Source organism: Achromobacter mucicolens, assembly GCF_902859725.1.
GTDB lineage: Bacteria > Pseudomonadota > Gammaproteobacteria > Burkholderiales > Burkholderiaceae_B > Achromobacter > Achromobacter mucicolens.
In genome coordinates this window covers 226,696-284,366 of the sequence record NZ_CADIJP010000004.1, presented here as the reverse complement: position 1 = coordinate 284,366, position 57,671 = coordinate 226,696, and the positions used below count along the sequence as shown (strand labels likewise).

Annotated in this window: 48 protein-coding genes (2 of these 48 only partly in view); 32 read left to right on the top strand and 16 right to left on the bottom strand. The window is 66.3% G+C overall.

The window, feature by feature from the left end; all coding sequences use genetic code 11:
• A protein-coding gene (locus tag HV786_RS06630) for a chloride channel protein (protein ID WP_175210408.1) crosses the window boundary here: on the top strand, positions 1 to 1,134 show its 3' portion. The gene continues 261 nt to the left of window position 1, outside the view; the window shows 1,134 of its 1,395 coding nt (coding positions 262-1,395); the start codon falls outside the window, past its left edge; it ends in the stop codon at positions 1,132 to 1,134.
• Between the two features lie 166 nt (positions 1,135 to 1,300).
• Positions 1,301 to 2,506, top strand: a complete 1,206-nt coding sequence (gene pcaF, locus HV786_RS06625) for a 3-oxoadipyl-CoA thiolase (protein WP_142054672.1) — start codon at positions 1,301 to 1,303, stop codon at positions 2,504 to 2,506.
• 97 nt (positions 2,507 to 2,603) lie between these two features.
• On the opposite strand, the gene HV786_RS06620 is transcribed toward pcaF, so the two are convergent.
• Both HV786_RS06620 and HV786_RS06615 read right to left on the bottom strand, forming a co-directional pair.
• Positions 2,604 to 3,149 (bottom strand): DUF192 domain-containing protein, encoded by a 546-nt coding sequence (locus HV786_RS06620; RefSeq protein ID WP_081259901.1) that lies wholly within the window; start codon positions 3,147 to 3,149, stop codon positions 2,604 to 2,606.
• A 93-nt stretch (positions 3,150 to 3,242) separates the two neighbouring features.
• Positions 3,243 to 3,488 carry a cold-shock protein gene (locus tag HV786_RS06615; protein ID WP_006220277.1) on the bottom strand — a complete coding sequence of 82 codons (246 nt, stop codon included), beginning with the start codon at positions 3,486 to 3,488 and terminating at the stop codon, positions 3,243 to 3,245.
• 226 nt (positions 3,489 to 3,714) lie between these two features.
• Here HV786_RS06615 and clpS point away from each other — a divergent pair, with 226 nt between their 5' ends.
• The 13 genes from clpS to HV786_RS06550 all read left to right on the top strand — a co-directional run bounded on the left by clpS (position 3,715) and on the right by HV786_RS06550 (position 26,790).
• Positions 3,715 to 4,029 (top strand): ATP-dependent Clp protease adapter ClpS, encoded by a 315-nt coding sequence (gene clpS, locus HV786_RS06610; protein WP_056324280.1) that lies wholly within the window; start codon positions 3,715 to 3,717, stop codon positions 4,027 to 4,029.
• Positions 4,030 to 4,197: 168 nt separating this feature from the next.
• Entirely contained in the window at positions 4,198 to 9,420 is a 5,223-nt protein-coding gene (locus tag HV786_RS06605) for an alpha-2-macroglobulin family protein (protein ID WP_175210348.1), read from the top strand.
• Positions 9,417 to 11,627, top strand: coding sequence for a penicillin-binding protein 1C (pbpC, locus tag HV786_RS06600; RefSeq protein ID WP_175210346.1), 2,211 nt, complete (start codon positions 9,417 to 9,419; stop codon positions 11,625 to 11,627). The genes HV786_RS06605 and pbpC overlap by 4 nt, the downstream gene beginning before the upstream one ends.
• Positions 11,628 to 11,682: 55 nt before the next feature.
• Positions 11,683 to 13,995, top strand: a complete 2,313-nt coding sequence (gene clpA / locus HV786_RS06595; protein WP_175210344.1) for an ATP-dependent Clp protease ATP-binding subunit ClpA — start codon at positions 11,683 to 11,685, stop codon at positions 13,993 to 13,995.
• Positions 13,995 to 15,311 (top strand): paraquat-inducible protein A, encoded by a 1,317-nt coding sequence (locus tag HV786_RS06590; RefSeq protein ID WP_128828539.1) that lies wholly within the window; start codon positions 13,995 to 13,997, stop codon positions 15,309 to 15,311. The genes clpA and HV786_RS06590 overlap by 1 nt, the downstream gene beginning before the upstream one ends.
• A 47-nt stretch (positions 15,312 to 15,358) precedes the next feature.
• Positions 15,359 to 17,023 carry a PqiB family protein gene (locus HV786_RS06585; RefSeq protein WP_128828538.1) on the top strand — a complete coding sequence of 555 codons (1,665 nt, stop codon included), beginning with the start codon at positions 15,359 to 15,361 and terminating at the stop codon, positions 17,021 to 17,023.
• A gap of 6 nt (positions 17,024 to 17,029) precedes the next feature.
• The gene (locus HV786_RS06580; protein ID WP_175210342.1) at positions 17,030 to 17,713 is read left to right on the top strand and encodes a PqiC family protein; all 684 of its coding nucleotides are present in this window, start codon (positions 17,030 to 17,032) and stop codon (positions 17,711 to 17,713) included.
• A gap of 173 nt (positions 17,714 to 17,886) precedes the next feature.
• Positions 17,887 to 21,708, top strand: a complete 3,822-nt coding sequence (gene putA, locus HV786_RS06575; protein WP_175210340.1) for a trifunctional transcriptional regulator/proline dehydrogenase/L-glutamate gamma-semialdehyde dehydrogenase — start codon at positions 17,887 to 17,889, stop codon at positions 21,706 to 21,708.
• A gap of 239 nt (positions 21,709 to 21,947) precedes the next feature.
• Positions 21,948 to 23,093 carry a branched-chain amino acid ABC transporter substrate-binding protein gene (locus tag HV786_RS06570; protein ID WP_128828537.1) on the top strand — a complete coding sequence of 382 codons (1,146 nt, stop codon included), beginning with the start codon at positions 21,948 to 21,950 and terminating at the stop codon, positions 23,091 to 23,093.
• Positions 23,094 to 23,250: 157 nt separating this feature from the next.
• Positions 23,251 to 24,180 carry a branched-chain amino acid ABC transporter permease gene (locus HV786_RS06565; RefSeq protein ID WP_056324299.1) on the top strand — a complete coding sequence of 310 codons (930 nt, stop codon included), beginning with the start codon at positions 23,251 to 23,253 and terminating at the stop codon, positions 24,178 to 24,180.
• The gene (locus tag HV786_RS06560; protein WP_056324301.1) at positions 24,177 to 25,265 is read left to right on the top strand and encodes an ABC transporter permease subunit; all 1,089 of its coding nucleotides are present in this window, start codon (positions 24,177 to 24,179) and stop codon (positions 25,263 to 25,265) included. Before HV786_RS06565 ends, HV786_RS06560 begins: the two co-directional genes overlap by 4 nt.
• Complete coding sequence (locus tag HV786_RS06555) at positions 25,262 to 26,065, top strand: ABC transporter ATP-binding protein (protein WP_056324304.1); 804 nt, start codon at positions 25,262 to 25,264, stop codon at positions 26,063 to 26,065. Before HV786_RS06560 ends, HV786_RS06555 begins: the two co-directional genes overlap by 4 nt.
• The gene (locus tag HV786_RS06550; RefSeq protein WP_063954883.1) at positions 26,062 to 26,790 is read left to right on the top strand and encodes an ABC transporter ATP-binding protein; all 729 of its coding nucleotides are present in this window, start codon (positions 26,062 to 26,064) and stop codon (positions 26,788 to 26,790) included. Before HV786_RS06555 ends, HV786_RS06550 begins: the two co-directional genes overlap by 4 nt.
• A 46-nt stretch (positions 26,791 to 26,836) precedes the next feature.
• Here the strand turns inward: HV786_RS06550 and HV786_RS06545 are convergent, their stop codons facing one another.
• From HV786_RS06545 to HV786_RS06535, 3 genes are all read right to left on the bottom strand, one after another.
• Positions 26,837 to 28,111, bottom strand: coding sequence for a CaiB/BaiF CoA transferase family protein (locus tag HV786_RS06545; RefSeq protein WP_128828536.1), 1,275 nt, complete (start codon positions 28,109 to 28,111; stop codon positions 26,837 to 26,839).
• A 21-nt stretch (positions 28,112 to 28,132) separates the two neighbouring features.
• Complete coding sequence (locus HV786_RS06540; protein WP_128828535.1) at positions 28,133 to 28,933, bottom strand: enoyl-CoA hydratase/isomerase family protein; 801 nt, start codon at positions 28,931 to 28,933, stop codon at positions 28,133 to 28,135.
• A 77-nt stretch (positions 28,934 to 29,010) separates the two neighbouring features.
• Positions 29,011 to 30,006, bottom strand: a complete 996-nt coding sequence (locus HV786_RS06535; protein ID WP_128828534.1) for a Bug family tripartite tricarboxylate transporter substrate binding protein — start codon at positions 30,004 to 30,006, stop codon at positions 29,011 to 29,013.
• Between the two features lie 127 nt (positions 30,007 to 30,133).
• Here HV786_RS06535 and HV786_RS06530 point away from each other — a divergent pair, with 127 nt between their 5' ends.
• Positions 30,134 to 30,835 carry a GntR family transcriptional regulator gene (locus HV786_RS06530; protein ID WP_128828533.1) on the top strand — a complete coding sequence of 234 codons (702 nt, stop codon included), beginning with the start codon at positions 30,134 to 30,136 and terminating at the stop codon, positions 30,833 to 30,835.
• A 54-nt stretch (positions 30,836 to 30,889) separates the two neighbouring features.
• Here the strand turns inward: HV786_RS06530 and HV786_RS06525 are convergent, their stop codons facing one another.
• Positions 30,890 to 32,173, bottom strand: a complete 1,284-nt coding sequence (locus tag HV786_RS06525; protein ID WP_175210334.1) for an MFS transporter — start codon at positions 32,171 to 32,173, stop codon at positions 30,890 to 30,892.
• Between the two features lie 127 nt (positions 32,174 to 32,300).
• Here HV786_RS06525 and HV786_RS06520 point away from each other — a divergent pair, with 127 nt between their 5' ends.
• Positions 32,301 to 32,927, top strand: a complete 627-nt coding sequence (locus HV786_RS06520) for a TetR/AcrR family transcriptional regulator (protein ID WP_128828532.1) — start codon at positions 32,301 to 32,303, stop codon at positions 32,925 to 32,927.
• Positions 32,928 to 33,099: 172 nt separating this feature from the next.
• Complete coding sequence (locus HV786_RS06515; RefSeq protein ID WP_056324328.1) at positions 33,100 to 33,321, top strand: hypothetical protein; 222 nt, start codon at positions 33,100 to 33,102, stop codon at positions 33,319 to 33,321.
• A gap of 66 nt (positions 33,322 to 33,387) precedes the next feature.
• Here the strand turns inward: HV786_RS06515 and HV786_RS06510 are convergent, their stop codons facing one another.
• Positions 33,388 to 34,677, bottom strand: a complete 1,290-nt coding sequence (locus HV786_RS06510) for an Nramp family divalent metal transporter (protein ID WP_128828531.1) — start codon at positions 34,675 to 34,677, stop codon at positions 33,388 to 33,390.
• A gap of 129 nt (positions 34,678 to 34,806) precedes the next feature.
• Positions 34,807 to 35,232: an OsmC family protein gene (locus tag HV786_RS06505; RefSeq protein ID WP_128828530.1), complete on the bottom strand. Its 426-nt coding sequence runs from the start codon at positions 35,230 to 35,232 to the stop codon at positions 34,807 to 34,809.
• A gap of 279 nt (positions 35,233 to 35,511) precedes the next feature.
• On the opposite strand from HV786_RS06505, the gene HV786_RS06500 reads away from it, so the two are divergent.
• From HV786_RS06500 to HV786_RS06475, 6 genes are all read left to right on the top strand, one after another.
• Positions 35,512 to 36,666 carry an ABC transporter substrate-binding protein gene (locus tag HV786_RS06500; RefSeq protein ID WP_128828529.1) on the top strand — a complete coding sequence of 385 codons (1,155 nt, stop codon included), beginning with the start codon at positions 35,512 to 35,514 and terminating at the stop codon, positions 36,664 to 36,666.
• Positions 36,667 to 36,843: 177 nt separating this feature from the next.
• Positions 36,844 to 37,755 (top strand): ectoine/hydroxyectoine ABC transporter substrate-binding protein EhuB, encoded by a 912-nt coding sequence (gene ehuB, locus HV786_RS06495; protein WP_128828528.1) that lies wholly within the window; start codon positions 36,844 to 36,846, stop codon positions 37,753 to 37,755.
• A 9-nt stretch (positions 37,756 to 37,764) separates the two neighbouring features.
• Positions 37,765 to 38,418, top strand: a complete 654-nt coding sequence (gene ehuC, locus HV786_RS06490) for an ectoine/hydroxyectoine ABC transporter permease subunit EhuC (RefSeq protein WP_062840689.1) — start codon at positions 37,765 to 37,767, stop codon at positions 38,416 to 38,418.
• On the top strand, positions 38,415 to 39,086 hold the full coding sequence (gene ehuD / locus HV786_RS06485; RefSeq protein WP_056324341.1) for an ectoine/hydroxyectoine ABC transporter permease subunit EhuD: 672 nt from the start codon (positions 38,415 to 38,417) through the stop codon (positions 39,084 to 39,086). The genes ehuC and ehuD overlap by 4 nt, the downstream gene beginning before the upstream one ends.
• The gene (ehuA, locus tag HV786_RS06480) at positions 39,083 to 39,853 is read left to right on the top strand and encodes an ectoine/hydroxyectoine ABC transporter ATP-binding protein EhuA (RefSeq protein ID WP_056324344.1); all 771 of its coding nucleotides are present in this window, start codon (positions 39,083 to 39,085) and stop codon (positions 39,851 to 39,853) included. The genes ehuD and ehuA overlap by 4 nt, the downstream gene beginning before the upstream one ends.
• 95 nt (positions 39,854 to 39,948) lie before the next feature.
• Positions 39,949 to 41,061, top strand: coding sequence for an NADH:flavin oxidoreductase/NADH oxidase (locus HV786_RS06475; protein WP_128828527.1), 1,113 nt, complete (start codon positions 39,949 to 39,951; stop codon positions 41,059 to 41,061).
• Positions 41,062 to 41,125: 64 nt separating this feature from the next.
• Here the strand turns inward: HV786_RS06475 and HV786_RS06470 are convergent, their stop codons facing one another.
• From HV786_RS06470 to HV786_RS06460, 3 genes are all read right to left on the bottom strand, one after another.
• Positions 41,126 to 41,776, bottom strand: a complete 651-nt coding sequence (locus tag HV786_RS06470) for a dUTPase (protein WP_128828821.1) — start codon at positions 41,774 to 41,776, stop codon at positions 41,126 to 41,128.
• Positions 41,777 to 41,869: 93 nt separating this feature from the next.
• Positions 41,870 to 42,421, bottom strand: coding sequence for a hypothetical protein (locus HV786_RS06465; protein ID WP_128828526.1), 552 nt, complete (start codon positions 42,419 to 42,421; stop codon positions 41,870 to 41,872).
• Between the two features lie 13 nt (positions 42,422 to 42,434).
• On the bottom strand, positions 42,435 to 43,073 hold the full coding sequence (locus tag HV786_RS06460) for a DedA family protein (protein WP_128828525.1): 639 nt from the start codon (positions 43,071 to 43,073) through the stop codon (positions 42,435 to 42,437).
• A gap of 107 nt (positions 43,074 to 43,180) precedes the next feature.
• On the opposite strand from HV786_RS06460, the gene HV786_RS06455 reads away from it, so the two are divergent.
• The 6 genes from HV786_RS06455 (at position 43,181) to HV786_RS06430 (ending at position 48,629) form a co-directional block, all read left to right on the top strand.
• Positions 43,181 to 44,221 carry a metal-dependent hydrolase gene (locus HV786_RS06455; RefSeq protein ID WP_128828524.1) on the top strand — a complete coding sequence of 347 codons (1,041 nt, stop codon included), beginning with the start codon at positions 43,181 to 43,183 and terminating at the stop codon, positions 44,219 to 44,221.
• Positions 44,222 to 44,369: 148 nt separating this feature from the next.
• Positions 44,370 to 45,137, top strand: coding sequence for an IclR family transcriptional regulator (locus HV786_RS06450; protein ID WP_175210332.1), 768 nt, complete (start codon positions 44,370 to 44,372; stop codon positions 45,135 to 45,137).
• 71 nt (positions 45,138 to 45,208) lie between these two features.
• Positions 45,209 to 45,913 carry a dipeptidase PepE gene (gene pepE / locus HV786_RS06445; protein WP_062840701.1) on the top strand — a complete coding sequence of 235 codons (705 nt, stop codon included), beginning with the start codon at positions 45,209 to 45,211 and terminating at the stop codon, positions 45,911 to 45,913.
• Complete coding sequence (locus tag HV786_RS06440; RefSeq protein ID WP_175210330.1) at positions 45,910 to 46,839, top strand: DUF1177 domain-containing protein; 930 nt, start codon at positions 45,910 to 45,912, stop codon at positions 46,837 to 46,839. Before pepE ends, HV786_RS06440 begins: the two co-directional genes overlap by 4 nt.
• Positions 46,836 to 47,525, top strand: a complete 690-nt coding sequence (locus tag HV786_RS06435; protein ID WP_175210328.1) for an AroM family protein — start codon at positions 46,836 to 46,838, stop codon at positions 47,523 to 47,525. The genes HV786_RS06440 and HV786_RS06435 overlap by 4 nt, the downstream gene beginning before the upstream one ends.
• A gap of 114 nt (positions 47,526 to 47,639) precedes the next feature.
• Positions 47,640 to 48,629: a Bug family tripartite tricarboxylate transporter substrate binding protein gene (locus tag HV786_RS06430; protein ID WP_056324398.1), complete on the top strand. Its 990-nt coding sequence runs from the start codon at positions 47,640 to 47,642 to the stop codon at positions 48,627 to 48,629.
• A 149-nt stretch (positions 48,630 to 48,778) separates the two neighbouring features.
• On the opposite strand, the gene coaBC is transcribed toward HV786_RS06430, so the two are convergent.
• The 4 genes from coaBC to HV786_RS06410 form a co-directional block, all read right to left on the bottom strand.
• Positions 48,779 to 49,975 (bottom strand): bifunctional phosphopantothenoylcysteine decarboxylase/phosphopantothenate--cysteine ligase CoaBC, encoded by a 1,197-nt coding sequence (coaBC, locus tag HV786_RS06425; protein WP_128828522.1) that lies wholly within the window; start codon positions 49,973 to 49,975, stop codon positions 48,779 to 48,781.
• A 156-nt stretch (positions 49,976 to 50,131) separates the two neighbouring features.
• On the bottom strand, positions 50,132 to 50,662 hold the full coding sequence (gene lspA / locus HV786_RS06420) for a signal peptidase II (RefSeq protein ID WP_175210325.1): 531 nt from the start codon (positions 50,660 to 50,662) through the stop codon (positions 50,132 to 50,134).
• Between the two features lie 2 nt (positions 50,663 to 50,664).
• Positions 50,665 to 53,532, bottom strand: coding sequence for an isoleucine--tRNA ligase (ileS, locus tag HV786_RS06415; protein ID WP_128828520.1), 2,868 nt, complete (start codon positions 53,530 to 53,532; stop codon positions 50,665 to 50,667).
• Positions 53,522 to 54,487: a bifunctional riboflavin kinase/FAD synthetase gene (locus HV786_RS06410; RefSeq protein ID WP_063955488.1), complete on the bottom strand. Its 966-nt coding sequence runs from the start codon at positions 54,485 to 54,487 to the stop codon at positions 53,522 to 53,524. Before HV786_RS06410 ends, ileS begins: the two co-directional genes overlap by 11 nt.
• A 158-nt stretch (positions 54,488 to 54,645) precedes the next feature.
• Between HV786_RS06410 and purN the strand changes: the two genes are divergently transcribed.
• Together purN and HV786_RS06400 are read left to right on the top strand one after the other, a co-directional pair.
• Positions 54,646 to 55,302, top strand: a complete 657-nt coding sequence (gene purN, locus HV786_RS06405; RefSeq protein WP_128828820.1) for a phosphoribosylglycinamide formyltransferase — start codon at positions 54,646 to 54,648, stop codon at positions 55,300 to 55,302.
• Positions 55,303 to 56,278: 976 nt separating this feature from the next.
• Complete coding sequence (locus HV786_RS06400; protein ID WP_128828518.1) at positions 56,279 to 57,640, top strand: RsmB/NOP family class I SAM-dependent RNA methyltransferase; 1,362 nt, start codon at positions 56,279 to 56,281, stop codon at positions 57,638 to 57,640.
• Here HV786_RS06400 and HV786_RS06395 read toward each other — a convergent pair.
• Positions 57,624 to 57,671: the end of a hypothetical protein gene (locus HV786_RS06395; protein WP_252870173.1), read on the bottom strand. Its footprint extends 333 nt past the window's final position; the window shows 48 of its 381 coding nt (coding positions 334-381); its start codon lies off the right edge, out of view — the gene reads right to left on this strand; the stop codon is at positions 57,624 to 57,626. The two genes, HV786_RS06400 and HV786_RS06395, sit on opposite strands and share 17 nt — an antisense overlap.

Sequence of the window (57,671 nt, the reverse complement as noted above, 5' to 3'; positions counted from 1 at the left end):
CTCACGCTGCGCTTCGCGCCCAATGCCTCGGGCAGCGGCATTCCCCAGGTCATCGGCGCGTTGTCGCTGCCGCCGGGCCCCAGCCAAAGCAGCCTGGTGTCCTTGGCGCAAAGCCTTTGGAAAATTCCGTTGGCGTTCTTTGGCATGCTGGCGGGCGCGTCGATTGGCCGCGAGGGGCCTTCGGTGCAGGTCGGCGCGGCGCTGATGCTGGCATGGGGCGACTTCTGGAAGCGCCGCGGCCTGCAGCTGCGCGGCTTTCACGCCAACGAGCTGATCGCCGCGGGCGCCGCGGGCGGCCTGGCGGCGGCATTCAACGCGCCGCTGGCCGGGGTCATTTTCGCGATCGAGGAACTGGGCCGCGGCACGGTGCTGCGCTGGCAGCGGCTGGTGCTGATCGGCGTGTTGGCCGCCGGCTTCCTGGTCGTGGCCGTTGAAGGCAACAATCCCTATTTCGGCGTGTTCGGCGGCGCGCCGCTGTCCCAGAACATGCTGATGTGGATCGTCATCTGCGGCGCGCTCAACGGCGCGCTGGGCGGCATCTTCGCGCGGTTGCTGGGCAAGGGCCCCGTCCTGGCGGCGCCGCAATCGTGGCGCGGCTGGATCCGGGCGCATCCGATCTGGACGGCGTTCATCATGGGCCTGGCCCTGGCGGTCATCGGCCTGTGCACCGCGGGCAGCGTCTACGGCACCGGCTACGCCGCCGCCGCCGATCTGCTCAACGGGAAGGACTCGGTGCCGGACGGCTTTGGCATCGCGAAGCTGTTCGCGACCGTGGCGTCGTACTGGGCGGGCATTCCTGGCGGCATCTTCACGCCGGCGCTGACCACGGGCGCGGGCATCGGCCACCACATCTGGGAGCTCGCGGGCAACGGGGTCGACCAGCGCGTGCTGGTATTGGTGTCGATGGCCGCGTTTCTGGCGGCCGCCACGCAGGCGCCGTTGACGGCCAGCGTGGTGGTGATGGAAATGACGGGCAGCCAGCCCATGCTGTTCTGGCTGCTGGTGGCGTCGCTGCTGGCGTCCGGCGTGTCCCGCCAATTCTGCCCGCAACCGTTCTACCATCTGGCGGCCGGCCGTTTCCGCCGGCAAGCCATCGTCGAGGCGGGCCGCGCAGCCAAGGCCGGGACGCCCTGATCGCGTGCATGGGCGCCCGTTTTCGGGCGCGGCACGACGGACTAATGTGAACGTCCATTGGACACTGTCCGTGCAGCGGACATCCATGCAACGCACCAACTTGGCGCGAAACTGCTGCGTTAAGATCGTCCGATCCCGAGTTCTTTCACTTCACTCCGAGCTTCCCATGACCGTGAATGCCTTTATCTGTGATGCGATCCGTACCCCCTTCGGCCGCTATGGCGGTGCGCTGGCTTCCGTACGGCCCGACGATCTGGCTGCCGTAGCCATCAAGGCCCTCGTGGCGCGCAACCCCGGCGTGCGCTGGGAAGAACTCGACGACGCGATCATGGGCTGCGCCAACCAGGCGGGCGAAGACAACCGCAACGTGGCCCGCATGGCCACGCTGCTGGCAGGCCTGCCGATCGAAGTGCCCGGCGCCACCGTCAACCGCCTGTGCGGCTCCGGCCTGGATGCCATCGGCACCGCCGCGCGTGCCATCCGCGCCGGTGAAGCCGGCCTGATGCTGGCTGGTGGCGTGGAAAGCATGAGCCGCGCCCCGTTCGTCATGGGCAAGGCCGACAGCGCCTTCTCGCGCAGCGCCGCCATCTACGACACCACCATCGGCTGGCGCTTCATCAACAAGCTGATGAAGGCGCAGTACGGCGTGGACTCGATGCCCGAGACCGCCGAAAACGTCGCCGACGACTTCAACATCAGCCGCGCCGACCAGGATCTGTTCGCGTTGGCCAGCCAGGAAAAGACCGCTCGCGCACAGAAGGAAGGTGTCTTCGACGCCGAGATCGTGCCCGTGTCGATCGCCCAGAAGAAGGGCGATCCCATCGTCGTGTCCAAGGACGAGCACCCGCGTGAAACGTCGCTGGAGTCGCTGGCCAAGTTGAAGGGTGTGGTCCGCGAAGGCGGCAGCGTCACCGCCGGCAACGCGTCGGGCGTGAACGACGGCGCCGCCGCGCTGCTGCTGGCCGACGAAAAGGCCGCCGCCCGTCATGGCCTGACCCCGCGCGCCCGCGTGGTCGGCATGGCGACCGCCGGCGTCGCGCCGCGCATCATGGGTATCGGCCCGGCGCCCGCCACGCAAAAGGTGCTGGCCCAGACCGGCCTGACGCTGGATCAGATGGACGTGATCGAACTGAACGAAGCGTTTGCGGCGCAAGGCCTGGCTGTGCTGCGTCAGCTCGGCATCGCCGACAACGACCCGCGCGTGAACCCGAACGGCGGCGCCATCGCCCTGGGCCATCCGCTGGGCGCCAGCGGCGCGCGTCTGGCCACCACGGCCATCAACCAGCTTCATCGCACCGGTGGCCGTTATGCCCTGTGCACGATGTGCATCGGCGTCGGCCAAGGCATCGCGCTGATCGTCGAGCGCGTGTAACGCAGTGACCTCGGGCGGACAGTACCCGCCGCCCCAACGACAAGGGAGCCCTCGGGCTCCCTTTGTCTTGTATCGGTTCTGACAGTTGCCGGCCGAATCAGGGCAGCCCGTCCAGCTTCTTGCCCGCGGAGATGCCGTGCGCGTCGAACCATCCTTGGGCCATTTCCAGCGCGTAGCGGACCGGCTTTTTCGCACAATGGGGATCTTCGGTCTGCGGCGCCATGTCCTCGATGTTGACGATCGTGCCGTCGTCGGCGATAAAGGCAATCGACAGGGGCAGCAGCGTGTTGCGCATCCAGAAGCACTGCACGTCCGGGCGGTCAAAGACGAACAGCATGCCGTCGTTGCCCGGCAGTTCCCTGCGGAACATCAGGCCGTCGCGCCGCGTGGCGTCCGTGTCTGCGACTTCCGCGCGGATAATATGGATGCCGGCCGACAGTTGCGTGGTCGGCAATTTTGGTTGCGGACCGGTCTGTTGCTGGGCGCTGGCCGGCAGGGGCAGGGCGGCGGTTGCGAACGCGATGGCTGCGGCGGCAATTACCGAACCCTTGCGGCCCGCCGAAGTGCCCGCTGACGATGCCTTGGTGAACGTTGTTTTGAACAGTGAGCGCACAATGGGAAACAAAACGGCAATCTTCAGCATGGTCCGGCGGAGTAATTAGAAAATAACAAGGCGGGGCCCGAAAGCCCCGCCTGGATAATGGCGCAACCTTACCGTTGCGCTTTAAAGGGTAACTCAGGCTGCCGTAATATTGAGCGCCTGTTTGCCTTTAGGCCCCTGAATAATCTCGAAGGCCACTTTCTGGCCTTCTTTCAGGGTTTTAAAACCATTCATCTGGATGGACGAGAAGTGGGCGAACAGATCTTCACCGCCATCGTCGGGCGTAATGAAGCCAAACCCCTTTGCATCGTTGAACCATTTGACGGTGCCCGTCGATTTGGGATTGTCCCCTTGGACGGCGGTTGCGGTCGTATCAGACATGCGGCCTGCCTCATTGAATCGTATGTTGACAGAAGGGCATTGCGGTCTAGACCCCTGTCCCCCCTCCGGCTTCCTGGCAGATTTTCGGTAAATTGAAAACCCCAGAATGCGTGGATAATGCGCCGCTTTTCTTGACCTAGTCAAGTATGGATACTACGTATTTCTGCGTGTAATTTTCAGTAAGTTGAGTGGTTGCCGTCCCCAGTTTAAATAGAATACCCGCCCTATGAGTTCTACCTTGGATTCCCAGCATGACTTGGTCGTCGAAAAGGCGCCGGCTCGCGCTGCGCCGCCACCGATGTACCAGGTGCTGCTGCTCAATGACGACTACACCCCGATGGAGTTCGTCGTGAAAGTGCTGCAGAAATTCTTCAATAAGAATCAGGAAGAGGCGACGCGGATCATGCTGCAGGTCCATCACGAAGGTCGAGGCGTCTGCGGCGTTTACCCGCGCGACCTCGCGGCCACGCGCATCGCGCAGGTCGGTCAATATGCGCGGGCGCGCCAGCACCCGTTGCAGTGCGTGATGGAACCGGTTTGAAAACGAAAAAAGTCAGCGCCGCCAGCAATGGCGGCGTTGTGCTGCCGGTTGCATCCCGGATGACGGGATGAACGGTTTTGCCGCGTAACGGGAAGCGCGCGGCGCATGCGGGTCGGCAGCTCCGCCGCTAAGGAGCGTTGCGTTTTAGTGGGCGGGGAGGGTTTCGCCGTGAGTGGAAAGTTCAACAAGACCTGGCTGGCAGTAGCCGGGGTCGCGGTCCTGGCCGGCGCCCTTGGCGTGGGCTGGTGGATGGGCAAGGGACAGCAGCCGGCAACGCCCGCAGCGGTTCCGGCGGCGCAGACGGCCACTGCCGCCGCCCCGCAGGCGGCGAATGGCGGCGCGTCCGCGCTACCCGCCACTGCAACGGTGGGCGCCGCGGATCCCTTCGCAGCGTTGAACTGCCAGCCCCGCCAATACAACGATGCCTTGTCGCTGGCCGTGACCTTCACGCAGCCAGTGGATGCCAAGAGCAATCTGGACGCCTTCCTTCAGGTGACCGACACGGGTACGACGGCCGGCAAGGCCGACGAGGACAGCGAATCGGCCGCCGCGGCGGGCCAGCAGCCGGCCTCCGTGCGTCCCGGCGATTCCGCGCCCAAGGGCAAGATCGTCAAGGGCAACTGGGTCGTCGGCGACAACCCGCGCGTCGTGTACTTCCCCTACGTGCAGCCGCAGCGCTCGTACGCCATCACGGTCCGCTCGGGCCTGCCGGGCGCGGGCGAGAAGGTCGCGCTGGCCGAGGCCTCCCATTGCGAAGTCAGCACGCAGGCCATGCCGCCTTCGTTCTACTTCGCCAGCCGTGGCGTCGTGCTGCCGGCGGGCCAGAACGGCGGCCTGCCGGTGGCCACGGTCAACGTGCCCGAGGTCGACGTGCAGTTCCTGCGCGTATCGCCCGAACGTGTGCCCGAACTTTTCGACACCGTGCTGGGCGTGGGCCGCACCCCGGCCGCCTCGGACGACGAGGACGACAACGGCTACGACGAGAACGACTGGCGCTATGCCGGCAACCGCAGCCTGAAGGGCTCGGTCAGCAACTGGGATCTGGACCGGCTGAATTCGCTGACGACCAGCGTCTATCAGGGCCGCTTCATCACCGACGACAAGCCGAACCGCCGCCACGTCACGTTCCTGCCGGTCGAAGGCATCAAGGAACTGCAGGAGCCGGGCATCTATGTCGCGGTCATGAGCCAGCCGGGCCGCTTCCGTTACGAGTACCAGGTCACCTATTTCTACGTCAGCGACATCGGGTTGCACGCGCGCCGTTACAGCGATCGCATCGAAGCGTATTCGGTGTCGTTGAAGTCCGGCCAGGCGATTTCGGGCGCCGTGTTCGAGCTGGTGGACGGCGCCGGCAAGCCGTTGGCCAAGGCGGCTGCCGATGCGCAGGGCCATGTCCGCTTTGACGGCAGCTTTGCCAACGCGCGCGTGATCCGCGCCTCGCGCGACAAGGAAATGACCGTGCTGGCGCTGGGCGAACCGGCGCTGGACCTGTCCGAGTTCGACACCGGCGGCCACGCGTCGCGCGCCAACAATCTGTTCGTCTATGCGGGCCGCAACCTGTACCGCCCTGGCGAAACGTTCCATGTGTCGGTGTTGCCGCGCGACCTGGACGGCCGCGTGCTGACGCCGTCGCCGCTGACCGCCACCATCAAGCGTCCCGACGGCCGCACGGTGCAGACCGCATTGTGGCAGCCGCAGAAGGACCTGCCCGGCTACGTCGAGCGCGCAATCGATCTGCCGCTGGATGCGCAGACCGGCACGTGGATGCTGGAGTTGCGCGTGGACCCGTCCTCGCGTGCGCCGGATGCCTCCTGGAAATTCCAGGTCGAGGAGTTCCTGCCCGAACGCATGAAGATGGCGCTGACCTCGGGCCAGGAGGTGTTGTCCCCCGACGAGGAACTGACCGTCGATGTGCAGGGCGATTACCTGTACGGCGCGCCTGCGGCGGGCAACCGCCTGTTGGCCACCTTCCAGGTCAAGCGTGACCGCTTCGCGCTGGCCCAGCAATGGCCCGGCTTTATCTTCGGCGACGTGGCCGACGATACGCGGCGCAGTTTTGGCGAATTGCCGGAAACCGCGCTGGACGACAAGGGCCGCGCGCAACTGGACGTGAACCCGAACGCCTCCGGCACGCATTCGCCGATGAAGGTACGGGTGTCGGCCAGCCTGCTGGAATCCGGCGGCCGCCCCGTGGTGCGCTCCATCGAACGCACCGTCTGGCCCGCCGACAAGCTGATCGCCGTGCGTCCGCAGTTCGACAGCGACGTGGCCCGCGAGAACGCGCCGGCCGGCTTTGAAGTGATCCGCGCCAACGCGCAGGGCAAGGTCGAACCGCTTGCGCAGGCGCAGATGCGCCTGTTCCGCGAAGAGCGCCAATACTACTGGCGCTTCGACGACCAGCGCGGCTGGAACAGCGGCTATACCGAAACCGAGGAATTGGTCGATTCGCGCGAAATTGCGCTGAAGGATCGCACCCAGCTGACCGTGCCGGTCAAGTGGGGCCGTTACCGCCTGGAAATAACGGATCCGGAAACCGGTGAAACGATGCGCTATCGCTTCTATGCCGGCTGGAATGCGCAGGACGCCGATGCGATGGGCAACCGTCCCGACCGCGTGCAGATGAAGCTGGAAGGCGTGCCGGCCAAGCCGGGCGACACCGTCAAGCTGACGCTCACGCCGCCGCATGACGGCCAGGCGCTCATCACCGTCGAAGGCGACCGCATGTTGTGGTCCAAGTGGGTGGCGGTGAAGGCGACCGGCACCGAGGTCGAGATTCCGGTCGACAAGGAATGGAAGCGTCACGACCTGTACGTGGCGGCCGCGGTGTTCCGCCCGGGCAGCGAAGGCGACCGCGTCACGCCGGCCCGTGCGCTGGGCCTGGCATTCCTGCCGATCGCCAGCGCCGACCGCAAGCTGGACGTCAAGCTCACCGCTGCGCCCAAGGTTGTGCCGGAGACGAAGACGACCGTACGCGTGAAGGTCGACGGCGCGCAGGGCAAGCAGGCGATGGTGACGCTGTCCGCGGTCGACGTGGGCATCCTCAACATCAACCAGTACGCCACGCCCGACCCGCTGGATTACTTCTTCGGCAAGCACCGCTACGCGCCCGAGTTGCTGGACATGTACGGCAAGCTCATCGAAAAGATGGATGGCACGAAGGGCAAGCTGAAGTGGGGTGGAGACGCCGCGATGCGCGGCGACAGCAAGAGCCTGCCCAAGAAGGTCAAGCTGGTGGACCTGTTCTCGGGGCCCGTTGCGCTGAACGCGCAGGGCGAGGCCGACATCCCGCTGGACCTGCCCGACTTCAACGGCACCCTGCGCCTGATGGCCGTTGCGTTCACGCCCGACAACTACGGCAGCACCGACGCCGAAATGGTGGTGGCCGCGCCGATCGTGGCCGAACTGAACACCCCGCGCTTCATCACGCCGGGAGACCAGGCCGCCATTGCGCTGGACGTCACCAACCTGAGCGGCGCCGAGCAGAAGATCTCGGTCAAGCTCGAAGCCCTGGATCCGTTGGCCATCGTCGATGGCGTGCGCACCGTCACGCTGAAGGACAAGCAGCGCACGACCCTGCGCTTCACGGCCACCACCACCGGTTCGTATGGCCTTGGCCTGATGCGCCTGACGGTGGACGGGCAGGGCGGCGCCAAGCCGGTGCACATCGTGCGCGAGTCCGTGCTGCAGGTGCAGCCGGCGCATGCGCCCGAACGCCAGGTCCGGCGTCTGCGCCTGAATCCGGGCGAATCGCAATCGGCGCAGACATCGTGGGTCGCGTCCTACTACCCGGACTCCACCACCGTCAGCCTCACGGTGTCCAACCGTCCGCCGTTCAACGTCAACCGCCTGGTCGAGGACCTGCTCAACTATCCGTACGGATGCACCGAGCAGACCATCAGCGCGACCATGCCGTGGGTGATGCTCGATGAGGATTCGGCCAAGCAGTTCGGCCTGAAGCCGCGCACCCAGGCCGAGCGCGCCGCCAAGGTGGCGGGCGCCATTGGCCGCCTGTCCGGCATGCGCAACTCGGTGGGTTCGTACAACCTCTGGAGCGGCTCGTCCTCGCGTGATGTGTGGCTGACGGCCTATGCCGTGGGCTTCATGCAGGACGCACGGGATCGCGGTTTCGACGTGCCCGAGTCGTCGCTGGACCGTTCCCGCACCTGGCTGCTGGAACAGGTGCAGCAGAGCACGGGCGCGTTCGGCACGTGGTCGGCCAACCTGCGCCGCAACGTCGAGGCCAACCGCATCGACAGCAGCGACGCCAACGTGCTGCGCGAAGACCATCGCCGCTTCGCCGGCCTGGCCACGGCCGCGCTCGTGCTGGCGCGCGACAAGAAGGCGCCTCTGTCGACGGTGCGTCAGCTTTTTGACAACTACCAGGAGCGCGCACGTTCGCCGCTGCCGCTGGTGCAACTGGCTGCCGCCTTCAAGCTGATGGGCGACGAAGGGCGCATGAAGCAGGCGCTCGACCTGGCCATGACGCGCGCCTATGGCATCAACATCAACAACCGCAGCAGCGCCTACTACGACGAATGGATGGGCGATTACGGCAGCAGCGTGCGCGACTACGCGCTGTCCTATGCGCTGGTTTCGCAGTACGAGTTGCGTCACGAGCGCAGCGAAAACCTGCTGAACCAGCTTTCCAGCCGCCTGGGCAATCGTTCGTACCTGTCCACGCAGGAACAGATGGCGCTTCTGTTGGCCGCGCGCGCCGCGGGCGGCAGCAAGAACACGCCGTGGGAAGCCGTGCTGACCGTCAATGGCGAGCGCAAGCCGCTGTCCGGCGGCAAGAGCGACCAGACGGTCTCGCTGTCGGCCGCGGATCTGGCGGGCACGCAGATCCAGAACACCGGCAGCCAGTCTCTGTTTGTCGAGTACGACATCCAGGGCAGCCCGACCGCGACCCCCGCGCCGCGCAACGACATCATCCAGCTCAAGCGCGGCTGGTACCGCCCGGATGGCCGTCCGTGGGATGGCGGCACGCTGCAGACCGGCGACATGCTGGTGGTGTGGGTCCAGGCCAGTGCCAACCAGAACATCCCGGATGGGCTGCTGGTTGATCGCGTGCCGGCGGGCTTCGAGGTCGAAAACCTCAACCTGTCGCAAAGCCCCGAGATGCAGGACTGGAAGATCGGCGGACGCCGCGTGGCCGACGCCATGTCCGATTCCAACATCAAGCATCGCGAGTTCCGCGACGACCGCTATGTGGCGGCGGTATCGCTGGGCCGTGGCAAGGTGGACGTGTTCTATCTGGTGCGCGTCGTGACGCCGGGCCGCTACGCGGTGCCGTCGACGGTGGCCGAGGATATGTACCGCCCCGAAATCCGCGGCGTGGGTGAGCAATGGAGCACGGTCGAAATCCGCGATCGCGGCGCCAAGCGTCCTTGAACGCCGCCGCCGCACCCGGGGCGGGCGCATCGCGCGCCCGCCGCTGGCGGCGGCGCGGCATCTTCGCGGCCAGCGCGTTGTCAGCGCTGGCCGCGTTGTTATTCGCGCTGGACCGCCTGTATCCGCTGCCCCCCATCGACTCGGGCGGGGCGGCGGTCGTCGTCGCGGCCGATGGCACGCCGCTGCGCAACTATCCCAGCCGCGACGGCATCTGGCGTTATCCGGTCCAGCCCGGCCAGGTCTCGCCCCGCTATCTGGAAACCTTGCTCACGTATGAGGACCGCTGGTTCTACTGGCATCCGGGGGTGAACCCCGTGGCCCTCGCGCGCGCCGGCTGGCAGTGGGCAACCAACCGCCGCATCGTGTCGGGAGGATCGACGCTGACCATGCAGGTGGCGCGGCTGATTGATCCGCAACTGGCAGGCAAGCCGTCGCGCACGATGTCGGCCAAGCTGCGGCAGGCCTGGCGCGCCGTGCAGCTGGAAATGCACTACAGCAAGGACGAGATCCTGTCCCTGTACCTGACGCATGCGCCCATGGGCGGCATCGTCGAGGGCGTCGAAATGGGTTCGCGGCTGTGGCTGGGCAAGCCCGCCCGCGACCTGGGGCCGGCCGAAGCCGCCATGCTGACTGCCTTGCCGCAGGCGCCGTCGCGGCTGCGCCCCGACCGCCATCCTGACGCCGCGCAGGCCGCGCGCGACAAGGTGCTGGACCGCATGGCCGAACTGGGCCGCTGGACGCCGGCCGAGGTGGCCGACGCCAAGATCGAGACCGTGATTGCGCCGCCGCTCAGGGCGCGCTGGCTGGCGCCCCTGGCCGCGCAGCGCCTGCTGCTCGAGGCGGGCGGCCCGCGCCGCGCGGGCGGACGGCCGCCACTCGTCACGTCCACGCTGGATGCCGACATGCAGGCGTCGGTGGAACAAATGTTGCTGGACCGGGTCGATAACCTTCCACCCAAGGTGTCGATGGCGGTGCTGGTCATGGACAACGACTCGCTGGAGGTCAAGGCTTACGCCGGATCAGCAGATTTTTCCGATGATTCCCGTTACTCGCATGTGGACATGGTGCGCGGCGTGCGTTCGCCGGGCTCCACGCTGAAGCCGTTCCTGTATGCGCAAGCGTTGGACGAAGGGCTGATCCACTCGGAAAGCCTGCTGATGGACGCGCCCATGTCGTTTGGCGGTTACGCGCCCGGCAATTTCCAGGCGGCGTTCGCGGGGCCGGTGAGCGTGGCACAGGCCTTGCAGCGGTCGCTCAACGTGCCCGCCGTGGACCTGCTGGACCGGGTCGGACCGGTCAGTTTTGCCTCGGTTATGCTGGCGGGAGGCGTGAAGTTACGTATGCCCGCGGGGGCGGAGCCGAATCTGAGCTTGATTTTGGGCGGGGGCGGCACCACATTGGAAGAACTGGTCGGCGCTTATCGCGCGTTGGCCCGGGGCGGCGTCTCGGGGCGGCCCCGCCTGACGGCGGAGCAACCCCTTGTCGAGTCCCGTATGATGAGTCCTGGCGCGGCCTGGATCGTCCGGGACATCCTCGAAGGCGGTGGACACCCGGACCGGCCGTTCTACCAGTCGGGCAGCCCCGGACGGCAGCTGGCCTGGAAAACCGGGACCAGTTTTGGCTTCCGGGACGCCTGGGCGGTCGGAGTGACCGACAGATGGACGATCGGCGTATGGGTCGGCAGACCCGACGGTACGCCGAACCCGGGATTTTTCGGGGCGAATGTGGCGGCGCCGCTACTGCAAGACATTGTGGCGGCGTTGCCGGAAGGCGCCCAGCAGGTCCGCGTCAGGCCCGAAACGGTGCAGGCGGTGGTGACATGCTGGCCCCTGGGTTACAGGCTGGGCAGCGAGCCCTCCGGCGCGTGTCCCGAGCAGCGGGCCGCCTGGATGCTCAATGAAACGGCGCCGCCCTCGTTTGCGGGCTATGCCGACGCCACCCAGGGACCGCTGCGGCTTGGCGGCGTGGCCAACGGTTCGGTGCTGCGGCCCGTGCCCGGCATGCGGCAAGTCGCGCTGGACGTCGACGTCCAGGGCGCTGAAGGCGAAGTATGGTGGATGCTCGATGGTCGTGTCGCAAGTCATGGCGCCGCGGGTCATCCGTTTAATTTGGTGCTGGCGCACGACGGCCGGTATACGCTAACCGTCATGGATACACATGGCCGGCACGACAGCGTGGTTTTTGAAATCGCTGGCGTTACGCCATGATCGGCATAGAATATGAATCGTGTATTAGCCCGCTTCGATGCGTTACGGAGGAAGCGTGATTTCTCAAGAGCTTGAAGTCAGCCTGCATATGGCTTTCGTCGAGGCCCGTTCGGCCCGGCACGAATTTATTACCGTCGAGCACCTGCTGCTCGCCTTGCTCGACAACGCTTCGGCGGTCGAGGTCCTGCGCGCGTGCGCGGCCAACCTGGATGACCTGCGCCGCAACCTGCGCCAGTTCGTCTCGGAAAACACCCCGGTGATCCCCAGCGGCGCCGAAGTCGACACGCAACCCACGCTAGGTTTCCAGCGCGTCATTCAGCGCGCGATCATGCATGTTTCGGCCGGCGGCACGGGCAAGAAGCCCGTCACGGGCGCGAACGTGCTGGTGGCCATTTTTGGCGAAAAAGACTCGCATGCCGTGTACTACCTGCAACAGCAGGGTGTCACGCGTCTGGACGTGGTCAATTTCCTGTCTCATGGCATTACCAAACAGCCGCAGGTGGAGTCCGCCGCCGTGCAGAAAGAGCAACAGCCCAATGGTGAAGAGCAGGGCGATTCGCGTCAGTCGCCGCTGGATCAGTACGCCACCGACCTGAACGCCGCCGCGCTTGCGGGCCGGATCGATCCCCTGATCGGCCGCGAGCACGAAGTCGAGCGCGTCATCCAGGTGCTGTGCCGCCGCCGCAAGAACAACCCGTTGCTGGTGGGCGAGGCCGGCGTTGGCAAGACCGCCATCGCCGAAGGCCTGGCCTGGCGCATCACGCGCGGCGAAGTGCCCGAAGTCCTGCAGGCCGCTCAGGTCTATTCGCTGGACATGGGCGCGCTGCTGGCCGGCACCAAGTACCGCGGCGACTTCGAGCAGCGTCTGAAGGGCGTGCTCAAGCAGATCCGCGGCAACCCCGACGCCATTCTGTTCATCGACGAAATTCACACGCTGATCGGTGCGGGTTCCGCATCGGGCGGCACGCTGGATGCCTCCAACCTGCTCAAGCCGGCCCTGTCGTCCGGGCAGTTGAAGTGCATTGGCGCCACCACCTACACCGAATACCGCGGCGTCTTCGAAAAGGATCACGCGCTGTCGCGCCGGTTCCAGAAGATCGACGTGGCCGAGCCCAGCATCGAGCAGACCGTGCAGATCTTGCGCGGCCTGAAGAGCCGCTTCGAAGAGCACCATAGCGTGCGCTACTCGGCCGCGGCGCTGTCGGCTGCCGCTGAATTGTCGGCCCGCTTCATCAACGACCGCCACCTGCCCGACAAGGCCATCGACGTCATCGACGAGGCCGGCGCCGCCCAGCGCCTGCTGCCGCGTTCGCGTCAGAAGAAGGTGATCGGCAAGGTCGACATCGAAAACATCGTTTCCAAGATCGCGCGCATTCCGCCGCAGTCCGTCTCCAACGACGACCGCAGCAAGCTCGCCACGCTGGACCGCGACCTGAAGACAGTGGTGTTCGGCCAGGACGGCGCCATTGACGCGCTGTCCGCCGCCATCAAGATGGCCCGCTCGGGCCTGGGCAAGCCGGAAAAGCCGATTGGCGCCTTCCTGTTGTCCGGCCCCACCGGGGTCGGCAAGACCGAAGTCGCGCGCCAGTTGGCCTTCACGCTGGGCGTCGAACTGCTGCGCTTTGACATGTCCGAGTACATGGAGCGTCACGCGGTGTCGCGCCTGATCGGCGCGCCGCCGGGGTACGTGGGCTTCGACCAGGGCGGCCTGCTCACCGAAGCCATCACCAAACAGCCGCATTGCGTGCTGCTGCTCGACGAGATCGAAAAGGCGCACCCGGATGTGTTCAACATCCTGCTGCAGGTCATGGACCACGGCACGCTGACCGACAACAACGGCCGCAAGGCGGACTTCCGCAACGTCATCCTCATCATGACGACCAACGCGGGTGCCGAAACCTTGAACCGTCCGTCGATCGGTTTTGCGAATTCGCGGATGGTGGGCGACGAAATGGCGGAAATCCGCCGCATGTTCACGCCTGAATTCCGCAACCGCCTGGACGCGATCATTCCCTTTGCCTCGCTTAACCACGAGGTGATCATGCGCGTGGTGGACAAGTTCCTCATGCAGCTCGAAGACCAGTTGCACGAGCGTCGCGTGGAAGCGGTATTCACCACGCGCCTGCGTGAACACCTTGCCAAGGAGGGGTTCGATCCGCTCATGGGCGCGCGTCCCATGCAACGCCTCATTCAGGACACCATCCGGCGCGCGCTGGCCGACGAGCTGCTGTTCGGCAAGCTGGTCGACGGCGGTTCGGTCACGGTGGATCTGGACGAGTCGGGCAAGGTCACGCTGGACTTTGACGATAGCGGCAAGCCCCCTTCGTCGGACGCGCCTGACAAGCAGGAAGTCGAACTCGTCGACTGATGACCGCGGAACGCCAGCCGCTGATCGAATGCGAACACTGCGCAAGCATTTATCGCCGACATCAGCTTGAACCTGGCGAGACCGCCAATTGTGCCCGCTGCGGCGCCGTCCTCTGGCGCTACAGCGGGCTTACTTTGTCCAATTGGCTGGCGCTCGCCATCACTGCCCTGATCGTCTTCGGGGTTGCCAACGCCTACCCGGTCGCGTCGATGTCCGTGCAAGGCATGGTCCAGCAGGCCTCGCTGCTGGACGCCATTTCCATCACCTGGCGCCAAGGCCATTGGGTGGTCTCCATCATGACCGGCCTGGCCGGGTTCGCGCTGCCGCTGCTGCAGCTGACCGTGCTGCTGTGGGTGCTGGGGCCGCTGTCGCAGCACCGCGAGCCCGCCGGGTTCCACGGCGCGATGCGTCTGTTGGGCATGCTGCGGCCGTGGTGCATGGTGCCGGTGTTCCTGCTGGGCGTGCTGGTCGCGGTGGTCAAGCTGGCCGGAATGGCCGCGGTGTCGCCGGGCATAGGCCTGGCCGCGTTCGGCATCCTGACCGTGCTGCTCACGATGCTCGGCAGGCTGTCGCCGCACGTGCTGTGGCGGTATGCCGAATCGGTTGACGTGGTGCCCGTGCATGTGCCCGAGGCGGGGCCGGACGTCGTCCTGACCGGTTGCCACGTCTGCGGCCAGGTGCAGGCGCTGCCGCGCGATGCCGATCCCGAAGCGCACCATCACTGTGTGCGTTGCCACGCCGTGGTGCATTACCGCAAGCCCGATCACCTGGCCCGCACGTGGGCGCTGCTTTTAGCGGCCGTGGTGTTCTACATCCCGGCGAACGTGCTGCCCGTGATGAACGTCAGTTCGCTGCTGGGCGACAGCGCGCACACCATCCTGGGCGGCGTTGTCGAGTTGTGGCAGATGGGTTCCTGGGACATCGCGCTTATCGTCTTCATTGCCAGCGTGGCCGTGCCGCTGACCAAGCTGATGGCGCTGATCCTGCTGCTGCTGACCGAACAGTGGCGTAGCACAACCAATCTGGGGGCGCGTACGCGGTTGTATCAGATGGTTGAATTCATTGGCCAGTGGTCCATGCTGGATGTTTTTGTCGTTATATTGCTGGCGGCTCTGGCAGACTTCAAAGGCCTGATGGAAATCAGCGCTGGCGCGGGCGCCGCCGCGTTTGGCGTGGTCGTCATCCTGACCATGCTGGCGGCCATGAGCTTTGACCTGCGCCGTAGCTGGGACCTGGAAGGTCAGACCGAAATCGAATCAGCGCCGGTGGAGGGCCGGCATGCGCCGGCGTCTGCCGCCGGCAAGCAAGCGGGCTAGGAAAGGCCTCACGCCGTTGTTTTCCGCTCAGAACAAGGAAAAAGTAGATGTCCGAGCAAGCACCCGGATCCGGTGAAGATAAGTTCGCGTCACCCGCGATCTCGCGCAAGAAGAAGAGCCGGATCTCCTGGATCTGGCTGGTGCCTGTAGTGGCCGCATTGATGGGCCTGTCGCTGGTCGTGCGGACCTGGATGCAGGCCGGCCCCGACATTTCGATTTCGTTCAATACCGCCGAAGGGCTGGAGGTGGGCAAGACCCAGCTTCGCTACAAGGACGTGAACATCGGCACGGTCAAATCCATCGGCTTCAATTCGGACCGCAGCAAGGTCGTCGTGAAGGCCGAGCTGGCCAAGGACGTTTCCGATCTGGCGCGAGAAGGCACCAACTTCTGGGTGGTGCGGCCGCGGCTGGACGTCAGCGGCGTATCGGGCCTGGGCACGCTGCTGTCTGGCGCCTATATCGGCGTGGACGCGGAAGAGGGCAAGGACGGCACCGAACGGGCCACCAAGCTGTCTTTCGAAGGCCTGGAAACCCCGCCCGCCGTCACCCACGACCGCGCGGGCAAGCGCTTCATGCTCAAGGCGTCGGACCTGGGCTCGCTGGATATCGGCTCGCCTGTCTATTTCCGCCGCATCAACGTGGGCCGCGTGATCGGTTATGCGTTGGACGAGAACGGCCGCGCCGTGAACGTCGAAGTGTTCGTCGATGCGCCCAATGACAAGTTTGTCACCAACGGCACGCGCTTCTGGAACGCCAGCGGCGTGGACTTCAGTGTCAACGCCGACGGCCTGAAGGTGCGCACCCAGTCGCTCGTGTCGATGGCGGTGGGTGGCGTGGCCTTCGCAACCGTGCAGACCGCGCGCGACGGCGACGCGCCTGCCGAGGCGGACTCCGAGTTCGACCTGTACGCCACCGAGGCCGCCGCCAAGGCCAACCCGGACGGCGAAGCCTTCGCCATCCGCATGCGCTTTGACCAGTCGATCCGCGGGCTGGCCGTTGGGGCGCCGATCGATTTCAACGGCATCACGCTGGGCGATGTCACGCAGATCACGCTGGACTTCGATCCCGAGACCAAGCGCTTCTTCTCACTGGTGGACGCCACGCTGTATCCCGAACGCCTTGGCCGCGTATACGAAGAGGTGCGCGAGCGGGCCATCAAGGAAGGCGACGTGGCCGGCGGCCGCTTGCTGGGGGTGATGGTCAAGCATGGCCTGCGTGCGCAGCTGCGCACGGCCAACCTGCTGACCGGCCAGCTTTACGTGGTGCTGGACAACGTCCCGAACGCCAAGCCGGTTGAGTTCCAGATGTCGGAACCGGCGATGATCCCGACGGTGCCCGGCAATCTGGATCAGCTCCAGCAGCAGGTCACCAACATCGTCACCAAGATCGAGAAGATTCCGTTCGACAAGATCGGCGAGGACCTGCGCGCCACGCTGGCCAGCACGTCCAAGCTGATGAACCGCCTGGACAAGCAGGTGGCGCCCGAAGCGCAGAAGGCGCTCAAGGCGGCCAAGGACTCGATGGCGAACATCAACTCGCTGCTGGCCACCGACGCTTCGCTGCCGGTCAATGCCGAACGGGCCATGCAGGAACTGAGCCGCGCCGCGCGTTCGCTGCGGGCGCTGGCCGACTTCCTGCAATCCAACCCTGAAGCCCTGCTGCGCGGCAGAGGCGACGACCCCATCCCGGGCGCCGGCCCAGTCAGGAACTAGACGCTCATGAAAAGCCGACTCTCTTGCCTCGCAACCCCGTTTGCCCGCGGACGCAGCCGCGCCGCGCTGGCCGTGCTGGCGCTGTCCGGCGCGCTGGCGGCCTGCGGGTCGTCACCGCCCGTCCACTACTACACGCTGCAGACGCCCGAGCGGGCGGGTACGCCGGGCGTGGCGCCCGGCTCCGCCTCGTTCCTGATCGAGGTGCAGCCCGTCACGCTTGCCACGCAGGCTGACCAACCCCAACTCATGGTCCGCACCGGCGACGGCAGCATTTCCGCCCTGTATTCCGAGCGCTGGAGTTCGCCGCTGGGCGACGAGTTGCGCAATGCCTTGTCCGACGCGCTCAAGCGCGAGCTGGGCGCGCTGGACGTGCAGATGGTCAAGCCCGGGCCGGGCGCGCCCATTTGGCGCATTCAGACCGACGTCCAGCGTTTTGAGATGGTGTCCGGGCGCATGGCGCAGCTGGACGCCACCTGGCGCGTGCGGCCCGTGGATGCCAAGGGCACGGGCCTTCTGTGCCGCAGCGTCGTCACCGAAGACGTGCCCGACGACGCGATCCCCAGCCTGATCGCCGCGCAGCAGCGCGCGGTGGTGAGCCTGGCCGGTGTGATGGCGGCGGCAATCCGCGGCCAGACGCCCGCGGGATCGGGCTCGGTTCAGATGATGGGATGTTCCGCGCTCAAGGAATGATCTGCCCCGGAGATCGGGATAACCTCCGCGATCTCAATCGGTTAACTAGGGTTTAACCTAGGGTTAACCTTAATACAAACGCGGTTGCAACCTGTCTAGCATACGGTCCTACCCCTACTGGGTTCCGATCGGGCCCAGTTACACCTTTGCCATGCGACAGGAAGCAATCTCTTATGGCCAGCACGACCCTCGGCGTCAAAGTCGATGACGCACTCCGCGACCGCCTGAAAGCCGCCGCCCACAAGCTCAACTGCACGCCTCACTGGCTGCACAAGCAGGCGATCCTTTCCTATCTGGACAAGATCGAGCGCGGCCATCTGCCCGCCGAGATGTCGCACCTGAGCGCGGACGCCGCTGGCGAGGACGACGCGGCCGACACCCATTCCGCGCCCACGCCGCCGTTCTACGAATTCGGCCAGGACGTGCAACCGCAATCCGTGTTGCGCGCCGCCATCACGGCGGCCTACCGCCGGCCCGAGCCCGAGTGCGTGCCGCTGCTGCTGGGCCAGGCCCGCGTGCCCAACCTGGAAAAGGTGCATGCGATGGCAGCCGGCCTGGTCAAGAAGCTGCGCGGCAAGCGCACCGGCGGCGGGGTGGAAGGCCTGATCCAGGAATTCTCGCTGTCCAGCCAGGAAGGCGTTGCGCTGATGTGCCTGGCCGAAGCGCTGCTGCGTATTCCTGACCGTGCCACGCGCGATGCGCTGATTCGCGACAAGGTGGCCCGCGGCGACTGGAAGTCGCACATGGGCGGCTCGCAGTCGCTGTTCGTCAACGCCGCCACGTGGGGCCTGATGATCACCGGCAAGCTGGTGGCCGTGAGCAGCGAGCAGTCGCTGTCCAAGGCGCTGACGCGCCTGATCGGCAAGGGCGGCGAGCCGCTGGTGCGCAAAGGCGTGAACATGGCCATGCGCATGATGGGCGAGCAGTTCGTGTCGGGCCAGACGATCTCCGAGGCGCTGGCCAACAATCGCAAGATGGAATCGCGCGGTTTCCGTTATTCGTACGACATGCTGGGCGAAGCGGCCACCACGGCCGAAGACGCCGAGCGCTACTACGCGTCGTATGAGCAGGCCATTCACGCCATCGGCAAGGCCGCCGCGGGACGCGGCATCTACGAAGGCCCCGGCATCTCCATCAAGCTGTCCGCGCTGCACCCGCGTTATTCGCGCGCCCAGCGCGAGCGCGTCATGGCCGAGCTGCTGCCGCGCGTGAAGGCGCTGACCATCCTGGCGCGCAGCTACGACATCGGCCTGAACATCGACGCCGAAGAAGCCGACCGCCTGGAGATCTCGCTGGATCTGCTGGAAGCGCTTTGCTTCACGCCTGAACTCGAAGGCTGGAGCGGCATCGGTTTCGTCATCCAGGCCTACCAGAAGCGCGCGCCGTTCGTCATCGATTACGTGATCGACCTGGCCCGCCGCAGCCGTCACCGCGTGATGGTGCGTCTGGTGAAGGGCGCCTATTGGGATAGCGAAATCAAGCGCGCGCAGGTCGATGGCCTGGAAGGCTATCCGGTCTACACCCGCAAGCTGTATACGGACGTGGCCTACATTGCCTGCGCCCGCAAGCTGCTGGCCGCGCCCGAAGCCGTGTACCCGCAGTTCGCCACGCACAATGCGTACACGCTGGCGGCGATCTACCAGCTTGCCGGCCAGAACTACTACCCCGGCCAGTACGAATTCCAGTGCCTGCACGGCATGGGCGAACCGCTGTACGAAGAAGTCGTGGGCCCACTGGCGCAGGGCAAGCTCAATCGCCCCTGCCGCATCTACGCACCGGTCGGCACGCACGAAACGCTGCTGGCGTACCTGGTGCGCCGCCTGCTGGAGAACGGCGCCAACACGTCGTTCGTGAACCTGATCGGCGATGATTCCATTGCCGTCGAGACGCTGGTCGCCGATCCGGTGGAAGCCGCTTCGCGCATCACGCCCCTGGGCGCGCCGCACGAGAAGATCCCGCTGCCGCGCGAGCTCTACGGCAATCCGCAGGACGGCGCGCGCGCCAATTCGGCGGGTCTGGACCTGAGCAACGAACATCGCCTGGGCTCGCTGTCGGCGGCGCTCTTGGCCAGCGCCGGCACGCCGTGGCGCGCCGGTCCCATGCTGGGTGAAGGCGGCGAACACTGGGATGCCGCCAAGGCCATCGAGGTGCGCAACCCCGCCAACCTGCGCGACGTGGTGGGCCATGTCATCGAGGCCGATTCCGCCGATGCCGACATCGCCCTGCGCGCGGCCGCCAACGCCGCGCCGATCTGGCAGTCCACGCCCGTGGCCGAGCGCGCCCAATGCCTGCGCCGCGCGGCGCAATTGCTGGAAGAGCAGATGCAGACCCTGTTGGGCCTGATCGTGCGCGAAGCCGGCAAGTCGCTGCCCAACGCCATCGCCGAAGTGCGCGAGGCCGTCGATTTCCTGCGCTACTACGCCGATCAGGCCGAGCAGGAATTCAGCAACGACACGCACCGTCCGCTGGGCACCGTGCTGTGCATCAGCCCTTGGAATTTCCCGTTGGCAATCTTTACCGGACAGGTGGCGGCAGCGCTCGCGGCGGGCAATACCGTGCTGGCCAAGCCGGCCGAGCAGACGCCGCTGATCGCCGCGCAAGCCGTGGCCATCCTGCGCGCGGCCGGCGTGCCCGCCGGCGCCGTGCAGTTGTTGCCGGGCCGCGGCGAGACCGTGGGCGCGCAACTGGTGGCCAACCCTGGCGTGCGCGGCGTGATGTTCACCGGCTCCACCGACGTGGCGCGCATCATTGCCCGCACGCTGGCCGATCGCCTGGACGATAACGGACACACCATCCCCCTCATCGCAGAAACCGGCGGCCAGAACGCCATGGTGGTGGATTCGTCGGCCCTGTCCGAGCAGGTGGTGTTCGACGTGCTCAGTTCCGCGTTCGATTCTGCGGGCCAGCGCTGCTCGGCGCTGCGCGTGCTGTGCGTGCAGGAAGACAACGCGGACCACGTGCTGACCATGCTGCGCGGCGCGATGCGCGAACTCGCCGTCGGCAACCCCGACCGCCTGTCCGTCGACGTCGGTCCCGTCATCGACACCGAGGCGCGCAATGGCATCCAGCGTCACATCGAAGCCATGCGCACGGCCGGCCATCGCATCGACCAGGTCGAACTGAACGGCGAATGCCGCCATGGCACTTTCGTGCCGCCGACCATCATCGAGATCGATCACATCAGCGAGCTGACCCGCGAAGTCTTCGGGCCGGTCCTGCACGTGGTCCGCTACAAGCGCGACGAACTGGACGCGCTGCTTGATGCGATCAACGGCACGGGTTACGGGCTGACGTTCGGCGTGCACACCCGCATCGATGAAACCATCGCGCACGTGACGGGCCAGGTTCACGCCGGCAACGTCTACGTCAACCGCAACATCGTGGGCGCCGTGGTGGGCGTGCAGCCGTTCGGCGGTGAAGCCCTGTCGGGCACGGGCCCGAAGGCGGGCGGTCCGCTGTACATGTACCGCCTGCTCGGCACGCGCCCCGCAGGCCTGCCGCCGGCGCTGGACGCCGCGGCGCCGCTGCCGCAGCGCATCGCCTTGCCGGGCCCGACCGGCGAGACCAACACCTACATGGTCGAGCCTCGCGGCGCCGTGTACTGCGTGGCCGCCACCGAGGCGGGTGCGCGTGCGCAGTGGTCCGTGGCGCGTCTGACCGGCAACCACGCCTGGTTTGCCGACACGCCGGCCGCGCAGGCGCTGCTGGCGACGCTGGACGCCGAACAGCAGGGCCAGGCGGGCATTCTGGCCGATACCGACGTCGACGACGCCGACTACCAGGCTGTGCTGTTCGAAGGCGATGGCGATGCGCTCAAGGCGCTGAATCAGCGCATCGCGCGGCGTCCGGGCGCCATTCTGGCGGTGCACGGCCTGACGTCCGACGCCCTCGCCGCGGGCGCCAGCTACGTGCCGGAGCGCCTTTTGACCGAGCGTTCCGTCAGCGTCAACACGGCGGCGGCGGGCGGCAACGCCAGCCTCATGACGATCGGTTAAACGTCACCAGGGGTAACCCTTGGGCATCCAAGGGTTATCTCCAATATCGGGCTAGGTTGCACTGGAACGAAAATCCGGTCGCACCTCTGGTCTGGTTGCCGCAATCCGGCATTCAGACTCTGCAGAAAATGCATGCGCGGGACCCGGAGATCACTGGGCCCGCGGTAGTAAAAAACCAAAAGCCTGGCTAAAAGCTCAGGTATAACAAGGCCATAGTCCGATACCTCGGAGGATTCCCCATGAAGTTGCGCACCACTTTGAAGCTCCTCGCCGCCAGCATCGCCGCCGCTGGCATGACCGCCGCCGCGCAGGCCGCCGACATCAAGTTCGGCTTTGCCGCTCCGCTGACCGGTCCGCAATCGCACTACGGCGAGGACATGCAGAACGGTCTGAACCTGGCGCTCGAAGAAGCCAACAAGAAGGGCATCAAGGTCGACGGCGAGACGGCCAAGTTCGTGCTGGTTTCGCGCGATGACCAGGCTGACCCGCGCGTGGGCGTGCAGGTGGCCCAGCAGCTCGTCGACCAGGACGTCGTGGGCATCCTGGGGCATTTCAACTCGGGCACCACCATCCCGGCATCGCGCGTCTACCATGAGGCCGGCCTGCCGCAGATCGCCATGGCGACCTCGCCCGAATACACCAAGCAGGGCTACGAAACCACGTTCCGCATGATGACCAGCGACACCCAGCAGGGCGCCGCGGTCGGCAAGTTCATCGTGCAAAACCTGAAGGCCAAGAAGGTCGCGATCATCGACGACCGCACCGCCTACGGCCAGGGTCTGGCCGACGAGGTCGAGAAGGCCGTCAAGGCCGCCGGCGGCCAGGTTGTGCGCCGCGAGTACACCACCGACAAGGCCAACGACTTCACGGCCATCCTGACCAACATCAAGGGCTCCGCGCCTGACGCCATCTTCTACGGCGGCCTGGACGCGCAGTCCGGCCCCATGAAGCGCCAGCTCGCCACGCTGGGTCTGAAGGCGCCGCTGGTGTCCGGCGAAATGACGCGCAGCGACACGTTCATCAAGCTGGCGGGCGACGCCGCCGACGGCACCTACGCCTCGCTGGCTGGCGTGCCGCTGGACAAGATGGCCGCGGGCAAGGACTTCGAGCAGCGTTACCAGGCCCGCTTCAAGAAGGCCCCCGGCGTGTACGCGCCGTACGCCTACGACGGCGCCTGGAACATGATCTCGGCCATCGAACAGGCCGGTTCCGCCGAACCCGAAAAGTATCTGCCCAAGCTGGCCAAGCTGAACCGCAAGGGCGCGACGAGCGAGCACATTTCCTACGACGACAAGGGCGATCTGAAGGAAATCTCGGTCACCATCTACGAAGTCAAGAACGGCAAGTGGGAGATGGTTGAAACGATGGTCAGCCAGGCCAACTAAGCCGGCTTGAAACCAGGGCGGCGCTGGCCACGCGCCGTGATCCGCCCGCTTTTTTTTCCGCACGCGCCGTCCGGCGCTGCGGCGCGCGACGCGCGGCCAGGCCTCTTTGCGCCCTGGCCGCCCCGCGCGATTCTTCCAGGCTTATTCAGCGGCCCCTATGGATATCTTCATTCAACAACTGATTAACGGCGTCACGCTCGGCAGTGTGTACGCCCTGGTCGCCCTTGGCTACACCATGGTGTACGGCATCATCGGGCTGATCAACTTCGCGCATGGCGACGTCGTCATGATCGGCGCGATGGCGGCCACCACGATCGCCATTTCGCTTGTGGGCGGCGATCCCGGCGTCTCGGCCTTCGTGGTCCTCGGCGTGGGCCTGCTGGTCTCGGTGCCGCTGTGCATGGCGGTGGGCTGGACGGCCGAACGCGTGGCCTACCGGCCGCTGCGCCGCGCGCCGCGCCTCGCGGCTCTCATCACGGCCATCGGCGTGTCCATCATCCTGCAGAACGTGGCGATGATGGGCTGGGGCCGCAACTACCTGAACTTCCCGCAAGTGCTGTCGCCGCAGGTGTTCGAGTTCGCCGGCGCGCGCATGAGCACGCTGCAGATCGCCATCGTGGTGATCGCGGCGCTCATCATGGGCGGCTTGCTTGCCGTCGTGCACAAGACCCGGCTGGGCACCGCGATGCGTGCCACGGCGCAGAACCGCGAGGTCGCGGGCCTGATGGGCGTGAACATCAATACGGTGATTTCGGCAGCCTTCCTGATCGGGTCGGCGCTTGCTGCCGTGGCCGGCATGATGGTCGCCACGTATTACGGCGTGTCGCAATACACGATGGGCTTCATGCTGGGCCTGAAGGCGTTCACCGCCGCCGTGCTGGGCGGGATCGGCAACCTGGTCGGCGCCATGGCAGGCGGCTTGCTGCTGGGCATCATCGAGTCGCTGGGCGCCGGCTACATCGGCGACCTGACCGGCGGCTTTTTGGGCAGCCATTATCAGGACGTGTTTGCGTTCTTCGTGCTGGTGCTGGTGCTGATCTTCCGTCCCTCGGGTCTCCTGGGTGAACGGGTGGGGGATCGCGCATGAACGCCCATCTGAAGAAAAGCGGGTTCTCCACCCGCAACCTGATCGGCATCGCCCTGATCGGCGTCGTCCTGGCCGTGCTGCCGTTCGTCATCGGTATGGCCGGCCAGAGCTGGGTCCGCATCCTGAACTTCGCGCTGCTGTACGTGATGCTGTCGCTGGGCCTGAACATCGTGGTGGGCTTCGCGGGTCTCTTGGACCTGGGCTATATCGCGTTCTACGCGGTGGGGGCCTACACGTGGGCGCTGCTTGCCTCGCCGCATTTCGGGCTGCACCTGCCGTTCTGGGCGATCCTGCCGATCGCGCTGGCGGTCGCGTGCCTGTTCGGGGTGCTGCTGGGCGCGCCGACATTGAAGTTGCGAGGGGACTACCTGGCCATCGTGACGCTGGGCTTTGGCGAGATCATCCGCATCTTCCTGAACAACCTGAACGCGCCGATCAACATCACCAACGGGCCGCAAGGCATCAACCGCATCGACACCTTCAAGGTGGGCGAGTTCGTGTTTGGCCGAACGCAGAACCTGATGGGCATCCGGTTCACCGGGCCGGAAAAGTACTACTACCTGCTGCTCGCGCTGACGCTGATCATCGTCGTGGTGTGCGTGCGCCTGCAGAACTCGCGCATCGGCCGCGCGTGGGAAGCCATCCGCGAAGACGAAATCGCCGCCAAGGCGATGGGCATCAACACCCGCAACATCAAGCTGCTGGCCTTTGCGATGGGCGCATCGTTCGGCGGCGTCGCGGGTGCGCTCTTCGCATCGATGCAGGGCTTCGTCAGCCCCGAGAGCTTCTCGCTCATGGAGTCCATTTCGATCCTGTGCATGGTGGTGCTCGGCGGCATGGGCCACATTCCGGGCGTCATCCTGGGTGCGCTGATCCTGGCCGCGTTGCCGGAATTCCTGCGCGCCGTCGTGGAACCCGTCCAGCACATGCTGTTCGGGGCCGTGGTGCTGGATCCGGAAGGCATCCGCATGCTGCTGTTCGGCTTGGCGATGGTGTGCGTGATGCTGTTCCGTCCGGCCGGCCTGTGGCCGTCGGCAGTGCGCAAGCGCGAACTTGCCACCAAGACGCAAGGAGGCGCGGCATGAGCAAACTGCTGCAAGCCCAGGGACTGGGCAAGCGCTTCGGCGGGCTGCAGGCCCTGTCGGGCGTCAGTTTCGACATCGAACAAGGCGAGATCTACGGCCTGATCGGCCCGAACGGCGCGGGCAAGACGACGCTGTTCAACGTGCTGACCGGCCTCTACATCCCCGAGGAAGGCACCTGCACGTTCAACGGCGAATCCATGTCGGGCAAGAAGCCGCACGAGGTCGCGTATGCGGGCCTGGCGCGCACCTTCCAGAACATCCGCCTCTTCGCGAACCTGAGCGCGATCGAGAACGTGATGATCGGCCGTCACATGCGCACCCGGGCTGGCGTGCTGGGCGCGGTGCTGCGCACCCGCGCGACCCGTGCCGAAGAAGCCGCCATCGAGGCCCGTGCCCAGGAACTACTGGACTACGTGGGCATCGGCCATCGCGCCAACGACGTCGCGCGGTCTCTGCCTTACGGCGACCAGCGGCGCCTGGAGATCGCCCGCGCGCTCGCGACGGATCCGAAGCTGCTGGCGCTGGACGAACCCGCCGCGGGCATGAACGCCTCGGAAACGGTCGTGCTGCGCAAGCTCGTCGAAAAGATCCGCGCGGACGGGGTCACCGTGCTGCTGATCGAACACGACATGAAGCTCGTCATGGGCCTGTGCGATCGCGTGCTGGTGCTGGAATACGGGAAAGTGCTGGCGATGGGCAAGCCTGCCCAGGTGCAGCGCGACCCCAAGGTCATTGAAGCGTATCTGGGCGCCGGGGCTGCGCAGGATCCGCTCATCCACAACGAGGGCCAGGCAACATGACGGCATCCCAACCCCTGCTCGAGCTGCGGGGCCTGCAAGTGTCCTACGGCGGCATTCGCGCGGTGCGCGGCATCGATCTGCGCGTGGACGACGGTGAACTGGTCTGCCTGATCGGCGCCAACGGCGCGGGCAAGAGCACGACGCTGCGCGCCATCTGCGGCCTGGTGCCGCTGGCCGGCGGCGAGGTCGTCTATGCCGGCCAATCCATCGGCGGCCAGAAGTCGCACGAACTGGTCCGCAAGGGCCTGGTCATGGTGCCCGAGGGCCGCGGCATCTTCGGGCAGCTCACCATCGAGGAAAACCTGGCGATGGGCGGCTACATCCGCCGCGACGCCGCCCAGATCCGCCAGGACACGGACCGCGTATTCACGCTGTTCCCGCGCCTGGCCGAACGCCGCAAGCAGGCCGCCGGCACGTTGTCGGGCGGCGAGCAGCAGATGGTGGCGATGGGTCGCGCGATGATCGCGCGCCCCAAGCTGCTGCTGCTGGACGAGCCGTCGATGGGGCTTGCGCCGCTGATGGTGGAAAAGGTATTTGAAGTCGTGCGCACCATCGCCAGCGAAGGCGTGACGATTCTGCTCATCGAGCAGAATGCGCGCCTGGCCCTGGAGAACAGCCATCGCGGCTACGTGATGGAGTCGGGCGAGATCACCCTGTCGGGACCCGCGCGCGACATGCTGCATGATCCCAAGGTGCGCGCGGCGTACCTGGGCGAAGTGGAGTAAGCAAGACCCCACGCAAGGCGGTCTCCCGCCTTGCGTTCTTCTGGCATCAAGCCTGCACCGGCTCGCGGTCCACGGCCGCGACCACACCGGCGTCGATCAGCGCGTCGATCTCCTGCCTGTCATAGCCGAACTCGCCCAGGATCGCGATGGAATCCTCGCCCAGCCGCGGCGCGGCGCGATGGTACCGGGCAGGCGTGGCGGACAGTTTCACGGGCATGCCCACCGTGCGGACCTTACCCGCCACGGGGTGCTCCTGTTCAACCACCATTTCACGGGCCAGCGTCTGCGGGTGCGACAAGGCCTGCGCGATCGAGTGCACCGGACCGGCGGGCACGCCGGCCGCATCGAAGATGTCCAGCCATTCCTGCGCGTCCCGGGTTTTCAGGATGGCGGAAATCTCCTCCACCAGCGCGTCGCGGTTCTGCATGCGGTCGCGATTGCGCGCAAAGCGCGGATCGTCGGCCCATTCGGGCTTGCCCAGCGCCTGCGCGATGCGCTGCCAGTTCTTTTCGTTGGCGCCGCCGATGATGATCCAGTCGGTGCGCGTGGGAAACGCCTGATAGGGCGCGCTCAGCACGTGCGCCGACCCCGTGGGACCTGGCGAGACGCCGCTGCCGAAGTAGATGGCGGCATGCCAGTAGAGCTGCTGCAGGCTGGCCTCCAGCAGCGAGGTTTCCACGATCTGGCCTTCGCCGGTGCGTTGCTTGTGCTGGTAGGCCGCCAGCACGCCGAATGCCGCGAGTAGGCCGGCATTGATGTCGGCCACCGAGTTGCCGGTGCGCAGCGGCGGCCCGCCGGGTTCACCGGTGATGGCCATCAACCCCGAGAAGCCTTGCGCCACAAGATCGAATCCGCCCTTGTCGGCGTAGGGGCCCGTCGTGCCATAGCCCGAGACCGCGCAATAGATGAGACCCGGGTTCTCCTTGCGCAGCGTGTCGTAGCCCAGGCCCAGTTTCTCCATCGTGCCCTTGCGGAAGTTCTCGGTCACCACGTCGGCGTCGCGGATCATGCGCAAGAGCACCTTCTTGCCGTCGGGATGCTTCAGGTCCAGCGCAATGGCGCGCTTGTTGCGGTTGAGCATCAGGAAAGGCGCGGAGATGCCGTTGATCTGCGGATCGCGGTATTGGCGCGAATCGTCGCCGCCGTCGATCTTCTCGACCTTGATGACATCGGCGCCCAGGTCCGCGAGCATCATGCCGCAGGTGGGGCCGGCCATGATCTGCGACAGTTCGATGACGCGCATGCCGGCCAGCGCGCCGGCGGCGGGGGCATCGGAAGCGGGGAAGGGCGGGCGGCCGGAGCCGCGGTTGTCGTTGTGCATGCGTGTTCCTCGATCGTTCGTTCAGCGGCCGCTGAATTGCGGTTTGGCCTTGGCCAGGAAGGCGCGGTAGCCGGCGCGGAAATCCTCGGTGTCGAAGCAGTCGAAAGCTTCGTCGCGGTCGGCATCGGTCAGCGCCTTGCCCTGCGCCAGGTTGCGCACGAACTTCTTGTGCCAGCGGGCCACCAGCGGCGCGCCGTCCGCGATCCGGCGGGCCGTTGCCTGGGCGTCGGCCGCCACCTGGTCATCGGCCACCACGCGCGAGACCACGCCCAGTCGCAAGGCCTCGGCGGCGTCGAAGATGTTGCCTTCGAGCAGCACCTGCAGCGCCACGGTGGGGCCGACAAGCCGAACCAGCGGGGCCAGTTCCGAATAAGACATCACCAGCCCCAGGTTCTTGATGGGCACGCCGAACCGCGAGCTTTCGCCGCAGATGCGCACGTCGGCCAGGCTGGCGATCTCCAGCCCGCCGCCCACGCAGATGCCATGGATCTGCGCCACCACGGGGTGGCGGCACCCGCCGATCGCCTCGATCGTGCGGCGCATGACGGCGCCGTACTCCACGGCCTGCCGCTTGTTGCTGCGGGCGGTCTCGAACTCTCCGATATCGTTGCCCGGCGAAAATGCCTTCTCGCCCGCGCCGCGCAGCAGCACGCAGCGCACGCCGTCGTCACGGTCCAGTTCGAGAAAGGTGTCGCCCAGCAAGCGCCAGCCGTCGATGGTGAAGGCGTTGAGCTTTTCCGGCCGGTTCAGCACCACGGTTGCGATGTCGCCGTCGCGGTGCAGCAGGATGGGCGAGGAGCCCGGGGTGGAAGTAGCGGTCATGGGTTTCCTTTTGCATGCGCGGGGGGAACGTCCCCCGCCAGGTGAGTCGTGCCCGTTGTTGGGGCTTGCTGCGGGGCTTACTGCTTCGTCAGGCCCAGGCTTGCGGTGAGCTTGCCGTACTTGTTCCATTCGTCCCGCACGTACGAGGCGAAGGCGGCGGGGGATTGCGGACCGCCGCCCAGGTCCATGCCCTGGTCGGCGAGCTTGGCGGCGACCTCGGGGTCGGCCAGCGTCTGGGCAAGCGCCCGGTCGAGCTTTTCCATGATCGGGTGGGGCAGCTTGGCCGGAGCAAGGACCGCGTACCACTGCACGACGTCCAGGCCCTTGATGCCGGATTCCGCCAGCGTCGGCACATCGGGCAGCCGCTTGCTGCGCTGCGGACTGGTCACGGCCAGCGGCCGCAGCTTGCCGGCCTGGATCTGGTTAATCGCGCCCGGCAGCGTGTCGAAGTTCAGGTCCACGCTGCCGCCCAGCAGGTCGGTCATGGCCTGGCCGCTGCCCTTGTACGGCACGTGCTCCATCTGCACCCCGGCAATCTGCGAGAAGCGCGCGGCGCTCAGATGTTGCGGGCTGCCCATGCCGGACGACGCGTACAAGAGTTGCTTGGGCTTGGCGCGGGCGTCGTCCACCAGGTTCTGCACCGTGGCGTACGCGTGCTTGGCGGGATTGACGACCAGCACGTTCGGCACCGACCCGATGTACCGCACCGCCGTGAAATCCTTGTTGGGATCGATGTTGGACTGCACGACGTAAGGCGCAGCCACGGTGGACTGCATATTGGCCAGCAGCAGCGTGTAGCCGTCCGGATCCGCCTTGACCACATAGTCGGCCGCAATCAGGCCGGAAGCCCCCGGCTTGTTCTCGACCACGACCTGCTGGCCCAACAGGGTGGACAGGCGTGCCGAAAGGATGCGGGCCGACACGTCGGTGCCGCCGCCGGGCACGAAGCCGACGACCAGCCGGATGGGACGTTCCGGCCACTTGACCGGATCCTGCGCCACGGCGGGGCTGGCCGCCGCGAGGCCGGCGGCCAGCAGCAATACGCCGGTCCAGGCGCGAGCATGCTTGTTCATAGGGTCTCCTTTGGTGGATGAGTCCTGCCCAGGGGCTGCTTGCTCTATGATTGGGTCAGGTTGGTATGCCGTTGGTGTTTGGTATACCAGATACAAAAATAGTCGATGTTGCGAGCATGAACAACCCATGGCTAACCCTGAACCCTTGATTGCCGATGTGTCCGTCCCCGATTTGGCCATTCACCATCCCACGCTGCCGGCCGTCGTGGCGGAACGGCTGCGCCAGCTCATCATCGATGGGACGCTCAAGCCCGGCACGTGGCTGAACGAACGGGATCTGTGCGATCAACTGAAGATTTCCCGCACGCCGCTGCGCGAGGCGTACCGGATGCTGGCCTCGGATGGCCTGGTGACGCTGCAGCCCAAGCGCGGCGCGATGGTGATCGAGCTGTCCGCCGAGGACATCGAGAACATCTTCGACGTGCTGTCGGTGCTGGAAGGGCTGGCGGTGCGCAGCGCCGCCGAGCGCGCGTCCGACGCGGAGCTGGCGCAGATCGCGCAGCTGCATGCGCAGATGCTTGAAAACTATGAAAAACGGGATATCCGCGCGTACTTCGCGGCCAGCATGGGCACGCACATCGCGATCAATCGCGCCGCGCACAACCCGGCGTTGTCACACTCCTACGACCGGCTGAACCTGCAGGTGCAGGCGCTGCGGTACAAGTCCAATTTCGACCTGGACGAATGGACGACGGCGGTGGCCGACCACGAGGCCTTCGTGCAGGCGTTGATGGCGCGCGAGGGCGAACGCGCCGAAGCCCTCATCCGCAAACACGTGGGCGGCAAGAAGGCCTACAACCTGCGCGGGCGCACCGGCGGCGCGGCCTGAGGGCAGGGCGGCCCGTCCGCAAGCAGGCGCCCGCCTGCAAGCGGGCGCGCGAGTTCAGGCAGGTTGCGCCACCACGCGCTTTCTGCCGATCATGAGCGCCAGCACGGCGGCGATGATGCCGGTCGCGCCCGAGATCACGAAAGCCATCAGGTAGCTGCCCTGGGCTTCGCGCAGGGCGCCCGCCATCCAGGCGGCGCTTGCCGCGCCCATTTGGTGGCCCGCCACGATCCATCCGAAGACGATCGAGGCGTCGCGTTCGCCGAAGGCTTCCGTCGTCAAGCGCAGCGTGGGCGGGACCGTGGCGATCCAGTCCAGACCAAAAAAGATCGCGAAGATCGACAGGCTGTAGAACGAGAAATCGGAATAGGGCAGGTACATCAGCGACAGGCCGCGCAGCGCGTAGTACACGAAGAGCAGCTTGCGCGGGTCGTAGCGGTCGGTCAGCCATCCGGAGGCCGTAGTCCCAAGCAGATCGAAGATGCCCATCATGGCCAGCAAGCCGGCCGCCTGCACTTCCGGCATGCCGTGGTCGCCGCAAAGTGCGATCAGGTGCGTGCCCACCAGGCCATTGGTCGTGAACCCGCACACGAAAAAGGTGGCGAACAAGTACCAGAACGTGCGCGTGCGTGCCGCGCGCGCCAGCGTGCCGAAGGTGGCGGCCACCATGCCGGTGCGCGGCGCGGCGGGGGCGGGCATCGCGTGCGGATCGCTGCCAAAGGGCACGAGACCCACGCTTGACGGGCGGTCGGGCACCAGCCACCAGGCCAGCGGCACTAGCGCGGCCGCGGCGCCGGCTACCGTCCAGACCACGCGCGTCCAGTCGCCCGACGAGGCCAGCGCGGCCAGCACCGGCAGGAACACGAGCGTGCCAGTGGCGGCGCTGGCGGTCAGAAGGCCCATCATCAGTCCGCGGTGCTTGACGAACCAGCGGTTGACCACGGTCGCGCCCATCACGATCGCCACGGCGCCCGAACTGATGCCCGAGAACACGCCCCAGGTCATGATCAGATGCCAGGGTTCTGTCATGTAGGCGCTGACGGCGCTGGAGGCCGACATCAGGATCAGCGCCGTGATCAGCACGCGCCGCAGCCCGAAGCGCTCCATCGCGGCCGCTGCAAAGGGGCCGACCAGTCCGTACAGAAAAATGCCCAGCGCGGCGGCAAACGAGATCGAACTTCGGCTCCATCCGAATGTTTCTTCCAGCGGCACCAGCAGCACACTCGGCGAAGATCGCAAGCCAGCCGCGACCAGCAGCGACAGGAAAATCACGGCAACCACCACGAACGCGTACTTCTGACCGGCGCGGCGGAAGGGAAATGGAGGCTGGGCTATACTCATGTTACTGACCGGTACGTATTAAGGTTTGCGGATAGTACGTACCGGTCAGTAACATCGTCAAGCGAATTTTGGCGACCCTGTTTTCGCAGATGGCCGCTCGCGCTGTTTCGCAGAAAAGGAGCCTCGTATGGCCAGCAAGAGTTCCCCCGCGTCCGCCGCACCAGGCGCCACCCCATCCAAGCCGCTGCTGGCGGCCGACCGTATCCGTAAGACCGCGCGCGAGATGTTCTACCGCGATGGCATCCGCGCCGTGGGCGTGGACGCCATCGTCAGCCAGGCCGGGGTGACGAAACCCAGCCTGTACCGCAGTTTTTCCTCGAAGGACGAATTGGCGGCTGCCTACCTGCGCGATTACGACGCCGAATTCTGGGCGCGCTTTGACGCCGCGTGCGCCGCCCATCCGGGAGATCCGCGCGCCCAATTGCTCGACTACCTGACAGGCATGGCCGGACGTGCGGTGCAGAACGGCTACCGGGGATGCGGGCTGACGAACGCCGCGGTCGAATACCCCGAACCCCATCATCCGGCCCGCGCCGTGGCCGTTGAACACAAACGCGAATTGCGCCGCCGGCTGAACGCCATGGCCGCCGGGATGGGCGCGGAAGATCCCGAAGCCCTGGCCGATGGACTGCTGCTATTGATCGAAGGCGCGTTCGTATCCAGCCAGCTTTTTGGGGCGGGTGGGCCCGCCGGGCGGGTGGCTTCGATGGCCGACAAGCTGATTCAGGCGCACCTGCCCGGCCGAACGGCCTAGGGCGCCGCACAAACTCGGTGCGTAACCGTGTGCGGCATGCACCGATGTGGTGGTGTTTGTACCCATTGCGCAACGCCGAAAAAAATGTTTATGGTTTTTATTGCAACGCAGCATACGCGGATCTAAGATGGATTCACGTTGTTCCACATCGCGCTTTCTCAAGGAGAGAATCATGAGCGATACCGCGTTGAAAAATGCCCGTATGTCGGATGCGCTGGAGCGGTCCCTGATCCGCGAGGCCATCAAGGCGGAAACCCTGTCCGGTCCCACCGCACGCTCGCGCTGGTTGCGCCTGAAGCTGCGCATGGCTGCACTGGGCGGCGCTGTCGGCGAGGTCCTGCACAATATGGACGCCGGCCGCCGTCAACACCCGGTCGTGTCCGCGTACCACTGAAGCACCCCCCCAGAAAAAACGCCAGCTTTGATCGCTGGCGTTTTTTTTGTCTGCCGCCGGCCCCACTCAGGCCACGATATCCAGCAGCAGATAGGCGTCCAGCACGATGATGCCCACGGTGGCGCCGATGGCGGCCCAGGCCCACGCGCCTTTCAGCACGTAGCGGCCCATCAGGCTCTTGCGGCAGGCCAGCACCACCAGCGGACCCAGGGCGAAGGGCAGGGCAAGGCTCAGGATGACCTGGCTCAGCACCAGCAACCCGTCCGGATCGTTGCCGCCCGTGAACGCCAGCAGGCCGACGGCGGCAGCGCCCGCCACCAAGCGCGTCATCAATGCGCGGCGGCGGTCGGACCAGTTGCTGCCGACCTGGAATCCCTTGGACAGGATGCGTCCGGCCAACACGCCCGTGATGGTGGAGCTTTGGCCCGCGGCGTACAGCGCCACGGCAAACACGACTGCCGCCCCGATGCCCAGCGTGTGGCCGATCACCGCATGCGCATCGTCCAGACTGGACACCGTCATGCCGGATCCCGACAGCGAGGCGGCCGCCACGATCATGATGGCCGAGTTGATGAGCATGGCCACGCCCAGCGACACGATCGTGTCGTTGCGCGCCACGCGCATCGCCATGCCCAGCGCCTGCGGCGGCAGGTCCCGCGCCCGCTGCGCAAGCGAACCCGAATGCAGATAGAGGTTGTGCGGCATGAGTGTCGCGCCCAGAATCCCCAGCGCGATCAAAAAGCCCTGCGGATCGCGCAGCGCGCGGCTGGTCTCGGTAACGCCCTGCGCCACTTCCGTCCAGGCGGGATTGGCCTTGAACAGCAGGAAGACGAAAGACAGCGCGACCACGGACAACAGCAGGGCGATCACGCGTTCATGCCGGTCGGCACTGCCGCGCGTCATGGCCAGCACGACAAAAGTGCCGATCCCCGTCACGGCGACGCCCGCGATGAGCGGCAGTCCGAACAGCAGCCGCAGCGCGATCGCGCCGCCGATCAGTTCGGCCAACGCGGTCGCCAGAATGGCGGCCTCGCCGGCCAGCCAGGCTGCCTTGGCCAAACGCGGGGAAAGGTGGCGGGCGGTGAGAGTGGCCAGATCCTGACCGGTGGCAAGCGCCAGACGCGACACCAGCACCTGAAAACCCAGCGCCAGAAAGGCCGACGTGATGACGACCATCAGCAGGCCGTAACCAAAGCCGCTGCCGCCGGCGATGTCGGTCGCCCAGTTGCCCGGGTCGATGTAGCCGACGGCGACCAGGATGCCCGACCCGACCATGCGGCGCAGGTTCGCGGATACCCGCGCGTCCTGCGCCAAGGCGGCATTGCCGCCTGATATTGCGTAGATGAATCCGGTCATGTGCTGCTCCTGAGAATGGTTCTCATTTTTCAGGAGCGCACCTGCAGCGTCAAATTGATTTTGGCCACGTCCGGGATAGGGCGAGCCAATGATCCGGCCCCGTCCGGAGCCGGATTATCTTCGCGCCGGTCAGGACTTCAGCTTGGCGTCCATCGAGATCTTGGCGTTCAGCACCCTGGAAACCGGGCAGCCCTTTTCGGCCTTGCGGGCGGCTTCCTCGAACGCCTGGGCGGAAGCGCCGGGAATGACGGCCTCCACGGTCAGGTGCACGGCGGTGATGGAAAAGCCGTCATCGACCTTGTCCAGCGTGACTTCGGCCTTGGTGTCCAGGCTTTGCGCGACCATGCCCGCTTCGCCCAGGATGTTGGACAGCGCCATGGTGAAGCACCCGGCGTGCGCCGCGCCCAACAGTTCTTCGGGGTTGGTGCCCGGCGTGTCGCCGAAGCGGGTGTTAAAGCCGTAGGGTTGGCTCTTGAGCGCGCCGCTCTGCGTGGAAATCGTGCCTTTGCCAGTCTTCAGATCGCCCGACCAGGCGGCGGTTGCGGTTTTCTTCATACGTGACTCCTGTGTGGGAACGCAGCCGCGTGCGGCGCGTCCGGGGTGGGGAGAGGCGCCGCCGCGGGGGCGGCGCGCCTTGCCTCAGGCGGCACCGTCGATGATACGGCCCGCCACCCCGCCCATTGCGTAAAACGGCGGTACGCAACGGCAAGCCGATGTAACGATGGCCTGGCGGGACACTCACCTCGCGACAAGGGTTGGCCACGTCAATAAGCGCCGCTGGCGCATCAGGCAAAATAGCGGCATCTCCTTCACTCCTATCCAAGAGCCGTAGTCATGCCTTGCATCCTTGCCCGCTACGCCTGCGCCGTCGCGCTGGCCGTTCCCGCCTTGTCCGCCCAAGCCGAAATCGTGATCGGCGTGGACGTGTCCACCACGGGCCCCGCCGCCGCCATCGGCATCCAGACCAACAACGCGATCCGCCTGTGGCCCAATACGCTGGGGGGCGAACCCGCGCGTTACGTGGTGCTGGACGATGGCACGGACGTCAGCCGGGCGGTCAAGAACATGCGCAAGCTGACGTCCGAGGACAAGGTGGACGCCATCGTCGGCCCCAACATCACGGCTTCCGCGCTGGCCGCCCTGGACGTGCTGGCCGAAACCAAGACGCCGATGATCGCGCTGGCCGCGTCCAGCGTCATCGTCGAGCCGCAGTCGGATCCCAAGCGCACCTGGGCCTTCAAGATGCCGCAGAACGACTCGCTGATGGCCACGGTGCTGGTCGAAGACATGAAGAAGAAGGGCCTGAAGAACGTGGCCTTCATCGGCTTTGCCGATTCCTATGGCGACAGCTGGCTGAAGGAGTTCACGGCCGCGGCCGGTTCCGATCTGAAACTCGTCGCGCAAGAACGCTTCCAGCGCACCGACGCGTCGGTGGTCGGCCAGGTGCTCAAGGTCATTGCCGCCAAGCCGGACGCAGTGCTGATCGCCGGCTCCGGCACGCCGGCCGCGCTGCCCCAGAAGACGCTGCTCGAACGCGGCTACACCGGCGCCGTCTACCAGACGCACGGCATCGGCACGCTTGAATTCCTGCAGGTCGGCGGCAAGGACGTGGAGGGGACCCTGTTCCCCACCGGCCCGGGCGTGGTGGCGCGCGAGCTGCCCGATTCCAACCCGGTCAAAAAGGTGGCGGTGGCCTTTGCGGACAAGTACGAAAAGCAATACGGCCCCAATACGCTGACCCAGTTCGCCGGGGACGCCTACGGCGCCTGGATGCTGCTGGATTCGGCGGTGTCCCGGGCCCTCAAGACGGGCGCCAAGCCCGGCACGCCCGAGTTCCGCCTGGCGCTGCGCGACGCGCTGGAAAACACCCGTGACCTGGTCGTTCCGAATGGCGTCTTGAACATCACGAAGGAAAACCACCAGGGATTCGATGAGCGCGCCCGGGTGATGGGAACGGTCAAGAACGGGCGCTTTTCCTACGCCCAATAAACGGTGCCATATCTCTCTACCGTTCGTAACGTGTTCTAACGCGTCATAGGGCATCGAACGTCAAAAGCAGGCTTAGGCCTGCTTTTTCACGTCTATATCATTCGTGTCGAAATCATTTCTTAGCGTATTATTTTTAGTGAAGCCATGTACCTAGAAATAAATTCGGGAGAAAGATTCATGACCCTCATCCAATCCAGACGACTGCTGTTGGCCCTTGGCCTGGGCGTTCTTGCGGCGTGTTCGGACTCGGGCGGCGACAAGACCGCGGCAGCAGGCGATGCGCCAGCCAGCAGCGCCAGCACGCTGGAAGCGGCCAAGTCGGCTGGAAAAATCCGTATCGGCTACGCCAACGAGGCGCCATTTGCCTATATGGACAGCAAAGAGGCCAAGGTCACCGGCGAGTCGGTGGAAATCGCCCGCGTGGTGCTCAAGCGCATGGGCATCAACGAGGTGGAAGGGGTCCTGACCGAATTCGGTTCGCTCATCCCGGGGCTTGCGGCCAAGCGCTTCGACATCATTGCGGCGGGCATGTACATCACGCCCGAGCGCTGCCAGCAGGTGGCTTTCTCCAACCCCACCTATGGCGTGGGCGAGGCGTTCCTCGTCAAGGACGGCAATCCCAAGAACCTGCACAGTTACGAAGACGTGGCCAAGAACCCCGACGCCAAGCTTGGCGTGGTGGTGGGCGCCATCGAGGGCGATTACGCGCAGAAGGTCAACATCCCGGCAGGGCAGGTGGTCGTGTTTCCGGATGCGGTCAGCGCGCTGTCCGGGGTGCAGGCCGGCCGCGCGGATGCCTATGCCGCGACCGCGCTCACCATCAACGATCTGATGGGCAAGACGCAGGCGGGCAGCGGGCTGCAGAAGGCCGAGCCGTTCACGGACCCGGTCATCGACGGCAAGGGTGTGCGCGGGTACGGCGCTTATGCCTTCCGCACGGACGACAAGGCCTTCGCGGATGCCTTCAACGCCGAGCTCGCCAAGTTCATCGGCACCGACGAACACAAGAAGCTCGTCGAGCCGTTCGGCTTTACGGCCGACGAACTGCCCCAAGGGGTGACCGCGGACAAGCTCTGCAGCGGACAGTAAGGGGCGCCGATGCAGTTGATGTCTGAACATATCGCGCAGCTTGTGCCGCCCCTGCTCGAGGGGCTGGTCGTCACGCTGCAGATCATGGCGGGCGCCGTGGTCCTGGCGGTGCCGCTTGCGCTGCTGTCGGGGCTGGGCCGCCTGTCGTCCCTGCGGCCCGTGCGTTGGGCGGCGTCGATCTATGTCGAGGTCTTTCGCGGCACGTCGGCTCTGGTGCAGCTCTTCTGGTTCTACTTCGTGCTGCCGCTCTTTGGCGTGCAGCTGCCGGCCATGCTGGTCGGCATCGTGGTGCTGGCGCTGAATGCGGGCGCCTATGGGGCGGAAGTGGTGCGCGGCGCCATCCGGGCCGTGCCGCCCGGGCAGCGTGAAGCCGGCGTGGCGTTGAACCTCACGCGCCGTCAGATCATGCAGCGCATCGTGCTGCCGCAAGCCGTGCCGGCCATGCTGCCGCCCGCGGGCAACCTGCTGATCGAGCTTCTGAAGAACACGGCCCTGGTGTCGCTGATCACCATCACCGACCTGACGTTCCGCGGCCAGCTGCTGCGCAGCGAAACCCTGCGCACGACCGAGATCTTCACGCTGATGCTGCTGATGTACTTTGCCGTGGCCCTTTTGATCACCGCGGGCGTGCGTCTGCTTGAGCGGAGGGTCCGAGTCCGATGACACCGATATTTGACTGGTCTTTCGCCCTGGAAATCCTGCCCACGCTGGGGTCGGCGCTCGTCATCACGATCCAGGCCACCGTGCTCGGCATGCTGGTGGCGGTGACGTTGGGGCTGGTGCTCGCCATGCTGCGGCGGTCGCGGCTGCGCATCGTGTCGATGCCCACGGCGTTTTTCATCGAGTTCGTGCGCAGCACGCCGCTGCTGGTGCAGATGTACTTCCTGTTCTATGTCTTGCCGCTGACCGGCGCGCAGATGTCGCCGCTCATGACGGGCATCGTGGCGCTGGGCCTGCACTACGCCACCTATTGCGCCGAGGTTTACCGTGCCGGCATCGAGGCCGTGCCACGCGGCCAGTGGGAAGCGGCCACGGCCCTGAACATGTCGCGCTGGCGCACGGCGGTGGGCGTGGTGCTGCCGCAGGCGATCCCGCCGGTGGTGCCCGCGCTGGGCAACTACCTGGTGGCGATGTTCAAGGACACGCCGCTGCTGTCGGCCATCACCGTGGTCGAGCTGCTGCAGCAAAGCAAGATGATCGGATCCGCGACGTTCCGGTACACCGAACCCCTGACCCTGGTGGGCCTGCTGTTCCTGGCGCTGAGCCTGGTCGCGGCCTGGGGCGTGCGCGGCCTGGAGGCCCGCCTGCAACGATATGGAGGAAAGCGATGAGCGCCAGCGTGAGCATCAAGAATCTGCACAAGCGTTTTGGAGACGTGGAAGTCCTGCGAGGCATCAATCTCGAGATACCGGCGGGGCAGACCGTGGCTGTCATCGGCCCGTCGGGTTCGGGCAAGTCCACGTTGCTGCGCGTGCTGATGACGCTGGACCCGCCCACCAGCGGCGACATCGAGATCGATGGCGAGCCGATGTGGACCGACGCGCAGGGTCGGCCTGCCGGCGTCAACTCGGCGCACCTGCGCCAGGTGCGCGGCAAGATCGGCATGGTCTTCCAGCACTTCAACCTGTTCCCGCACATGACGGCGCTGGGCAACGCCATGGAGGCGCCGCTGCACGTGCTGGGCATGCCGCGCGACCAGGCGCGCGATCGCGCCGTCGAGTATCTGGAAATGGTGGGCTTGGGCGACAAGCTCGACGTTTATCCCGCCCAGCTATCGGGCGGGCAGAAGCAGCGGGTGGGCATCGCGCGCGCGCTGGCGATGTGTCCGCAGGTGATGCTGTTCGATGAAGTCACGTCCGCGCTCGACCCGGAGCTGGTCGGCGGAATCCTGCAGATCCTGCGCGACCTGTCCGCCCGCCGCAGCATGACGATGATCATCGTCACGCACCAGATGAAGTTCGCCGAACGCAGCTCGGACCGCACGCTGTTCTTCGACCAGGGCAACATCGTCGAAGATGCCGAGTCGTCCGTGCTGTTCAGCCAACCCAAGGAGGCGCGCACGCGCCAGTTCCTGGATTCGGTGATCGAAGGGCAGTAGGCGATGCGGTAACCCTGCCGGGGGCGTTGGGATTGACGGCGTTTGCCCGGCCGGGCGCTATGCTGTGTCGTCCAACGCACCCGGAGCCTGCCCGCATGAGCCATCTGTTCAGCCCCACGTCAATCGGCAATGTCGCCTTAGCCAACCGCATCGTCATCGCACCCATGTGCGAATACTCCGCCGAAGCGGGCTGCGCCACGGACTGGCACATGATTCACCTGGGGCACCTGGCGCTGTCGGGCGCCGCGCTGCTTTTTACCGAAGCCACCGCCGTCGAGGCCGACGGCCGCATCTCTCCCGGAGACCTGGGCCTGTGGTCCGACGAGACGGAAGCCGCACTGGGCAAGGTGGTTGCCGCCGTGCGCCGTTACTCGCCCATCAAGCTGGGCATCCAGCTGGGCCATGCCGGCCGCAAGGCTTCCAGCGACGCGCCTTGGAACGGCGGCCAGTTGGTGCCCGAAAGCGCCGGCGGCTGGCAGGGATGGGCGCCGTCCGCCTTGCCGCACAACGCACACGAGCCCGCGCCGCATGCGCTGGACGCGGCGGGCCTTGAGCGCATCCGCCAGGCGTTCGTCGACAGCGCGCGGCGCGCGCTACGCCTGGGCTTTGACGCCATCGAAGTGCATGCCGCGCATGGCTATCTGCTGCACCAGTTCCTGTCGCCGCTGTCGAATCAGCGCGACGACGCCTACGGCGGATCGCTGGAGAACCGCATGCGCTTTCCGCTGGAAGTCTTCCAGGCCCTGCGTGAGATCGTGCCGCAATCGGTGGCGCTGGGTGTGCGCGTGTCCGCGACCGACTGGGTCGAGGGCGGCTGGGACCTGGAACAGACGTTGACCTTCGCCGAAGCGCTGAAGGCGCGCGGCTGTGAGTTCATCGACGTCTCGAGCGGCGGGGTGTCGCCGCAGCAGAAGATCCCGGTCGGGCCGAACTATCAGGTTCCCTTCGCCCAGGAAATCAAGCGCCGGATCGGCATGCCTACCATCACGGTGGGCCTGATCACCGAGGCCCAGCAAGCCGAGGACATCATTGCGCAGGGCCAGGCCGACATGGTCGCGCTGGCGCGCGGCATGCTTTACGACCCGCGCTGGCCGTGGCACGCAGCCGCCCAGCTGGGCGGCCAGGTCAGCGCGCCAAAGCAATACTGGCGGTCGCAACCGCGCGAGTTGAAGGCGTTGTTCGGCGAGACGCGCTTCGGCCAGCGCTAGCGCTGGCGGGTTGCCGTCCATAAAAAACGCCGCGATTGCGGCGTTTTTTTGGGCATCCGGGGGCTTACAGCCGCGCGTATGCGGCTTCCAGTTCGCGATGCAGGATCTCTGCAAAGTCCGCGCTGGCCGGATCCTGCTGCGACAGCAGGCGCGCGAGCACGACGTTGTCTTCCTCGCCGTTCCAGATCTTGATGTACGTGCCTTCCTTGTAGCCGTGCTGCTGGCGGAAGATGTTCAGCACGTTCTTGGACACGTACTGCGTGTAGGCGTCGTTCCACGTCATGTCGCACGCGGTCATGGTCTGCTCCAGGACCTTGAAGCTGGCACGGCCGCAAACTGCCAGGCCGCCGATCAGCTCAAGCAATTCCGGCACGTTCAGGGCGGCGAGGTCATGGGTCTTGCCGTCCAGCGTGACGGTGGCGGGCGAGGCCAGGTCAGCGACCAGCGCGCGCGCGGCGGCCTCGACGTCGCCCGCCGATTGAACGATCGTGTGCGACAGGTAAAAGTGCAGGATGTCGACCAGTTCCATCTGGACCTGGGGCAGGTCGATGGTTTGCTTCTTCCACCACTTCCAGCCGTAGTGTTCCAGGGCTTCGGCCGACTCGACGAAGGCGGCGCGCAGGAAGCGGGCGCCGCCGTTGACCCAGTCCGGATTGATCATGCTGTTCAGGTGGCCTTGCAGCTTCAGCATCGTGGCCGCCTGGGCCTGGTTCAATCCGACTACGTTGTTCACTTTCACTCCGGGGATGGGGCTGATTCAATGGCCGGAAATGTTAGCACCAACGCCCGTCGGCCACGTGCACGCGCGTCAGGCGCCGTCCTTGCGATACGAGGACGGCGTCAGCGGCGGCAACTTGTTCAGGGGCGTCTTGCGGGGATTGCGGGCGCCGCGGGCTGCCTTGAACAGCATGAAGGCAAAGAACGCCAGGAATAGGGCGGGCATCAGCTCATCCAGTTCGAACTGGGGGCTGTGCAGCGCACGGAAGGCGATGTTGGCGGCGGCCCAGCCCGCCAAGATGCCGGCCACGGTCAGCACGACGCCGAGCTTGCGCCGTCCCGCCTGCCGGGCGAGGGTGATGTTGGCTTCGTCGGGTTGGCCCGGCGCCGTCGCCAAAGGCGCTTGGGACGCAGAGCGCGACCGCGGGGCGGACGAAGCCGTATTGCCCCACGGGGCTTCCGACAGCGAACCCGGGGTGGAAGAGGGCGACGCGGCCACGGGCGTTGGCACGGTCACCGGGGACGATTGCCTGCGGGCGTCGCGACGGCTTGCGATGCGGCCGGGCGAGGTGCCGCCGGCGCTGGTCAACTCTTCGATATAGCGCGCGAAATCGCCGTTCTTGGGCTCGGCATCGATGGCCATGACGCTCTCCGGATCAATTGCCTCGCCGCACGCGCACCGGTTGGCGGCGCTTGCGCACCATGGCGAGGAGAAGCCCGCATCCTAGCAAAACCGACAGCCCCGCGCCGATCATCATGGCGATCTGCTGGGCGTTTTCCGCTGTGCCCAGGCTGCGTGCGGTGATGTAGCCCGGCGCCAGCATCAGCGGCATCCAGAGCATGGCCGACAGCACGTTGGCGATCTGGAAGCGGCTGTGCGCCATGCCCATCACGCCGGCCACGGTCGGAATCGTGGAGCGGATGGGGCCCAGGAACCGGCCGATCAGCACGGACGCAAACCCGTAGCGGTAAAAGAACAGCCGCGCCCGGGCCACGCCGGTGCGCTGCTGCTTGAGCGGCCAGCGCCGCAGTACGCTCGGGCCCGCCCAGCGTCCCAGGTAATACGACAGCGCGTCGCCCACGATGGCGCCCGCGATGCCCCAGGCGATCACGCCCCAGGGCGCGAGCGTGCCGGAGCCGATGAGGCCGCCCGTGAGCAGCAGCAGCGCGGTGGCGGGAATGAACAGTCCCAGGAGCACCATGGACTCGCCCATCGTGAGGAGGAATGTGATCGGTCCGGCCCACGCCTGGTTGGCCTCGATGAATTGGCCGATCTGAGTGATGTATTCATCCATGAATGCAAAGTTGAAAATTAGCTGAACGCAATCGGGTATGTTAACGCCTGCGAGGCCGGTCGTATCGCGGGTAGGCCTTTTGGTGGAACGCTCGACGTTGGAGAAACATGGATTCAGTTACACAAGCGGTGCTGGGCGCCGGCATCCAGGGCGCCTTGCTGGGGCGCGTGCAGGGCAGGCGCGCCCTTGTCTATGGCGCGGCGCTGGCCACCCTGCCGGATCTGGACGTCCTGATGCGCTATCCGGATCCGGTATCGCTCATGACGTATCACCGGGGCTTTTCACATTCCGTGTTCGTGCTGACGGGCCTGGCGATATTGCTGGCGTGGCTGATACGCAAGTACTGGCCCAACGCCCCGTATAGCGGGCGGCGGCTCTTTCTGACGATATGGCTGGTGCTGATCACGCATCCCATTCTGGATGCCTTCACGGTATACGGCACCCAATTGTTCTGGCCGCTGGCGCTGACGCCGGAGAGCTGGTCGTCCGTCTTCATCATTGACCCGGTGTACACCGTGCCGCTGCTCATTGGCGTCGTGTTTGCGATCATCGCCGGCATGACCCGCTCCGCGCGGCGCGTGCTGGTGGGGGCGCTGGTGTTCAGTACCGCTTATCTGGGCTTCGGGCTGGCAGGCAGGATGGCGGCCGAGCAGCGCGTGCACGAGGTGATGCAGGCGCAGGGCATTGAGGTTACGCAGGTGCGGGCCATCCCCATGCCGTTCAACACGCTGGTGTGGCGCGTGATCGCCAAGAGTGGCGATGGCAACTATTACGAATCGGTCAGCAGCATCTTTGATCGCCATCCGCCGGAATGGGTGCGGCTGCCGCTCAACCTGGAGGCGGGCCGCGTCCTGGCCGGGGTGCCGCTGCATGAGCGCTTGCGCTGGTTCACGGACGATTGGCTGCGCTACGACGTCATCGACGATGCGCTGGTGGTGTCGGATCTGCGCATGGGCATGGCAGGACATTACACGTTCCGCTTCAAAATGGCCGAGCGTGCGCCGGACGGCGCATGGAACGCCATTACACCTTCGGTCTGGCCCACCAACCGCGGCGGCTGGGATGAAATGAAGCTGGTGCTCGGCCGCATCCTGGATGCGCACCCGCCCTTGCCGTTGGCGCAATGGTCCGAGTTGGCTACGAAGTAATCCGACCCGCCGGATACTCGTCCGCACTTTGAAGGCCTCCGCGAATGCGGGGGCCTTTCACTTTCCGGGTCCGTATTGACCTGTTTCCATCGCTTGCATTATTCTTGTTCTCTAATAAGGAACTTAGTTTCCGTTTTATGGAACAAGCATGAGTATTCTTGACGGCGCGCAGCGCGTGCTCTCGCTCTACGCGGAAGGCGCGGCCGAATTGAGCTTCACGGAAGTCGCGGCGCGGCTGTCCATGCCCAAAAGCACGGCGTCGCGCCTGTTGAACCAGATGCAACACTACGGCCTGCTCGACCAGGACGCGGCCACGCGCCGCTACCGCCCCGGCGCGCTGCTGGCGCAGGCGGTGCGCGCCGGCATGGCCGCCACGCCGCTGGACGAAGCCTGCCGCGGCGTGCTGGCCCGCTTGTCCGATGACAGCGGGTTGACCGCCTATCTCTCCACGCTCAACCAGCGTGAAACCGTCGTGCTGCAGCGCTTGAATGGTTCGCACCCCGTGCAGGTGCTGTCGCCACCCGGCTCGCGCCGCGCCGCGTCCGGCACCGCGATGGGGCGCGCGCTGCTGTCGCGCCTGACCGATGCTGAATTTGAGGCGCTGTATGGCGCCGACCCCGCCCAGCCGCTGCCCGTCGAAGGGCGCGACTGCCCGGCCACCGTGGGCGACCTGGCGCGCCTGGTGGCGCAGACGCGCGCCGACCATTGCGGGGTCGCCATCGACCAGGCCATGCCCGGCATCGGCGCCGTGGCGGCCGCCGTGCGCGACCCGGCCACCGGCGAGCTGCGCGGGCTATGCCTGTCGTTCGTCTCCTTCCAGGCCGACGCGGCGCGCGTGGCCGTGCTGCGCGAATCGGTCCTGCAGCAGGTGGGCGCGCTGGGCCGCGAGTTGAACGATCCCTACTGGCTGAACTGACCGCCTGAACTCACGGCGCCGGCCGCAATGCGCCACGCCCAGAACCCTTACCCCTTCGGACTCTGACCTCCATGAACCTTCTGCTCCTCAGCAATTCCAGCAGCGACGCCGGCTACCTGGTGCACGCCATGCCGGACATCCGCGAACTGATTGAATCCCTGCCGCAAGGCGCGCCGGCCGTGTTCGTGCCGTACGCCGGGGTCACGCGCAACTGGGACGACTACACGGCGCTGGTCTCGTCCGCGCTGGCCGACACGGGGCTCGCCATCCAGGGCCTGCACACGGCCGAGGATCCCGTTGCCGCGCTGGAGGCCGCGTCGGTCATCATCGTCGGCGGCGGCAACACGTTCAATCTACTGGGCCAACTGCGCCGCCAAGGCTTGCTCGAGGTCGTGACGCGGCGTGTGCGCGCGGGTGCGGCCTACCTGGGCTGGAGCGCGGGCTCCAACCTGACGTGTCCCACCATCTGCACGACGAACGACATGCCCATCACGGACCCGCAAGGCTTTGATGCGCTGGGCCTGCTGTCTTTCCAGATCAATCCGCACTACACCAACGCGCACCCGCCGGGCCATCGCGGTGAAACGCGCGCCCAACGCCTGGCCGAGTTCTGCACGCTGAATCCGGCCATGCCGGTGCTCGGCCTGCCCGAAGGCGCCGGTCTGCGCGTGCGTGGCCACAAGATCGCGCTGGTCGGTCCGCACGATGCGCCGCTCTTCCTGGGACGCGAGGAACCGCGCATGTTCCGTCCCGGCCCCGTGGAAATCCCGGCATGAAGCAGGTTATCGACGTCATCGAATTGCTGTCGTCCGCGCACGTTACGGGCGAGTCCGTGGCGCAGGTGCTGCGCGACGCCGGCCATTGCGAAGTGCAGGTCACGCACCTGGAGCGTGACGGTCTTGCCACCGACTTCCTGTCCATCGTGATTCCCGGCGCGGATGCCTCGGCCCCGCAATTGGGCATTGTGGGCCGCTTGGGCGGCATCGGCGCGCGCCCCGCGGTAACGGGCTTGGTGTCCGATAGCGATGGCGCTGTCGTCGCGATCGCCGCCGCGCTCAAGCTGATGGCGATGGCGCGGCAAGGCGACGTACTGCCCGGCACTGTCCGCATCCGCACGCACATCTGTCCGCGCGCGGGCACGCGGCCGCATCATCCGGTGCCGATGATGCGCTCGCCGTTCCCCATGCGCGAGATGATGTCGCACGAAGTGGATCCGCGCATGGACGCGATCCTCTCGGTCGACACCACGCGCGGCAACCGCCTGGTCAACAAGCGCGGCGTGGCGCTGACCCCGGTGGCCAAGCAGGGCTACCTGCTGCGCATCCCCGAAACCATGCTCGACGTCATGGGCTGGGTCAGCGGAGAGCTGCCGGTCACGCTGCCGTTGACCACCCAGGACATCACGCCCTACGAAAACGGCCTGTGGCACGTCAATTCGCTGATGCAGCCGGCTATCGTCACGGACGCGCCGGTCGTCGGCGTGGCGTTGACCGCGCAGACCACCGTGCCCGGTTGCGCCACGGGCGTCACCAACGCCGTGGACGCGGATGTCGCCATGCGCTTCTGCATCGAGATCGCCAAGTTGTACGGCCAGCGCGCCATGACTTTCTTCGACGACGCCGAGTGGGCTGCGCTGCAGGCCCGCTATGGCTCGATGGCGCACTTGCAGACCGTGGGCCGCGAAGACGGAGCCGCGCAATGAGCGCCCGCACACCGCGCCGCGTCGCGTTCTTCACGATCGGTCAATCTCCGCGCAGCGACGTCGTGCCCGAGATGGCGCCCGTGCTGGGCGCCCACGTGCGCATCGACGAGTTCGGCGCGCTGGACGGCCTGGACGCTGCGGGGCTGGCCGCGCTGGCGCCGCGGCCGCGCGAATACCGCTTTGCCACGCGCCTGCGCGACGGTTCCCAGATTGAACTGGACGCCGCGGCCGCCGAGGCCCGGCTGGCGCACGTGATGCGAGAGGCCGACGGGCAGGGGTACGACGTGCTGGTGCCGCTGTGCACCGGCACTGCCATCGCGCCCATGCGCACGCTGGTGGTGGAGCCGCAGCAGGTCGTGGACCACCTTGTCGCGGGTCTTGCGCAGCACTGCCGCAAGGTCGGGCTGGTCGTTCCGCTTGAGGCCCAGGTCGACGCTTTTCACATGGCCGTGCCGCTGGAATGCGAAACGCAGGTCGTGCACGCCACGCCCTACGAGGCCGACGCGCAGCAGGCCGCCCGCAACTTCGAGGCGGCCGGGCGCGAACTGGCGTCCTGCGACCTGATCGTCATGCACTGCATGGGCTACGCGCAGCGCATGCGCGATGCCGTCGCGCAGGCGTCGGGGCGCCCCGTGCTGCTGTCCAACCGCCTGGTGGCCCAGGCTCTGGCACAAATACTGGAATAACGCCGCCGGACGCAATCCCGAAGCTCTGGCCGCACGGACTCGCGCGGCCGATCCGGGCGAGCGGCGAGAGGAGACGAAGCCGACTTCGTCAATCAACTGTTGGGAGTTTTTTTCATGATCAGCCGTACCCTGCACCGCGCCGCTGGCGCACTGTTCGCCGTTGCCGCGCTCTCGGCGGCCTCGGCCCATGCCGCCGATGCCTGGAAGCCCGCCAAGCCCGTGCGTCTGCTCGTGGGCTTCGCGCCGGGTGGTTCGGCCGACACGCTGGCCCGTCTGCTGGCCGAGCCCTTGTCTGCACGCCTGGGCCAACCCGTCGTGGTCGAGAACCTGGCCGGCGCCGGCGGCAACATCATGGCGTACCGCCTGAGCCAGGCGCCCGCCGACGGCTACACCATCGGCATCGCCGCCGCCGGTTCCATGGCCATCACCCATGTCCTGAACCCCAAGGGCACGAACTACAAGCCCACCGACTTCACGCCCATCACGCTGGCTGCCGTGCAGCCCAATGTGGTCATCGTCAACAAGGACGTGCCCGCCAATAACCTGGCCGAACTGAAGGAATACTTCCAGAAGACGCCGACGGCCACTTACGGCACCGCGGGCGTGGGCATCTCGAACCACCTGATCGCCGAGACCATGCTGTACAAGCTGGGCGTGAAAGTGCCGCACGCCGCCTACCGCGGCGCCGCGCCGGTCATCACCGACCTGCTCGGCGGCCACATCGCCATGACGATGGACAACATCTCGACCGCCGCGCCGCTGGCTTCGCAAGGCAAGGTCAAGGCGATTGCCGTCGCCTCGATCAAGCGCGCTGCTCAGTTGCCCAACGTGCCGACGCTGGACGAGCAAGGCTTGAAGGGCTTTGACATGCCGACGTGGCAAGGTGTCTTCGCGCCGGCCGGTCTGCCCGCGGATGTGCTGGCCGCCTATTACGCTGCGCTGCAGGACGTGCTGAAGCAACCGGCACTCGTCGAGAAGATGGCTGGCCTGGGTTCGGAGCCCGTCACCGGCATGACGCCCGAGAAGTTCAGCGCATTCCTGGACAACGACCGCAAGCAATGGGCGGACATCGTCAAGGCCGCGAACATCAGCCTGGAGCAGTGATGCGCGGGTGGCGGCTTCAGTCGCCATGGTCGCGATAGTCGTCATAAGCAAAACGCCAGACCCTTTCGGGACTGGCGTTTTTTTTGATGCGTGGCGCCGGATAAGCCGGCGCGTCTTAATGCAAGCCGGGGTATCCGATTGCCCCCCGGTCAGGCTGGCATGCGCGCCGCGATTTCGGCGATAAGCCGGCGCGCGGCGTCCAGCTTGTTGCCGGCAGGCAGCGGGTGGGCGCCTTGCGCATCGAACAGCACCAGTTCGGTGGTGTCGGCGTCCATCACCTTGTGCGCCAGATTGCCGACCAGCAGCGGAATGCCCTTGCGCGTGCGCTTGGCTTCAGCGTGCTCGGCCAGCTTTTCGGTTTCGGCGGCAAAGCCGACGCACCACGGGCCGTTCTCAAGCTTGGCCACTTCGGCCAGGATGTCCGGATTGGGTTCGAATTCCATCACTGGCGCGCCGCCGCCTTCGCTGGTTTTCTTGAGCTTTTGCGTGCTGACGTTTTTCACGCGCCAGTCGGCCACGGCGGCCACGGCGATGAAGATGTCCGCATCGCCCACGCTGGCCATGACGGCGTCGTGCATCTGGCGCGCGGTCATGACGGGCAGGGCAGTCACGCCGCGAGGAATGGGCAGGAAGGTCGCGCCAGTGATCAGCGTGACGCGGGCGCCGGCTTCGCGCGCGGCACGCGCCAGGGCGTAGCCCGTCTTGCCGGATGACCGGTTGCTCAGCACGCGCACCGGGTCCACGGGTTCGGACGTGGGGCCGGCGGTCAGCAGCACGTGGCGGCCGGCAAGCAGCTTGGGCTGAAAGAAGGCAATGAGGTCGGTCAGGAGCTCATGCGCTTCCAGCATCCGGCCATCGCCGGTCTCGCCGCAGGCCTGTTCGCCCGCCGCGGGTCCCAGCACCGTGACGCCGTCGCCGCGAAGGGTTTCAACGTTGCGCTGCGTGGCCGGGTTGGCCCACATCTCGCGATTCATGGCTGGCGCCACCAGCAGCGGACAGGCACGCGCCAGACACAGCGTGGACAGCAGGTCGTCGGCCAGTCCGTGCGCCACCTTTGCCATGAAGTCGGCGCTGGCGGGGGCGATCAGCACGGCGTCCGCGCCGCGCGTCAGGTCGATGTGCGCCATGTTGTTGGGCACCCGGGCGTCCCAGGCGTCCACAAACACGGGGCGGCCCGACAGCGCCTGCATGGTGACGGGCGTGATGAAGTGCGTGGCCGCTTCGGTCATCACGACGTCTACCGTGGCGCCTTGTTCGGTCAGGCGCCGCACCAGCTCGGCGATTTTGTAGCAGGCGATGCCCCCGGTCAGTCCGAGGACGATGCGTTTGCGGGCGAGATCGAGCATGAGGGCAGGGCGGCGGGTTCAGCGCCGTGTAATCGAGGAATTGGAAGGGATTTTATTCTGCATTGCCGCAACGCGCCGTTCGTCATGGATTAGAGGGGGCATCAATGCAGACGAAAACCGCCGGAAACGAAAGGGGGGCAACGTGCCCCCCTTTTGTCATGCTTGCGGCTTGCGGGCGCGCAGCAGTTCGTCCAGCACCAGCAGCACCGCGCCGCAGGTGATGCCAACGTCGGCCAGGTTGAAGGCGGGGAACTGCCAGTCGTTCCAGTAGAAGAGCAGAAAGTCCACCACGTGGCCATACACCACGCGGTCGATGACGTTGCCGATGGCGCCGCCCAGGATCAGCGTCAGCGCCAGGCAAAAGCGCGGCTGGCCGTGTGTGCGGCGCAACATCCAGACGATGACCACTGCTGCCACGCAACCCAGGCCCGTGAAGAGCCAGCGCTGCCAGCCTTCTTCGGAGGCCAGGAAGCTGAAGGCCGCGCCGCGGTTGAACACCAGCGTGAAGTCAAAGAAAGGCAGGATGTTGACGCGCTCGCCGTACTGGAAGGCCGTGTTGAAGTAGATCTTGGTCAACTGGTCCAGCACGATGATCAGCAAGGCCAGCGCCAGCCAGCCGCCCACGCGCGCCGGCGCGGCGCGGGCGGGGGCGGAGTCCGTCACCCCGGGTACGGAGGGGCGGGCCATGTTCAAGCCTTGTCGCGGGCTTCGCCCGAGCCGAACAGGTTGGACACGCAGCGGCCGCAGATCTCGGGATGATCGGCGTCCTGACCCACGTCAAGGCGCCAGTGCCAGCAGCGTTCGCACTTCTTGTGAGCCGACGGCGTGACCTCGATGCGGGTTTCTCCTTCGCCAGCGTGCACGGTGGCGCGCGAGACGATCAGCACGAAACGCAGGTCGTCGCCCAGGCTGGCCAGCAATTGCTGGTCTTCGCCGTTGGCGTACAGGTCGACCTCGGCTTGCAGCGACGAACCGATGTCGCCCGCCGTGCGCACTTCTTCCAGCTTGCGCTGGACCTCGGCGCGGATGGCGCGAAGGCGCGCCCACTTGGCGGTCAGCGTCTCGGCGTCGGCAAACGGCGGCAGCACGTGATAGACCTCGGTGAAGATCGTCGTGCGGGCCGCATCGGCCTGGTTCTTCAGGGCCGAGGCCGCCAGTTCCTTCCAGGCCTCTTCGGCCGTGAACGACAGGATGGGCGCCATCAGCTTGAGCAGCGTCTGAGTCACATCAAGCAGGGCCGTCTGCGCGGAGCGGCGCGCGCGGCTGTCCGGCGCCGACGTGTACAGGCGGTCCTTCAGGATGTCCAGATAGAACGCGCCCAGGTCTTCGGAGCAGAAGGTCTGCAGGCGCGAGACGGCCGGATGGAAATCGTAGCGCTCGTAGTTCGCCTGGACTTCCGCCTGCATCTGCGCCGTCATGGCGAGCGCGTAGCGGTCGATCTCGAAGAGCTCGCCGTAGGGCACCGATTGCGACACGGCGTCGAAGTCGGCCAGGTTGGCCAGCAGGAAGCGCAGCGTGTTGCGGATGCGGCGATAACCTTCCACGACGCGCTTGAGAATCTCGTCCGAGATGGAGAGCTCGCCGGAATAGTCGGTGGACGCGACCCACAGGCGCAGGATTTCGGCGCCCAGGGAATCGGACACCTTCTGCGGGGCAATCACGTTGCCGACCGACTTGCTCATCTTGCGGCCCTGCCCGTCCACGACGAAGCCGTGCGTCAACAGGGCCTTGTAGGGCGGCTGGCCATAGAGCATGCAGCCGGTGAGCAGCGACGAATGGAACCAGCCGCGATGCTGGTCCGAGCCTTCCAGGTAGAGGTCGGCGGGCCAGCCGAGTTCGGCGCCGTGCGAGCCGGCGAATTCGCCGTCCTTGCCGCCCAGCACCGTGGCGTGCGTGCTGCCCGAGTCGAACCACACGTCGAGCGTATCGCGGTTCTTTTCGTACTGGTCGGCTTCGTCGCCCAGAAGCTCACGGGGATCGAGCGCCTGCCAGGCCTCGATGCCGCCTTGTTCGACGCGCTGCGCCACCTGCTCAAGCAGCTCGGACGTGCGCGGATGCAGCTCGCCGGTTTCCTTGTGGACGAAGAACGCCATCGGCACGCCCCACTGGCGCTGACGCGACAGGGTCCAGTCCGGGCGGTTGGCGATCATGGCATGCAGGCGGGCGCGGCCCCAGGCAGGGTAGAACGCCGTGGCGTCGATGCCGGCCAGCGCCGTTTCGCGTAGGGTCGGGTTGCCGTCCTTGGGCGCGACGTCCATGCCGGCGAACCATTGGCTGGTCGCGCGGTAGATGATGGGCGTCTTGTGGCGCCAGCAATGCATGTAGCTGTGCTTGTGCTTTTCGACGTGCATCAGCGCGCCGGCTTCCTTGAGGGCTTCGACGATCTTGGGATTCGCGTCCCAGATCGACAGGCCGCCAAAGAGCGCCAGGCTGTCGACGTACTTGCCGTCGCCCATGACCGGGCTGATGAAGTCGGTGTCCTTCATGCCGTGCTCCTTGCACGACATGAAGTCTTCGATACCGTAGGCAGGCGCCGAGTGCACCACGCCGGTGCCGGAATCGGCCGTGACGTAGTCGCCCAGGTAAACGGGCGCCTTGCGGTCGTAGGCGGCGTTGAACTGCGCCAGCGGGTGGCGGAATTCAATGCCGGACAGGGCCTGGCCGGGCGCCGTGGCGATGACTTCGCCTTCGAGCGCCCAGGACTTCAGGCAGTCTTCGACGCGCTCTTTGGCGATGAGCAGCAGGGGGCCGAACTTGGGCGTGGTTTCGGACGTGACCCGCACCAGCGCGTATTCGATTTCCGGATGCACATTCAGCGCCTGGTTGGACGGGATGGTCCAGGGCGTGGTCGTCCAGATCACGATGGCGCCGTCTTCGACCGATTCCAGGCCGAAGGCCTTGGCCAGTTTGGCGGGTTCGGCAAACGGGAAGGCCACGTCGACAGCCGGGTCCACGCGATCGGCGTATTCCACCTCGGCCTCGGCAAGCGCCGAGCCGCAGTCGAAACACCAGTTCACGGGCTTCAGGCCGCGGAAAACATAGCCCTTGTCCAGGATACGGCCCAAGGCGCGGATCTCGTCGGCCTCGTTGCTGTAGTTCATCGTCATGTACGGACGATCCCATTCGCCCAGCACGCCCAGGCGCTTGAAGTCCTTGCGCTGGCGGTCGATCTGCTCGAGCGCGTAGGCCCGAGCCTTGGACTGCACTTCCGCCACGGGCAGGTGCTTGCCGTATTTCTTTTCGATCTGGATCTCGATGGGCATGCCGTGGCAGTCCCAGCCAGGCACGTAGTGCGCGTCGTAGCCGGCCATGTTGCGGCTCTTGACGATGATGTCCTTCAGGATCTTGTTGACCGCGTGGCCGATGTGAATGTCGCCGTTCGCATAGGGCGGGCCGTCATGCAGGACGAAGCGGGGCCGGCCGCGGCTGGCCGCACGTATCGCCTGGTAGACGTGGTTTTCCTCCCATTGCGCAATCCAGGCGGGCTCGCGCTTGGCGAGGTCGCCCCGCATGGGGAAGGGAGTATCGGGCAGGTTGAGGGTCTTTTTATAGTCCATGAACGGCAAAATAGGCGCGCGCGTTTCGCGCGTCTTCGGCGATGGCGGCAGTCAGGGAAGGGAGATCAGGAAATTTTTCTTCGTCCCGCAGCTTTTGCAGGAATTCGACGCGTACGAGTTTACCGTATGCGTTGACGGTCTCATCGAGCAAGTGTGACTCAAGCAGCACTCTGCCGCGGTCCTCGACCGTCGGCCGCACGCCCAGGCTTGCCACCGCAGGCAGCGCGCGGTCGGCCAACCCGTGAACCTGCACCACGTAGATGCCCGAACGCGCGGCGCATCTTTCGGCCACGCGCAGGTTCATCGTGGGATAGCCCAGGGTCCGGCCAAGCTTCTGGCCGTGGATGACGTGGCCGCTGATATGGAAGGGGTGTCCCAGCAGATGACGGGCGCGCTCCAGGTCGCCCACCGCCAGCGCGGTGCGGACCTCGGAGCTGGAAATGCGGTGGCCCTGGCGGTCCGTGACATCGGCCAGCGTCTGGACCTCGAAACCATGCACCATGCCGGCCTCGCGCAGCAGATCGATGTCGCCGCTGCGCTTGTGCCCGAAACGGAAGTCCTCGCCCACCAGCAGCCATTTGGTCTGCAAGCCCTGCACCAGCAGGTGTTCGATGAAGGCATTGGCCGACATTTCGGCCAGCCGGGCATTGAAGCGCTCGACCACGACCTGCGTGATGCCGTAGCGCGCCAGGGCGGCAAGCTTGTCGCGCAGCCCGGAAATGCGGGTCGGCGCCAGCTCCGGACGCTGGTTCAGGGTGGCGAAATACTCCCGCGGGTGCGGCTCGAAGGTCATCACAGCCGGCGTGAGTCCGCGTTCGCGGGCCACCTGGCAGACGCGGGCAAGCATGGCCTGATGGCCGCGATGGACGCCGTCGAAATTGCCGATCGTCAGCGCGCAAGGGGCGCGCCGGTCGGGCGGGGGCAGGGATCGGTAGATACGCAGCGATGGTTTCACGAGCGAGAGTTTACAATTTTGGATTACGGGTTTGTTCGTATCCCGCCAGTGTCCTCTCGCGCCGGCGCTTCCGCGCTGCGCGCGCGGGCCCTTTTCCGATTCCGGATCACGGGGGCGGACCCGCCCGATTTCCCTTGGAATTCTTCATCTTGCCGGAAATATCTTCTATCAAGCGCCGCCTCGTCATCCTGATCTCGGGACGGGGCAGCAACATGCAGGCGCTGGCCCAGGCCTGCCGCGATGAATCCTGGCCAGCGGAAATTGCCGCTGTCATCGCCAGCCGTCCCGACGCCGCCGGCCTCGAATGGGCTGCCGGGCAGGGTATCCCCACGGCCGCCCTGTATCACAAGGACTACGCCAGCCGCGAAGCCTTCGACACCGCGCTGGCTGCCGAAATCGACCGGTACGAGCCCGACTACGTCATCCTGGCTGGATTCATGCGGGTGCTCACGCCCGGCTTCGTGAATCACTACGCCGGCCGCCTGGTCAACATCCATCCGTCCCTGCTGCCCGCGTTTCCGGGGCTGCATACGCACGCCCAGGCCCTGGCGACGGGCGTGCGCGTGCATGGCTGCACCGTGCACTTCGTCACCCCGGTCCTGGACCACGGGCCCATCATTGCCCAGGGTTGCGTGCCGGTTCTGGCCGGCGACACCCCGGAGTTGCTGGCCGAGCGCGTGCTGGCCGTCGAACACCAGGCTTTTCCGGCTGCCGTTCGCTGGCTGGCCGAAGGCCGGGTTACCCTGACAAACGATCACCGCGTGGCCGTCCAGGGCGACCCCGTGCGCCTTTTTTCCTGGACGCCGGCCGTCTGAACGGCCTGAAAAGCATTTATCGGGCGCGAGCGCCTGCGCCCCACTGGACTACACCATGACCAAACCCCAATCCCCGCGTTCCCGGCTGGCCGGCTCCTTCGGCGCCGCCACGGAAGGCCGCGACGGCAGATCCTTCTTCTCCCGCCCCAAGGGCGACGCCCGCAAACCGGCGCCCCGCGACCGGTCCGAATCCGGCGACCGCGCCCGTGACGATCGCGGTGGCGATCGCGGCGGCTACGGCCAGGACCGCGGCGAAGCCCGCGGTGGCGAGCGCAATTCGTCCGGCCAGGATCGCCGCGAAGGCCAGGGCCGCCCCGATTCGCGCTCGTCCTTTGGCGGGCCGCGTGGCGAAGCCCGAGGCGGTGACCGCAATTCGTACGGCCAGGATCGCCGCGAAGGCCAGGGCCGCCCGGATTCGCGTTCGTCCTTTGGCGGTCAGCGTGGCGAAGGCCGCGGTGGCGAGCGCAATTCGTACGGCCAGGATCGCCGCGAAGGCCAGGGCCGCCCGGATTCGCGCTCGTCCTTCGGCGGGCCGCGTGGCGAAGGCCGCGGTGGCGACCGCAATTCGTACAGCCAGGATCGCCGCGAAGGCCAGGGCCGCCCGGATTCGCGCTCGTCCTTCGGCGGCCCGCGTGGCGAAGGCCGCGGCGGCGACCGCAATTCATACAGCCAGGATCGCCGCGAAGGCCAGGGCCGCCCGGATTCGCGCTCGTCCTTCGGACAGCGCGGCGAGGGCCGTGGTGGCGACCGCGGTTCGTATGGCCAAGACCGCGGCGAAGCCCGTGGCGGTGACCGCAATTCGTATGGCCAGGACCGCCGCGAAGGGCAAGGCCGCCCGGATTCCCGTTCCTTCGATTCCCGTGCCTCCAGCGGTCAACGGGGCGAACACCGCGGCGGCGATCACGCCCCGCAAAAGCCCCAATCCAACCGCCCGCGCCTCTCGCACGGAGCCATCCGCATCGACCAGGTGCAGCGCGTGCTGGGCGAGATCCTGCAATGGACCTATCCGGCCGACGCTGCGCTGTCGCACTGGCTGCGCCACCACCCGAACCTGGGCGCGCGCGACCGCTCCGAAGTCGCAGAGGCCGTTTATGACGTGCTGCGTCACCTTCGCCGCTACCGCCAGTACGCGGAAAGCGGCGTCGGCCCCGCTTCGCGCCGCCTGGCCATCCTGGGCCTGAATGCGACGGTGGGCGCAGAGCCCCTGCAAGAGGGCATGGACGCGGCCGAAGCCGAATGGCTGCAGCGCGTGTCGCGCATCGACGTGGCAACCTTGCCCCGCGCCGTTCGAGGCAGCATTCCCGATTGGCTGGACGAGCGCCTGAGCGCCATGGAAAGCCCTGACACGCTGGTCGAGGCCTTGAACCGCCAGGCCAGCCTGGACCTGCGCGTGAACCCGCTCAAGACCGAGCGCGACGCCATGCTGGCCGAATTGCAGCAAAGCGCGGGCCGCTATGAGCCGACGGCGATGCCTTTTTCGCCGTGGGGCATCCGCATGCAAGGGCGGCCCGCCATCAACCGGTGGCCCCAATTCGAGAACGGCAGCATCGAAGTCCAGGACGAAGGCAGCCAGTTGCTCGCGCTCCTGGTCGCTCCCCGGCGCGGTGAGATGATCATCGATTTCTGCGCGGGCGCGGGCGGCAAGACGCTGCTTCTGGGCGCGCTGATGCGTTCGACCGGCCGTCTGTACGCCTTTGACGTCTCGGCGGCCCGGCTGGCGCGCGCCAAGCCGCGTTTTGCGCGTAGCGGCCTGTCGAATGTCGTGCCGGTGGTGATCGACAATGAAAACGATGCGCGCGTGAAGCGCCTGGCAGGCAAGGCGCAACGCGTGCTGGTCGATGCGCCCTGCAGCGGCATCGGCACCCTGCGCCGCAATCCGGACCTGAAATGGCGTCAGCACCCCGAGGCGCTGGCTGAACTGGGTCAGCTTCAAGAGCGCATCCTGAACAGCGCGGCGCGCTGCGTCGCGCCCGGCGGGCGCCTTGTCTACGCCACGTGCAGCCTGCTGGCCGAAGAAAACGAAGTCCAGGCCGACCGGTTCCTCGCCAGCCACCCGGATTTCGAACGCGTGGACGCCGCCGAAATCCTGGGCGCCCGGTGCGAGACCCTGAAGCTGGAAGGTCCTTACGTGCAGTTGCGACCGGACGTGCACGGCACCGACGGGTTCTTTGCCGCCGTGTTCGAGCGCAAGAAGAAGGCAGCGGCTACCGGTGCCGCTGAAGCTTCGGAAAGCGCGGAAGACACCAAGGATGCGGAATTTGCCGAGCCGGTTGCCGCCGAGGAAGCTAGCGCCGAAACGCCCTTGCAGGAAGAAGCCGGCGTCAAGGACCCGGCGTGACGCCTACCGTCGCGCTGTAGCGGCGGGTTCC

Coding starts and splice junctions, on each gene's coding strand:
- pcaF (WP_142054672.1), top strand. CDS start 1,301: ATGACCGTGAATGCCTTTATCTGTGATGCGATCCGTACCCCCTTCGGC.
- HV786_RS06620 (WP_081259901.1), bottom strand. CDS start 3,149: ATGCTGAAGATTGCCGTTTTGTTTCCCATTGTGCGCTCACTGTTCAAA.
- HV786_RS06615 (WP_006220277.1), bottom strand. CDS start 3,488: ATGTCTGATACGACCGCAACCGCCGTCCAAGGGGACAATCCCAAATCG.
- clpS (WP_056324280.1), top strand. CDS start 3,715: ATGAGTTCTACCTTGGATTCCCAGCATGACTTGGTCGTCGAAAAGGCG.
- HV786_RS06590 (WP_128828539.1), top strand. CDS start 13,995: ATGACCGCGGAACGCCAGCCGCTGATCGAATGCGAACACTGCGCAAGC.
- HV786_RS06585 (WP_128828538.1), top strand. CDS start 15,359: ATGTCCGAGCAAGCACCCGGATCCGGTGAAGATAAGTTCGCGTCACCC.
- HV786_RS06580 (WP_175210342.1), top strand. CDS start 17,030: ATGAAAAGCCGACTCTCTTGCCTCGCAACCCCGTTTGCCCGCGGACGC.
- putA (WP_175210340.1), top strand. CDS start 17,887: ATGGCCAGCACGACCCTCGGCGTCAAAGTCGATGACGCACTCCGCGAC.
- HV786_RS06570 (WP_128828537.1), top strand. CDS start 21,948: ATGAAGTTGCGCACCACTTTGAAGCTCCTCGCCGCCAGCATCGCCGCC.
- HV786_RS06565 (WP_056324299.1), top strand. CDS start 23,251: ATGGATATCTTCATTCAACAACTGATTAACGGCGTCACGCTCGGCAGT.
- HV786_RS06560 (WP_056324301.1), top strand. CDS start 24,177: ATGAACGCCCATCTGAAGAAAAGCGGGTTCTCCACCCGCAACCTGATC.
- HV786_RS06555 (WP_056324304.1), top strand. CDS start 25,262: ATGAGCAAACTGCTGCAAGCCCAGGGACTGGGCAAGCGCTTCGGCGGG.
- HV786_RS06550 (WP_063954883.1), top strand. CDS start 26,062: ATGACGGCATCCCAACCCCTGCTCGAGCTGCGGGGCCTGCAAGTGTCC.
- HV786_RS06545 (WP_128828536.1), bottom strand. CDS start 28,111: ATGCACAACGACAACCGCGGCTCCGGCCGCCCGCCCTTCCCCGCTTCC.
- HV786_RS06540 (WP_128828535.1), bottom strand. CDS start 28,933: ATGACCGCTACTTCCACCCCGGGCTCCTCGCCCATCCTGCTGCACCGC.
- HV786_RS06535 (WP_128828534.1), bottom strand. CDS start 30,006: ATGAACAAGCATGCTCGCGCCTGGACCGGCGTATTGCTGCTGGCCGCC.
- HV786_RS06530 (WP_128828533.1), top strand. CDS start 30,134: ATGGCTAACCCTGAACCCTTGATTGCCGATGTGTCCGTCCCCGATTTG.
- HV786_RS06525 (WP_175210334.1), bottom strand. CDS start 32,173: ATGAGTATAGCCCAGCCTCCATTTCCCTTCCGCCGCGCCGGTCAGAAG.
- HV786_RS06520 (WP_128828532.1), top strand. CDS start 32,301: ATGGCCAGCAAGAGTTCCCCCGCGTCCGCCGCACCAGGCGCCACCCCA.
- HV786_RS06515 (WP_056324328.1), top strand. CDS start 33,100: ATGAGCGATACCGCGTTGAAAAATGCCCGTATGTCGGATGCGCTGGAG.
- HV786_RS06510 (WP_128828531.1), bottom strand. CDS start 34,677: ATGACCGGATTCATCTACGCAATATCAGGCGGCAATGCCGCCTTGGCG.
- HV786_RS06505 (WP_128828530.1), bottom strand. CDS start 35,232: ATGAAGAAAACCGCAACCGCCGCCTGGTCGGGCGATCTGAAGACTGGC.
- HV786_RS06500 (WP_128828529.1), top strand. CDS start 35,512: ATGCCTTGCATCCTTGCCCGCTACGCCTGCGCCGTCGCGCTGGCCGTT.
- ehuB (WP_128828528.1), top strand. CDS start 36,844: ATGACCCTCATCCAATCCAGACGACTGCTGTTGGCCCTTGGCCTGGGC.
- ehuC (WP_062840689.1), top strand. CDS start 37,765: ATGCAGTTGATGTCTGAACATATCGCGCAGCTTGTGCCGCCCCTGCTC.
- ehuD (WP_056324341.1), top strand. CDS start 38,415: ATGACACCGATATTTGACTGGTCTTTCGCCCTGGAAATCCTGCCCACG.
- ehuA (WP_056324344.1), top strand. CDS start 39,083: ATGAGCGCCAGCGTGAGCATCAAGAATCTGCACAAGCGTTTTGGAGAC.
- HV786_RS06475 (WP_128828527.1), top strand. CDS start 39,949: ATGAGCCATCTGTTCAGCCCCACGTCAATCGGCAATGTCGCCTTAGCC.
- HV786_RS06465 (WP_128828526.1), bottom strand. CDS start 42,421: ATGGCCATCGATGCCGAGCCCAAGAACGGCGATTTCGCGCGCTATATC.
- HV786_RS06460 (WP_128828525.1), bottom strand. CDS start 43,073: ATGGATGAATACATCACTCAGATCGGCCAATTCATCGAGGCCAACCAG.
- HV786_RS06455 (WP_128828524.1), top strand. CDS start 43,181: ATGGATTCAGTTACACAAGCGGTGCTGGGCGCCGGCATCCAGGGCGCC.
- HV786_RS06450 (WP_175210332.1), top strand. CDS start 44,370: ATGAGTATTCTTGACGGCGCGCAGCGCGTGCTCTCGCTCTACGCGGAA.
- pepE (WP_062840701.1), top strand. CDS start 45,209: ATGAACCTTCTGCTCCTCAGCAATTCCAGCAGCGACGCCGGCTACCTG.
- HV786_RS06440 (WP_175210330.1), top strand. CDS start 45,910: ATGAAGCAGGTTATCGACGTCATCGAATTGCTGTCGTCCGCGCACGTT.
- HV786_RS06435 (WP_175210328.1), top strand. CDS start 46,836: ATGAGCGCCCGCACACCGCGCCGCGTCGCGTTCTTCACGATCGGTCAA.
- HV786_RS06430 (WP_056324398.1), top strand. CDS start 47,640: ATGATCAGCCGTACCCTGCACCGCGCCGCTGGCGCACTGTTCGCCGTT.
- coaBC (WP_128828522.1), bottom strand. CDS start 49,975: ATGCTCGATCTCGCCCGCAAACGCATCGTCCTCGGACTGACCGGGGGC.
- lspA (WP_175210325.1), bottom strand. CDS start 50,662: ATGGCCCGCCCCTCCGTACCCGGGGTGACGGACTCCGCCCCCGCCCGC.
- ileS (WP_128828520.1), bottom strand. CDS start 53,532: ATGGACTATAAAAAGACCCTCAACCTGCCCGATACTCCCTTCCCCATG.